53 protein-coding genes, 1 other RNA gene and 1 riboswitch (1 of these 55 cut by a window edge) are annotated in these 55,375 nt (G+C 65.7%); of the genes, 26 read left to right on the forward strand and 28 right to left on the reverse strand.

Going from position 1 to position 55,375, the window contains the following annotated elements; translation table 11 throughout:
- Positions 1-97: 97 nt before the first annotated feature.
- The 3 genes from dcd to apbC all read right to left on the reverse strand — a co-directional run bounded on the left by dcd (position 98) and on the right by apbC (position 2,603).
- Entirely contained in the window at positions 98-667 is a 570-nt protein-coding gene (gene dcd / locus AB3X94_RS08495; RefSeq protein ID WP_176109297.1) for a dCTP deaminase, read from the reverse strand.
- 180 nt (positions 668-847) lie between these two features.
- Positions 848-1,384, reverse strand: a complete 537-nt coding sequence (locus AB3X94_RS08500; RefSeq protein WP_176109298.1) for a superoxide dismutase family protein — start codon at positions 1,382-1,384, stop codon at positions 848-850.
- A 130-nt stretch (positions 1,385-1,514) separates the two neighbouring features.
- On the reverse strand, positions 1,515-2,603 hold the full coding sequence (apbC, locus tag AB3X94_RS08505) for an iron-sulfur cluster carrier protein ApbC (RefSeq protein ID WP_368611275.1): 1,089 nt from the start codon (positions 2,601-2,603) through the stop codon (positions 1,515-1,517).
- Between the two features lie 341 nt (positions 2,604-2,944).
- On the opposite strand from apbC, the gene AB3X94_RS08510 reads away from it, so the two are divergent.
- The gene (locus AB3X94_RS08510; RefSeq protein WP_176109300.1) at positions 2,945-3,598 is read left to right on the forward strand and encodes an OmpA family protein; all 654 of its coding nucleotides are present in this window, start codon (positions 2,945-2,947) and stop codon (positions 3,596-3,598) included.
- Between the two features lie 398 nt (positions 3,599-3,996).
- On the forward strand, positions 3,997-6,132 hold the full coding sequence (metG, locus tag AB3X94_RS08515) for a methionine--tRNA ligase (RefSeq protein WP_176109301.1): 2,136 nt from the start codon (positions 3,997-3,999) through the stop codon (positions 6,130-6,132).
- A gap of 98 nt (positions 6,133-6,230) precedes the next feature.
- Here metG and AB3X94_RS08520 read toward each other — a convergent pair whose 3' ends face one another.
- Together AB3X94_RS08520 and AB3X94_RS08525 are read right to left on the reverse strand one after the other, a co-directional pair.
- Positions 6,231-10,571, reverse strand: coding sequence for a translocation/assembly module TamB domain-containing protein (locus AB3X94_RS08520; protein ID WP_368611276.1), 4,341 nt, complete (start codon positions 10,569-10,571; stop codon positions 6,231-6,233).
- A 44-nt stretch (positions 10,572-10,615) separates the two neighbouring features.
- On the reverse strand, positions 10,616-12,463 hold the full coding sequence (locus AB3X94_RS08525; RefSeq protein WP_176109303.1) for an autotransporter assembly complex family protein: 1,848 nt from the start codon (positions 12,461-12,463) through the stop codon (positions 10,616-10,618).
- A gap of 267 nt (positions 12,464-12,730) precedes the next feature.
- Between AB3X94_RS08525 and AB3X94_RS08530 the strand changes: the two genes are divergently transcribed.
- The 4 genes from AB3X94_RS08530 (at position 12,731) to panD (ending at position 15,435) form a co-directional block, all read left to right on the forward strand.
- Positions 12,731-12,916, forward strand: a complete 186-nt coding sequence (locus tag AB3X94_RS08530; RefSeq protein ID WP_013088716.1) for a DUF3460 family protein — start codon at positions 12,731-12,733, stop codon at positions 12,914-12,916.
- A 20-nt stretch (positions 12,917-12,936) separates the two neighbouring features.
- The gene (locus AB3X94_RS08535; protein WP_217910760.1) at positions 12,937-13,872 is read left to right on the forward strand and encodes a ScpA family protein; all 936 of its coding nucleotides are present in this window, start codon (positions 12,937-12,939) and stop codon (positions 13,870-13,872) included.
- A gap of 282 nt (positions 13,873-14,154) precedes the next feature.
- On the forward strand, positions 14,155-14,988 hold the full coding sequence (panC, locus tag AB3X94_RS08540; RefSeq protein WP_013088714.1) for a pantoate--beta-alanine ligase: 834 nt from the start codon (positions 14,155-14,157) through the stop codon (positions 14,986-14,988).
- 60 nt (positions 14,989-15,048) lie between these two features.
- Complete coding sequence (gene panD / locus AB3X94_RS08545; protein ID WP_018431692.1) at positions 15,049-15,435, forward strand: aspartate 1-decarboxylase; 387 nt, start codon at positions 15,049-15,051, stop codon at positions 15,433-15,435.
- A gap of 47 nt (positions 15,436-15,482) precedes the next feature.
- Here panD and AB3X94_RS08550 read toward each other — a convergent pair whose 3' ends face one another.
- Entirely contained in the window at positions 15,483-16,121 is a 639-nt protein-coding gene (locus tag AB3X94_RS08550; RefSeq protein ID WP_176367012.1) for a ParA family protein, read from the reverse strand.
- A gap of 245 nt (positions 16,122-16,366) precedes the next feature.
- On the opposite strand from AB3X94_RS08550, the gene AB3X94_RS08555 reads away from it, so the two are divergent.
- The gene (locus AB3X94_RS08555; protein WP_176121155.1) at positions 16,367-16,786 is read left to right on the forward strand and encodes a PaaI family thioesterase; all 420 of its coding nucleotides are present in this window, start codon (positions 16,367-16,369) and stop codon (positions 16,784-16,786) included.
- A gap of 57 nt (positions 16,787-16,843) precedes the next feature.
- Here AB3X94_RS08555 and AB3X94_RS08560 read toward each other — a convergent pair whose 3' ends face one another.
- Entirely contained in the window at positions 16,844-18,370 is a 1,527-nt protein-coding gene (locus tag AB3X94_RS08560) for a cobyric acid synthase (RefSeq protein ID WP_368611277.1), read from the reverse strand.
- Between the two features lie 89 nt (positions 18,371-18,459).
- On the opposite strand from AB3X94_RS08560, the gene cobU reads away from it, so the two are divergent.
- The 4 genes from cobU to AB3X94_RS08580 are packed head-to-tail and all read left to right on the forward strand — an operon-like array spanning position 18,460 to position 22,079.
- Positions 18,460-19,014: a bifunctional adenosylcobinamide kinase/adenosylcobinamide-phosphate guanylyltransferase gene (gene cobU, locus AB3X94_RS08565; RefSeq protein ID WP_176109306.1), complete on the forward strand. Its 555-nt coding sequence runs from the start codon at positions 18,460-18,462 to the stop codon at positions 19,012-19,014.
- Positions 19,014-19,955, forward strand: coding sequence for an adenosylcobinamide-phosphate synthase CbiB (gene cbiB, locus AB3X94_RS08570; RefSeq protein ID WP_176109307.1), 942 nt, complete (start codon positions 19,014-19,016; stop codon positions 19,953-19,955). The genes cobU and cbiB overlap by 1 nt, the downstream gene beginning before the upstream one ends.
- Positions 19,956-19,988: 33 nt before the next feature.
- Entirely contained in the window at positions 19,989-21,065 is a 1,077-nt protein-coding gene (gene cobD, locus AB3X94_RS08575; protein ID WP_176109308.1) for a threonine-phosphate decarboxylase CobD, read from the forward strand.
- A 54-nt stretch (positions 21,066-21,119) separates the two neighbouring features.
- On the forward strand, positions 21,120-22,079 hold the full coding sequence (locus AB3X94_RS08580; RefSeq protein ID WP_368611278.1) for a cobalamin-binding protein: 960 nt from the start codon (positions 21,120-21,122) through the stop codon (positions 22,077-22,079).
- Positions 22,080-22,132: 53 nt separating this feature from the next.
- Here AB3X94_RS08580 and cobC read toward each other — a convergent pair whose 3' ends face one another.
- The 6 genes from cobC to AB3X94_RS08610 all read right to left on the reverse strand — a co-directional run bounded on the left by cobC (position 22,133) and on the right by AB3X94_RS08610 (position 28,541).
- Entirely contained in the window at positions 22,133-22,723 is a 591-nt protein-coding gene (cobC, locus tag AB3X94_RS08585; RefSeq protein WP_176121149.1) for an alpha-ribazole phosphatase, read from the reverse strand.
- Positions 22,708-23,484: an adenosylcobinamide-GDP ribazoletransferase gene (locus AB3X94_RS08590; RefSeq protein WP_368611279.1), complete on the reverse strand. Its 777-nt coding sequence runs from the start codon at positions 23,482-23,484 to the stop codon at positions 22,708-22,710. The genes cobC and AB3X94_RS08590 overlap by 16 nt, the downstream gene beginning before the upstream one ends.
- A gap of 73 nt (positions 23,485-23,557) precedes the next feature.
- Positions 23,558-24,619 (reverse strand): nicotinate-nucleotide--dimethylbenzimidazole phosphoribosyltransferase, encoded by a 1,062-nt coding sequence (gene cobT / locus AB3X94_RS08595; RefSeq protein ID WP_368611280.1) that lies wholly within the window; start codon positions 24,617-24,619, stop codon positions 23,558-23,560.
- Positions 24,620-24,654: 35 nt separating this feature from the next.
- Positions 24,655-25,509, reverse strand: a complete 855-nt coding sequence (locus AB3X94_RS08600) for an ABC transporter ATP-binding protein (RefSeq protein WP_368611478.1) — start codon at positions 25,507-25,509, stop codon at positions 24,655-24,657.
- Positions 25,506-26,570 (reverse strand): iron ABC transporter permease, encoded by a 1,065-nt coding sequence (locus AB3X94_RS08605; protein WP_176109312.1) that lies wholly within the window; start codon positions 26,568-26,570, stop codon positions 25,506-25,508. The genes AB3X94_RS08600 and AB3X94_RS08605 overlap by 4 nt, the downstream gene beginning before the upstream one ends.
- A 39-nt stretch (positions 26,571-26,609) precedes the next feature.
- Entirely contained in the window at positions 26,610-28,541 is a 1,932-nt protein-coding gene (locus tag AB3X94_RS08610) for a TonB-dependent receptor (RefSeq protein ID WP_368611281.1), read from the reverse strand.
- Positions 28,542-28,632: 91 nt separating this feature from the next.
- Positions 28,633-28,897, reverse strand: a riboswitch (cobalamin riboswitch).
- Positions 28,898-29,117: 220 nt separating this feature from the next.
- On the opposite strand from AB3X94_RS08610, the gene AB3X94_RS08615 reads away from it, so the two are divergent.
- The 5 genes from AB3X94_RS08615 to AB3X94_RS08635 all read left to right on the forward strand — a co-directional run bounded on the left by AB3X94_RS08615 (position 29,118) and on the right by AB3X94_RS08635 (position 31,629).
- Positions 29,118-29,477 (forward strand): ATPase, encoded by a 360-nt coding sequence (locus AB3X94_RS08615; RefSeq protein WP_176109314.1) that lies wholly within the window; start codon positions 29,118-29,120, stop codon positions 29,475-29,477.
- Positions 29,474-29,788, forward strand: coding sequence for a cell division protein ZapA (locus AB3X94_RS08620; RefSeq protein WP_013088698.1), 315 nt, complete (start codon positions 29,474-29,476; stop codon positions 29,786-29,788). Before AB3X94_RS08615 ends, AB3X94_RS08620 begins: the two co-directional genes overlap by 4 nt.
- Before the next feature lie 78 nt (positions 29,789-29,866).
- Positions 29,867-30,048, forward strand: a non-coding RNA gene (gene ssrS, locus AB3X94_RS08625) — 6S RNA.
- Positions 30,049-30,188: 140 nt separating this feature from the next.
- The gene (locus tag AB3X94_RS08630; RefSeq protein WP_176109315.1) at positions 30,189-30,647 is read left to right on the forward strand and encodes an EVE domain-containing protein; all 459 of its coding nucleotides are present in this window, start codon (positions 30,189-30,191) and stop codon (positions 30,645-30,647) included.
- Between the two features lie 256 nt (positions 30,648-30,903).
- Positions 30,904-31,629 (forward strand): SIMPL domain-containing protein, encoded by a 726-nt coding sequence (locus tag AB3X94_RS08635; RefSeq protein ID WP_176109316.1) that lies wholly within the window; start codon positions 30,904-30,906, stop codon positions 31,627-31,629.
- Positions 31,630-31,731: 102 nt separating this feature from the next.
- On the opposite strand, the gene lgt is transcribed toward AB3X94_RS08635, so the two are convergent.
- Positions 31,732-32,637, reverse strand: coding sequence for a prolipoprotein diacylglyceryl transferase (gene lgt / locus AB3X94_RS08640; protein ID WP_176109317.1), 906 nt, complete (start codon positions 32,635-32,637; stop codon positions 31,732-31,734).
- A 58-nt stretch (positions 32,638-32,695) separates the two neighbouring features.
- Positions 32,696-33,682 (reverse strand): LysR family transcriptional regulator, encoded by a 987-nt coding sequence (locus tag AB3X94_RS08645; RefSeq protein ID WP_368611282.1) that lies wholly within the window; start codon positions 33,680-33,682, stop codon positions 32,696-32,698.
- 158 nt (positions 33,683-33,840) lie between these two features.
- Here AB3X94_RS08645 and ilvD point away from each other — a divergent pair, with 158 nt between their 5' ends.
- A complete protein-coding gene (gene ilvD, locus AB3X94_RS08650) occupies positions 33,841-35,514 on the forward strand; it encodes a dihydroxy-acid dehydratase (protein ID WP_368611283.1) in 1,674 nt (557 codons plus the stop codon).
- Between the two features lie 147 nt (positions 35,515-35,661).
- Positions 35,662-36,000 (forward strand): c-type cytochrome, encoded by a 339-nt coding sequence (locus AB3X94_RS08655; RefSeq protein WP_368611284.1) that lies wholly within the window; start codon positions 35,662-35,664, stop codon positions 35,998-36,000.
- Between the two features lie 24 nt (positions 36,001-36,024).
- Here AB3X94_RS08655 and AB3X94_RS08660 read toward each other — a convergent pair whose 3' ends face one another.
- From AB3X94_RS08660 to AB3X94_RS08670, 3 genes are all read right to left on the reverse strand, one after another.
- Positions 36,025-36,831, reverse strand: coding sequence for a DUF2486 family protein (locus AB3X94_RS08660; RefSeq protein WP_368611285.1), 807 nt, complete (start codon positions 36,829-36,831; stop codon positions 36,025-36,027).
- Positions 36,832-36,916: 85 nt separating this feature from the next.
- On the reverse strand, positions 36,917-37,333 hold the full coding sequence (locus AB3X94_RS08665) for a DNA polymerase III subunit chi (protein ID WP_368611286.1): 417 nt from the start codon (positions 37,331-37,333) through the stop codon (positions 36,917-36,919).
- Between the two features lie 52 nt (positions 37,334-37,385).
- Positions 37,386-38,897, reverse strand: coding sequence for a leucyl aminopeptidase (locus tag AB3X94_RS08670; protein WP_368611287.1), 1,512 nt, complete (start codon positions 38,895-38,897; stop codon positions 37,386-37,388).
- A gap of 137 nt (positions 38,898-39,034) precedes the next feature.
- On the opposite strand from AB3X94_RS08670, the gene lptF reads away from it, so the two are divergent.
- The 3 genes from lptF to AB3X94_RS08685 are packed head-to-tail and all read left to right on the forward strand — an operon-like array spanning position 39,035 to position 41,712.
- Entirely contained in the window at positions 39,035-40,132 is a 1,098-nt protein-coding gene (gene lptF, locus AB3X94_RS08675; protein WP_368611288.1) for an LPS export ABC transporter permease LptF, read from the forward strand.
- 3 nt (positions 40,133-40,135) lie between these two features.
- Entirely contained in the window at positions 40,136-41,284 is a 1,149-nt protein-coding gene (gene lptG, locus AB3X94_RS08680; protein WP_176121137.1) for an LPS export ABC transporter permease LptG, read from the forward strand.
- Between the two features lie 47 nt (positions 41,285-41,331).
- Positions 41,332-41,712, forward strand: a complete 381-nt coding sequence (locus tag AB3X94_RS08685) for a sirohydrochlorin chelatase (RefSeq protein ID WP_176109326.1) — start codon at positions 41,332-41,334, stop codon at positions 41,710-41,712.
- A 59-nt stretch (positions 41,713-41,771) separates the two neighbouring features.
- On the opposite strand, the gene cobA is transcribed toward AB3X94_RS08685, so the two are convergent.
- The 6 genes from cobA to AB3X94_RS08715 all read right to left on the reverse strand — a co-directional run bounded on the left by cobA (position 41,772) and on the right by AB3X94_RS08715 (position 48,009).
- Complete coding sequence (cobA, locus tag AB3X94_RS08690; RefSeq protein ID WP_176109327.1) at positions 41,772-42,527, reverse strand: uroporphyrinogen-III C-methyltransferase; 756 nt, start codon at positions 42,525-42,527, stop codon at positions 41,772-41,774.
- An 88-nt stretch (positions 42,528-42,615) separates the two neighbouring features.
- Positions 42,616-43,932, reverse strand: coding sequence for a sulfate adenylyltransferase subunit 1 (locus tag AB3X94_RS08695; protein WP_176109328.1), 1,317 nt, complete (start codon positions 43,930-43,932; stop codon positions 42,616-42,618).
- Between the two features lie 24 nt (positions 43,933-43,956).
- Positions 43,957-44,919: a sulfate adenylyltransferase subunit CysD gene (gene cysD / locus AB3X94_RS08700; protein ID WP_176366993.1), complete on the reverse strand. Its 963-nt coding sequence runs from the start codon at positions 44,917-44,919 to the stop codon at positions 43,957-43,959.
- A gap of 99 nt (positions 44,920-45,018) precedes the next feature.
- Positions 45,019-45,765 carry a phosphoadenylyl-sulfate reductase gene (locus AB3X94_RS08705; protein ID WP_368611289.1) on the reverse strand — a complete coding sequence of 249 codons (747 nt, stop codon included), beginning with the start codon at positions 45,763-45,765 and terminating at the stop codon, positions 45,019-45,021.
- Positions 45,762-46,307, reverse strand: a complete 546-nt coding sequence (locus AB3X94_RS08710) for a DUF934 domain-containing protein (RefSeq protein WP_368611290.1) — start codon at positions 46,305-46,307, stop codon at positions 45,762-45,764. Before AB3X94_RS08710 ends, AB3X94_RS08705 begins: the two co-directional genes overlap by 4 nt.
- 22 nt (positions 46,308-46,329) lie before the next feature.
- Entirely contained in the window at positions 46,330-48,009 is a 1,680-nt protein-coding gene (locus AB3X94_RS08715) for a nitrite/sulfite reductase (RefSeq protein ID WP_368611291.1), read from the reverse strand.
- Positions 48,010-48,237: 228 nt separating this feature from the next.
- Between AB3X94_RS08715 and AB3X94_RS08720 the strand changes: the two genes are divergently transcribed.
- The 4 genes from AB3X94_RS08720 to AB3X94_RS08735 all read left to right on the forward strand — a co-directional run bounded on the left by AB3X94_RS08720 (position 48,238) and on the right by AB3X94_RS08735 (position 51,729).
- The gene (locus AB3X94_RS08720) at positions 48,238-49,179 is read left to right on the forward strand and encodes a CysB family HTH-type transcriptional regulator (protein WP_176109331.1); all 942 of its coding nucleotides are present in this window, start codon (positions 48,238-48,240) and stop codon (positions 49,177-49,179) included.
- Positions 49,180-49,230: 51 nt separating this feature from the next.
- A complete protein-coding gene (locus AB3X94_RS08725; protein ID WP_176109332.1) occupies positions 49,231-50,400 on the forward strand; it encodes an ABC transporter substrate-binding protein in 1,170 nt (389 codons plus the stop codon).
- A gap of 56 nt (positions 50,401-50,456) precedes the next feature.
- Positions 50,457-50,867: a DUF302 domain-containing protein gene (locus AB3X94_RS08730; protein WP_176109333.1), complete on the forward strand. Its 411-nt coding sequence runs from the start codon at positions 50,457-50,459 to the stop codon at positions 50,865-50,867.
- A 97-nt stretch (positions 50,868-50,964) separates the two neighbouring features.
- The gene (locus tag AB3X94_RS08735; RefSeq protein ID WP_176109334.1) at positions 50,965-51,729 is read left to right on the forward strand and encodes a ParA family protein; all 765 of its coding nucleotides are present in this window, start codon (positions 50,965-50,967) and stop codon (positions 51,727-51,729) included.
- Positions 51,730-51,741: 12 nt separating this feature from the next.
- On the opposite strand, the gene AB3X94_RS08740 is transcribed toward AB3X94_RS08735, so the two are convergent.
- Positions 51,742-52,506, reverse strand: coding sequence for a hypothetical protein (locus AB3X94_RS08740; RefSeq protein ID WP_368611292.1), 765 nt, complete (start codon positions 52,504-52,506; stop codon positions 51,742-51,744).
- Positions 52,507-52,663: 157 nt separating this feature from the next.
- Here AB3X94_RS08740 and AB3X94_RS08745 point away from each other — a divergent pair, with 157 nt between their 5' ends.
- On the forward strand, positions 52,664-52,924 hold the full coding sequence (locus tag AB3X94_RS08745; protein ID WP_176109336.1) for a hypothetical protein: 261 nt from the start codon (positions 52,664-52,666) through the stop codon (positions 52,922-52,924).
- A gap of 39 nt (positions 52,925-52,963) precedes the next feature.
- On the opposite strand, the gene AB3X94_RS08750 is transcribed toward AB3X94_RS08745, so the two are convergent.
- The 3 genes from AB3X94_RS08750 to AB3X94_RS08760 all read right to left on the reverse strand — a co-directional run.
- On the reverse strand, positions 52,964-54,115 hold the full coding sequence (locus AB3X94_RS08750; RefSeq protein ID WP_368611293.1) for a Gfo/Idh/MocA family protein: 1,152 nt from the start codon (positions 54,113-54,115) through the stop codon (positions 52,964-52,966).
- Positions 54,116-54,131: 16 nt separating this feature from the next.
- Positions 54,132-55,181 (reverse strand): sugar phosphate isomerase/epimerase family protein, encoded by a 1,050-nt coding sequence (locus AB3X94_RS08755; protein ID WP_368611294.1) that lies wholly within the window; start codon positions 55,179-55,181, stop codon positions 54,132-54,134.
- A gap of 68 nt (positions 55,182-55,249) precedes the next feature.
- Positions 55,250-55,375 carry the final stretch of a substrate-binding domain-containing protein gene (locus AB3X94_RS08760; RefSeq protein ID WP_176109339.1) on the reverse strand. The gene runs 837 nt beyond the window's last position, so the window shows 126 of its 963 coding nt (coding positions 838-963); its start codon lies beyond the right edge, outside the window; the stop codon is at positions 55,250-55,252.

Genomic DNA, 55,375 nt, shown 5'->3' on the forward strand with positions numbered 1-55,375 from the left:
TCTTCATGGGCGATTCTCCAAAAAGAAAACGACCGCTGCGTTACGTAGAAAGCGCAGCGGTCACCCGAATAACTGGTGGGTTCAGACGCTGCCGACGTCAGGTCTTCGGCAACGTGACGCCGTGCTGACCTTGATACTTGCCGCCGCGATCCGCGTACGACGTTTCACAAATCTCGTCGCTTTCGAAAAACAGCACCTGGGCGACGCCTTCGTTCGCGTAGATTTTCGCAGGCAAAGGTGTCGTATTCGAGAACTCGAGCGTGACGTGCCCTTCCCATTCCGGCTCGAACGGCGTCACGTTGACGATGATCCCGCAGCGCGCATACGTCGATTTGCCGAGGCACACGGTCAGCACGCTGCGCGGAATGCGGAAGTACTCGACCGTGCGCGCGAGCGCGAACGAGTTCGGCGGGATGATGCAGACGTCGCCCTTGAAATCGACGAAAGATTTCTCGTCGAAGTTCTTCGGATCGACGATCGTCGAGTTGATGTTGGTGAAGATCTTGAATTCGTCGGCGCAGCGAATGTCGTAGCCGTAGCTCGAGGTGCCGTAGCTGACAATCTTCCGGCCGTCTTTGGAGACGCGAACCTGATCGGGCGCAAACGGCTCGATCATCTTGTGCGACTCGGCCATGCGCCGGATCCACTTGTCAGATTTGATGGTCATAGGTGAACGCTGCTCGACGTGAGTGTCAGGTGTGACGAAAAGATAGATGAAAACCGCCGGCGGCGCTGCGGCGCTCAGCCGGCGAAGGCCGCTTATTTTACGCGATCACGGAATCGCTGCCGCCGATGGCGTCATGTGCGCCACCGAGCGGTGGCCTGGCGGCGAAAGCGCGCTCGCCGTTCACTGCTGGCGAATCACGCCGCAGGCGATGGCCGTGCCAGCGCCATGCTGAGGGTACGCGTAGGGATCGGTCGCGTCGCGGTGCAGCAAAACCGCGCGCTGCAGCACCGAGCGGATGCCGTCGAGCGACACGTCCGGCGCGACGATGAAGCCGGTGGCCACGCCGTTCGCGTCCGCGTGGATGTTGCCGAGGTCGCCCTCGACGCGCGCGCCAGCCTTGAGCCGTTCGGCCGCCGGTGAAAATACCGGACCGGCGCTGGAGCCGTCGGCGGCGTTGCAGTCGCCGCGCTCGTGCACCTGCAGCGCGTGGTCGCTATTGGGCGGCAAGCCGGTGAGATTGTAGGTGACCTGGACGCCGTCCGAGCGCTCGATAAAGGTCACGAGGCCGTGGGCCTGATTGCCCACGGTGGGCAGCAATTGCGCGTCGGCGCGCTTTTCCTGTGGTCTCAGGAAGACGCCACAGCCGCTCAACAGCACACAGCCGGCAGTCAGAACGATGAACGCATGTACCGCGTGCCCGTCGATTCGTTTTCCCATGCGATCCTCTTGTCGGCCTGGCGGCCGCCCCTGCGGCCGCCGAGCCGAACTCGTGAAGTCGACATGATACCGCGAGAGCTCGTGAAAATAGGGATCGAGATCGCCCCTAATCCCTTGCCCGAACGGCCGCTCAGGTGTTCTGCACGACGATGTTCGGAAACTTCGAGCTCATGTCGCGCGCGCGTTCGGCGATATGCACCGCGACCTTGCGCGCGATCGAGCGATAGATCTCCGCGATGCGCCCGTTCGGGTCCGCGGCGACCGTCGGATGGCCCGAGTCGGCCTGCTCGCGGATCGTGATGTCGAGCGGCAGGCTGCCGAGCACGTCGACGCCATACTCCTTGCTCATGCGCTCGGCGCCACCGGCGCCGAAGATGTGCTCCTCGTGGCCGCAGTTCGAGCAGATGTGCAGACCCATGTTCTCGACGATGCCGAGGATCGGAATGCCGACCTTTTCGAACATCTTGAGGCCTTTCTTCGCGTCGAGCAGCGCGATGTCCTGCGGCGTCGTGACGATTACGGCGCCCGTGACCGGCACGCGCTGCGCGAGCGTCAGCTGGATGTCGCCGGTGCCGGGCGGCATGTCGACGATCAGGTAGTCGAGTTCGTGCCAGTTGGTCTGGCGCAGCAGCTGTTCGAGCGCCGAGGTCGCCATCGGGCCGCGCCATACCATCGGGTTGTCCGCCTCGATCAGGAAGCCTATCGAGTTGGCCTGCACGCCGTGGCCCGTCATCGGGTTCATCGATTTGTCGTCGGGCGATTCGGGGCGGCCCTCGATGCCGAGCATGGTGGGCAGCGACGGGCCGTAGATGTCGGCGTCGAGAATGCCGACCGACGCGCCCTCGCTCGCCAGCGCGAGCGCGAGATTGACGGCGGTCGTGCTCTTGCCGACGCCGCCCTTGCCCGACGCAACCGCGACGATGTTCTTCACACCGGGCAGCAGCTTCACGCCGCGCTGCACCGTGTGCGCAGCGATCTGCTGCGAAACCTCGACGCGCACGTTCGCGACGCCGGGCACCACGCGCAGCGCGTCGGCGAACTGCTGGCGGATCGTGTCGAACTGGCTTTTCGCCGGATAGCCGAGCGTCACCTGAAGACTGACCGCGTCGCCCTCCACAACCACGCTGCGGATGCTCTTCGCGGCCGCGTACGGCGCGCCCGTGTTGGGGTCAGTGACGGCCGCGACAGCGGCGTCGACCAAAGCCCGATCGATACTCATTGATACTCCGTGGGGAAGAGGTGCGGCGTGGCGGGATGGACGAATCGCGCACGCGGCGGAATTTGCAAGAAATTGTTATGCGGCATTGCGAAAATCTTACGTGCCGGGCACCCTTCGGGGCACGCGGGATGCCGTAGGGTCGCACCGCTGCGTGTTTCAGGCATTATTGTAGTGTCTGACGGCAGACGGTGCCCGAAGACCCTGCTTCGGTGTAGGACCGCGCGAAGCAAGGCGCAGGAATCGTTCCCGAACCCTTCTGAGTGGTCGCTGCATTGCCGTAATGTTCACTGCATAGACTGACCGCTACCCGCTGGTTTATTCGCACTCGAAAGGAAACCAAAATGAATGCAAGAATCATGACTCGCGTGGCCGTATTCGCCGTGGCCGGCTCACTGATTGCCGGCTGCGCGACCCAACAGGGCACCAACACAGCAGTCGGCACCGGCGTCGGCGCCGGTGCCGGCGCCGCGCTCGGCGCAATCTTCGGCGGCGGCAAGGGCGCGGCGATCGGCGCGGCCACCGGCGCGGCGGTGGGCGGCATCACCGGCTACAACTGGGACAACATCCGCAACCGCATGTCGGGCGCGACCAAGGGCACCGGCACGCAGATCACCGAGCAGCCGGACGGCTCGCTGAAGCTGAACATCCCGAGTTCGGTCACGTTCGACACCAGCAGCTACGCGATCAAGCCGACGTTCGCGCCGGTGCTCGACCAGCTCGCGCAGACGCTGCAGCAGAATCCGGAAGTCGTCGCATCGGTCGTTGGCCATACGGACAACACCGGCTCGCTGCAATACAACCAGACGCTGTCGGTCAACCGCGCGCAGAGCGTGACCGGCTATCTGACGCAACGCGGTATCGCGCCGCAGCGCCTGTCGGCCACCGGCATGGGCCCGAACCAGCCGATCGCCGACAACAACACCGAAGCCGGTCGTGCGGCGAACCGTCGCGTCGAGATCTACCTGCGGGCCACCGCCCAGCACGCAACGCAATAAGGGCAAGTCAAAAGGAGAAAGCGCCGCCGGGCCGGCCGGGTGTTGCGGCCACACGAGCCCGGCTGGCCGGCGGAACGAGCCGCCCGACCGGTTTGCCGGCAAATCGAAAAAAATTTCGAACTCTACGGAAAATCCGCGGTCTCTCTTTACGGTACGTGACTGGCGAAGCCATCACGTCACCATTCTCCTCTTGTCGTTGTTGCTCCGGGGTTTATCGACCCCGGTTTTTTTTGCCCGCGCGGTTTTGCATTTCGCTCGCGGGCGTCGCCCCGGTTGTCCCTCACCACGGCGCCGATCCCCTTCCGCTCCGCTCGTCCAGCCCGCCGCGTCCCAGCCCGCGTGCGGCGTGCGCCCTGCTAAAATCATCGTTTCGTCCCACCGCAGGCACCCCGATCCTTATGTCAGCACCCGCCACCGACCTCCCCGCAGGCGCGCCGTCCGGCCGCCGTCAGATTCTCGTCACGTCGGCCCTTCCGTATGCGAACGGGCAGATTCATATCGGCCATCTGGTCGAATATATCCAGACGGACATCTGGGTCCGGGCGCTGCGAATGCACGGCCACGAGGTCTACTACGTCGGCGCCGACGACACGCACGGCACGCCGGTCATGCTGCGCGCGGAAAAAGAAGGACTGACGCCGAAACAGCTGATCGATCGCGTGTGGCTGGAGCACAAGCGCGACTTCGACAGCTTCGGCATTTCGTTCGACAACTATTACTCGACCGATTCCGACGAAAACCGCGTGCTCAGCGAAAACGTCTACCTCGCGCTGAAGGAAGCGGGGCTGATCGACGCGCGCGAGATCGAACAGGCGTACGACCCGGTCAAGGAAATGTTCCTGCCGGACCGGTTCATCAAGGGCGAGTGCCCGAAATGCGGCGCCAAAGACCAATACGGCGACAGCTGCGAAGTCTGCGGCTCGACCTACCAGCCCACCGAGCTCGTCAATCCGTACTCGGTCGTCTCGGGCGCGACGCCGATCCGCAAGACCTCGACGCACTACTTCTTCCGCCTGTCCGATCCGCGCTGCGAGAACTTCCTGCGCGCATGGGTCGGCGGCCTTGCGCAGCCGGAAGCCACCAACAAGATGCGTGAATGGCTCGGCGAGGCCGGCGAAGCCAAGCTCGCCGACTGGGACATCTCGCGCGACGCGCCGTACTTCGGCTTCGAGATTCCGGGCGCACCCGGCAAATATTTCTACGTGTGGCTGGACGCACCGGTCGGTTACTACGCGAGCTTCAAGAACCTCGCCGAAAAGCGCGGCCTCGATTTCGACGCGTGGGTCCGCCAGGGCTCGACGGCCGAGCAGTACCACTTCATCGGCAAGGACATCCTGTATTTCCACACGCTGTTCTGGCCCGCGATGCTCGAATTCTCGGGCCATCGCACGCCGACCAACGTGTTCGCGCACGGCTTTCTGACCGTCGACGGCGCGAAGATGTCCAAGTCGCGCGGCACCTTCATCACCGCGCAAAGCGTGATCGACACCGGCCTGAATCCGGAATGGCTGCGCTACTATTTCGCGGCCAAGCTGAACAGCACGATGGAAGACCTCGACCTGAATCTGGACGACTTCCAGGCGCGCGTGAACAGCGATCTGGTCGGCAAGTACGTGAACATCGCGAGCCGCGCGGCCGGCTTCCTGATCAAGCGTTTCGACGGCCGCGTGCAGGACAGCGCGATGCACCATCCGCTGCTCGGCACGCTGCGCGCGGCGCTGCCGCAGATCGCCGCGCACTACGAGGCACGCGAGTACAGCCGCGCCCTGCGTCAAACCATGGAGCTCGCCGACGCGGTCAACGCGTACGTCGATACCGCGAAGCCGTGGGATCAGGCGAAAGACCCGGCCAACGCGGTCGCGCTGCACGAGACCTGCAGCGTCAGCATCGAGGCGTTCCGCCTGCTGTCGCTCGCGCTGAAGCCGGTGCTGCCGAAGCTGGCCGAAGCGGTCGAGGCGTTCCTCGGCATCGAGCCGCTCGTGTGGGCCGACGCCACCGTGCCGCTCAGCTCGGCGCGCCCGATCAACGCGTACAAGCATCTGATGACGCGCGTCGATCCGAAGCAGATCGAGGCGCTGCTCGCGGCCAATCGCGAGTCGCTGCAGGCCACGCCGGAAGCGGCGGCGGCCGACGCGAAGGCGAAGGCGAAGGCCCACGCCAAGGCCGCCGCCGCCGCGAAGGAAGAAGAGTCCGGCATCATCTCGATCGACGACTTCGCGAAAGTCGATCTGCGCATCGCGAAGATCGTCGACTGCAAGGCGGTGGAAGGCTCGGACAAGCTGCTGCAACTGACGCTCGACGTCGGCGAAGAGAATACCCGCAACGTGTTCTCGGGCATCAAGTCCGCGTATCAGCCGGAGCAGCTGATCGGCAAGCTGACCGTAATGGTCGCGAACCTCGCGCCGCGCAAGATGAAGTTCGGCATGTCCGAAGGCATGGTGCTGGCGGCCTCGGCCGCGGACGAGAAGGCCGAACCGGGCCTCTACGTGCTCGAGCCGCATAGCGGCGCGAAGCCCGGCATGCGCGTGAAGTAACGCGCGGCGCTTTCGGGCGCCCCGACCCACCTCGCAGCACGCAGATTTGACGAGAACGGCACGCTTCCAGGCGTGCCGTTTTTTTTAGGCTGCCCTCATCACCACGCGATCCGATCGAAGCGCCGCGTGTAGAGTACGTCGGCGCCATAGAACGTGCCGCCGTAGACGACCAGCGACCAGTACCGCGTCAGATTGATCGTCGCCTTGATCGCATTGCTGGCCGACTGCAGCCCCTGCTCGTAGCCGATCACGAGCCACTCGTTGATCGCCTTCGACACCATCACGACTTGCGGATCGGTCAGACCGACATCGCTGCGGCCGATCGAAAACTCGTCGAGCCCGACGGTCTGCGCGATCCGCGCGCCCGTCGCACTGCCGAGCAGCGCGAGCGCGGTCGTCATCGTGCTCTGCTGGCCGAGGTTGTTGCCCTGGTCGGTGCCGTGGCCGAACAGCAGCCACGACAGCTTTTCGTTGTCCGGCACGCTCGGTTCCGACACGAGCCGCGCGACCGGCGCCTGCAGCGTGCCGGTAACCTGCACGCCGGCCTCGACCTGCTGGTTGCGGCGCATCGCGAGGATATTGATGCCCGGATTCGTGACCGGACCGTTGAACGTGAAGAAGCCGTTCTCGATCGTGAGCTTGCGGCCGAATGCGGTGTAGGTCGAACCCGGCGTGACGCGCACGTTGCCGACCGCGCGCAGCGGCGTATTCGGCGCGCTCGTCGCGGTGATCGTACCGGCGAGGCCGAGATCGGCGCCCTTGCCGCGGAAGCGGAAGTCGTTGCCGAGGCCGATCTCGATGTTCGCGCGTGGCGCGAACGGGCTCGCCGGTTGCTGGCCGCCTTCGGTCGGACGCGGCCGGCCGCCCGAGCGCGTGCCGTCCGGGCGGATGATCACGACGTCGTCGCCGAGGCTCGGCGCGGCCTGCTCGGGCAAATCGAACAGCGCGCGGTCGACCACGAACTTGCCGTCGATCACAGGGCCGCGCTCCACGCCGCCGTTCGAGATGTTCGCGCTGCCCGACAGCGACAGATGGCGGTCCGGCGACGCGAACACATCGAGCTTGTCCGCGACGATGCTCGCGGTCATGTCGGGCTCCGCGCTGTCGAGGCGCACGCGGCCGGTCGCGCGCAGCGTGCCGCTCGCGCCGTGGAACTCGACCTGCTGGAAGTCCACCGTGTTCTGCGACAGCGCGATGCGCACGACGCCGTCCTTCAGTTGCACGCCCTGGCTCACCACCGTCGCGGACAGACCGTCGCCGGTCAGCGAGCCGGTCACGTTCGGCTTCGCGACCGTGCCGCCGAGCGCGAGTTGCAGCGCGAGACGGCCGTCGAGCAGGTAGCTCGGGCCGAGCAGGCCGCCCGTCGTGCGCAGCGACGGCACGTTCGCGTTGACGTTGCCCGACAGCGCGCTCTGCGGATCGACGGTCAACATGCCGTCGCGCAGCACGAGCGGCGTGTGCGCGTCGGCATCGATCACGCCGATGCGGCTCGCCTGCGCATGCACCGTCGCGTTGAGCCGGTCGCCGCCAGTGAATTCGGCGCGCGCGCGAATCGCGCCAATGCCCATCGACGCGAGCCCGCGGCCGATTTCGACCGTCACGTCGCCGCTGCGCCGGCGCAGCTCGATGTGGCCGCTGGCCGTCGCGCCGAGCGAGAAGTCCCAGTCGCCGTCGAACACGAGGTCGGTGCGCACGGCGGGCGGCTCGCCGGTGATCTGGCGACGCAGCTCCTGCAAGTGCGCGAGCGACACATCGGTCAGGCTGCCAGTCGACTGGATGCGGCCGTGATCGAACGCGAACGACTTCAGGGCCAGCACCGAGCCTTCAATCGTCAGGCGCGTCGCGCCGAGCGTCAGGTGGCCCGGCCCGGCACTGACCGCGAGCGGTGATTCGAGATTGAGCGCCGGCGTACCGCGATTCTGCAGACGCGTGACGGTGCCGTCCCAGCGCGAGCCGTCGCGCGTGTCGGTCAGCTTGCCGTTGGCGGCGAGCGTCAGGTCAAGCGGACGGTCCTGCAGCTTGCCGGTCGCGGCGGCTTCGAGCGTGTGATTCGCGCGCGTGCCGGACAGGCGGGCGGTCAGCGTGGCGAGGTCCACGCCGCCCGCGCTCACATTGCGCGCGTCGGTCGTGAACGCGAGCGCGCCGTTCGCGCCGTCGCGCAACTCGGCATGGCCTTGTGCGTGGCCGACGCGGTTGCTCGCGAATACGACGCTGTCGGCCTTGTAATTCAGCGTCACGTTCGGATGCGCGAACGAGCCGGTCACGTCGCCGTCAGCGGCGACCGCACCCGCGAGGCCGAAGCCGAGCCGATCGAGCTGCGGCGCGTCGATGGCGAAGCGCAGCCGGTCGCCGGCCGCGCCGAAGCTGCCTTGCAGATTGACCTGATTGCCCGCTACGGAAAGATTCGCGCGGCTCGGCAGGATTCGCGAGCCGGCCAACTGGATCATGCCGCCGCCCGTCAGCGGCAGATCGTTGTAGACGCTCGGGCCGAGCGTGAATTCGGCGCGCGTCGTGAAGACCGGCGCGAGCACACCGGCCGCGGTGATCGTGGCGGTTACGCGCGCCTCGATCCTGCGCGCGGGTGTGGCCGGGCGCGGGGCCGCGCGCCCGGCTGCGCGATGCGCGGGCGCGGGCGTCCTGCGCTCGAGCACTTCGGTCTGCACCGCGGCCTGCGCGGTGTTCTTCGCGATGGCCGCGGCCTGATCACCGGGCGCCGCGCTCTTCGCGCCAGCGGTGCTGCCCGCGAGCGCCGCGGCCTGCGCTTGCCGCTCGCTCCGCGCGCCGCTCGCGGCGGGCGCGCCGGAACCCGTGACGGGCGTGCGCGCCGGCATCTGCGAGGTCAGCGACAGCGGATCGAAATCGGTCAGTTGCGCCTTCAGGTTGTAGGTCGAGTTCGCATCGTGCTTCAGCGCGCCCGATAGATCGATGCGGCCGCGGCCCGACGTGACGCGCACGTCGTTGAAGCTGATGCGTGCGGGGTCGAAGGTGATCTTGCCCTGCGCGCGCAGCGCGGCGGCGGGGTCGGCGAGATCGAGCGTCAGACTCTGGATGTCGTCGTTCAGGCGGATGCCGATCGGGCCGGACAGTTGCGTCGGCCGCACGGTCGCCTGCAGCGCGTTCAGGTCTAGCCGCGCGACGTTCAGATCGAGCTGGCCGTGCCGGCCGCTCAGCGTGCCGCCGCCGGTGAGCGTCGCGTTGCGCACGAGCCGCACGTTCAGATTGGCGATGCTCTGCGTGTGGGCGTCGAGCCGCACGTCGGCGTTCGCGTCGATCAGCGGCAGCAGTTTCTGGTCGATTGCGCCGGGTTTCGCGTTGACGATCGAGATATGGCCGGCGACGGCGAAACCCGCCGCCGGTTCGACCGGCGCGTGATGGCCGCCGAACACGTGGTGCGGATGGCTGGCGGCCGACGGTTCGGCCGCGCTGGCCGCGCTCGCTGCGTTGGCTGTGCTGGCCGCGCCGGACTCCACCGGCTGCAACTCCGCGCGCACCGCCAGATCGGCCAACGGCGCACCGGGCGCGAAGGCCTGCGGATTCACATGATCGAAGCTCAGCGTCGCGCGCTGCAACGGCACCGCGGCAAACGGCGCCGCTTCGACCCGCGCGTGGCCGGCGAGCTTGATGCCGCTCGCATCGAGCTCGGCGACCAGTTGCTCGAGCGTGCCGCTCAGGTGACCTGCGACCTGCACCGCTTCATCGCGGACCTTGCCCGAATAACCGACTTCGCCGCTGAGCGGGAACGGTTGCACGCCATCGAGTTTCGCCGCTGCCGTCAGCGCCCCGAACGGCGTCTCGAGCCGGTCGATCGCGGCCTCGTGATGACGCCCGTCGCTGCGTCCATGAAACGCGAAGCTCGACAGCTCCGTCGTCGACGCGCCCTGGTGCAGCAGCAGCCGCTCGACCCGCACGTCGCGGATCTCCAGCTGCATCGGCAATTGCAGATCTTGCGGCAGTTTCATCGGCTCGTTGCTGCTCGGCGACGACGGGCCCACGCGCGCCTCGATCGTGCCGACGTGCAGGTAATCGATGGTGAACCGCCACGGCTCGCGCGCGAGCGCCCAACTGCCCGCGACGCGGTCGATCTGGATGTCGGTGCCGTTGCCGTCGAGGCTGCGCCAGCGCACGTCGCGCAGTTGCACGCCCTGCGCGAGCGTGCCGCCGTCGAGCGTGCCGGCGAGCCGGCCGCCCAGCAGCTTCACGGCCGCGTGCCACGCATACGCGGTACCGCGTTCGGTCGTCAGCGCGCCGTACAACAGGCCGACCGCGAGTACGGCGAGCAGCACCAGCATGATCACCGTGCCCGCGATCGTCTTCAGCAGCAGCCGGCCCCAGCGCCGCTTCGGCGGCGGCGTATCGGGCGGCTGCTGCCCGTCCGGCGGTCCTGGCGGCGTGGCGCCGGGCGGCTGCGCGTTGGGCGAGTCGGTGACGTCGGTGGTCATGCGTGAATACGATGGCAAATAAGGTGGCGGGTTGTCGTCAAACGTCAGAACGCGATGCCGAGCGTGATATACGGCCGCACCCGGTTGTCGCGGATCCCGTAAGCGACATCGAGATTGACCGGGCCGACCGGGCTGCGCCAGCGCGCGCCGACGCCGGCGCCCGGATAGAAAATTTTCTCGCCCCAGGTGTCGGTGGCGGTGCCGATGTCGAAGAACACGGCCCCGCCCCAGTTGCGCGAGAACCAGTGCTGGTATTCGGCCGCGCTCGTCACCAGGTATTTGGTCGGCAGGACCGAGCCGGCGACGTTGTTACCGATGCTCTGGAAGCCGTAGCCGCGCACCGAGTTCGAACCGCCCGCGCGGAACAGCAGCGACGCCGGAATGCCGCTCGAGCTGCCGCTCGTGAAGACGCCGCCGAGTTCGGCGCGGATCAGCACGATGTCGTTGTCGCCAATCGGGAAATACTGCTGGCCGCGCGCGTAGCCGCGGATGAACGACTGGTCGGCGAGCACTCCCTTGACCGCGAAGCCCGCCTCGACGTGGATCAGGTTGCCACGGCGCGGGAACAGCGGGTCATCGGTGTCGCGCCGCGTCCACGACCACCCCGGCACCAGCGCGTGCGCGCGAGTCGGCGGCGCGGCGTTCTGGTCGAGCTTATCGTCGTAGAACAGCAGCGAATAGCTGTAGTCGAGAAACTGCGACGTGCGCGAGCGCTGCACGCCGCCGCGGATGCTGTAGATGCGCGTGTCGGAGACGTCGGTGGTCGTGTACGACGCGAGCACGCTATTGGTCCAGCCGTGCAGGCCCGGCGGCATCGATAGCTGGACCTGGCCGTACTGCTGCGTCTGGTCGGCGCGGCCCTCGACGGTGAACGGCCACGCCGCGCCGAACGTGTTCAGATACGTGTAGCCGCCCTGCACGAGCGGACCGTTGTCGGTCGAATAGCCTACGCCGCCGCGGAAGCTGTGATACGGAAACTCCGACACCTTCACGTGCACCGGCGTGTCGAGCGGCTTGCTGGGGTCGTTGTCGAGGTCGATCGCCACGCTCGCGAAGTACGGGGTGTTCTGCAGTTGCCGCTGCAGCTCGGCGACGGTGCGCGTGTCGTAGATGTCGCCCGGCGAGATCGGATTGACGTTATGGACGATGCGTTCCGGATAGCGCCTGGTGCCCTGCACGTCGAGCTGGCCCATCGTGAAGGTCGGCCCGCTGTCGTAGATCACCGACAGCTTCGCGGTGTGCGTGCGCGGATCGATCAGCGCCTCGGAGTGGTAGATCTTCGCGGCGAGGTAGCGGCGCGATTGCAGCTCGCGCAGCGACGCGTTCTTCGCGTCGTCCCAGTCGCCCTGCGAGAACGGTTGGCCCTCGTGCAGCGAGAACGCGAAGCGCGTTGCGTTTTCGCGCGACGGGTCTTCGGTCAGCACCGCGCCGCGAAACGACAGATCGACCGACGTGACTTTGGTCTGTGGGCCCGGCTCGACGCGCACGGTGACCTGACGCATGTTGTCGACTGTGCGCACGTCGGTGCTGACGAGCGGGGAGAAATAGCCCTGCGTCGCGGCGAGATCGCGCACCTGCTGCGGCGTCGCGGTGATCAGGAACGAGAACTGGTCGTCGGTGACGTCGGGGCGCTTCGCGAAACGCGAGATATCGAGGTTTTGTTCGAGCAGCCGGCGCAGCGCGCGCGGCTCGGCGACCACCTCGACCTTGTAGCTCGGCGCCTTGCTCGCCGCGCAGGCCTCGCCCCCGGCGAGCAGCATCATCAGGAGGCCGAAGGCGAGCGACACGCGCAGCCAGCACCGCGCGAGCGACTCGCGCTCACGCGCGCGCCCTCGCGTCTGACCGGTTGCGCCGCGCCACACACGCGGCTTGTCGATCGTACCTCCCGCCAAACAGGACCTCCGGCCTCAATGAGTGAATTCTCGTGTCCCGGCCGCGCTGCGCGATCGAGGCATGCTATTTGACCACAATGCGACCCCAATCGGCCCCTATCGTGCCCCAGGCGGCGCCCCGCGCTTCACCTCGAAAATAGACGGCTTGCGGCGATTTTCGACCGCGCGCGGCGCATGCGGTAAAATCGCTGACGACGGCGCCCCCTCGCGGCACCGCGCAGCGGCCAGCCCGAGAGCCGCCACCTTACCCACCACGGACGTCGAGCCATGTATCAATCGGACATCACCCAGTTCCTGAACCAGCTCAAGCAACAGAAGCCCAATCTGGAGGCCGAGCAACGCAAAGGCCGCGCACTGCTGTGGGACAAACAGCCGATCGATCTGGAAGAGCGCGCCGAGCAGAAAGCTTCGCGCGTGCAGCAGACGCCCTACTCGTACTACCAGAACTTCTAAGCGCTCCGGTCACGCCGACGATGAGTCACGCTGACGAGGTGCATGGTCCGCTTCACGGCCCGCTTCAAGGCCCAGTTCACGGCCCGATACACGGCCCGGTTCGCGGCCCAGCGCCGGCACCGTCCGACACCGCGCTTGCCACGCCTGCTACCGATTCGACGCCCGACACGGTTGACGGCGTCGCTTTCGCGCGTCTGTACGGCGAGCCCCTGTTCAAGCTGCCGAACGACCTGTACATCCCGCCGGACGCGCTCGAGGTGTTCCTCGAGACCTTCGAGGGGCCGCTCGACCTGTTGCTGTACCTGATCCGCAAGCAGAACTTCAACGTGCTCGACATCCCGATGGCGGATGTCACCGAGCAATATCTCGGCTACGTCGAGCAACTGCGCAAGACCAATCTCGAACTCGCGTCCGAGTATCTGCTGATGGCCGCGATGCTGATCGAGATCAAGTCGCGCATGCTGCTGCCGGTCAAGAAGGCCGACACCGGCGAGGAAGCCGAAGACCCACGCGCCGAACTCGTGCGCCGCCTGCTCGAATACGAGCAGATCAAGCTCGCCGCGCAACGCATCGACCAATTGCCGCAGCTCGGGCGCGATTTCCTGCGCGCCGAGGTCTATATCGAGCAGAGCGTCACGCCGCGTTTTCCAGACGTGAACAGCGACGACCTGCGCGCCGCGTGGGCCGACGTGATCAAGCGTGCGAAGCTGGTCCAGCATCACAAGATTTCGCGCGAGGAACTGTCGGTGCGCGAGCACATGAGCCTGATCCTGCGGCAGTTGCAGAACGCGCGCTTCATCGAGTTTTCCGATCTGTTCGACACGAGCCGCGGTGTGCCGGTGGTCGTCGTGAACTTCATCGCCGTGCTCGAGCTGTGCCGTGAATCACTCGTCGAAATCACTCAGGCGGAGCCGTTCGCGCCGATTTACGTGCGACTGGCGTATCTGCCGGCCTGAGTGCGGAAAGACAGCCGCTCAACGGTCGGATCGGGGCCGCAACCGCGGGACAATCGTTAGGAACCCTCGCAGCGAAGCCTGGCGGGCCTCAGCGGGAACCGCGCGACAAGCGCGCGGCGCGTTGCTCCGAGCAGCCGCCGCGATTCGGTGCGCACGCTGCCCAAATCCACTACAATCCGCGCTCCGAACCCGTCATTTGCCGGCGAGGCGATGACCCGCGCTATTCCGCCAGGTGTCGCGCCAACCGGATCGCGCGCCGCGCGAGCCTATCCCTGTCCGATCATGAAAGTCATCAGCTCGATCCATGAATTGCGCGACCAGTTGCGCGGCCAGAATCGCACGGCCTTTGTGCCGACGATGGGCAACCTCCACGAGGGCCATCTGTCGCTGATGCGCCTCGCGCGCCAGCACGGCGATCCGGTCGTGGCGAGCATTTTCGTCAATCGCCTGCAATTCGGCCCGAACGAGGATTTCGACAAATATCCGCGCACGCTCGAAGCCGACATCGAAAAGCTGCAGAAGGAAGGCGTCTACGTGCTGTTCGCGCCGACCGAAAAGGACATGTATCCGGAGCCGCAGGAGTATCGCGTCCATCCGCCGCACGATCTCGGCGACATCCTCGAGGGTGAATTCCGCCCCGGCTTCTTCCACGGCGTCTGTACCGTGGTGATGAAGCTGATGTCGTGCGTACAGCCGCGCGTCGCGGTGTTCGGCAAGAAGGATTATCAGCAGCTGATGATCGTGCGCCAGATGTGCCACCAATTCGCGCTGCCGACCGACATCGTCGCCGCCGAAACCGTGCGCGACACCGACGGCCTCGCGCTCAGCTCGCGCAACCGCTACCTTTCGGCCGCCGAGCGCGCCGAGGCGCCGATGCTGGCCGCCGAACTCAATCGGGTGCGCGACGCGGTGCTCGCGGGCGAGCGCGACTTCGCGAAGCTCGAGGAGTCGGCCAAAGCGACGCTCGCGGCGCGCGGCTGGAATCCCGATTACATCGCGATCCGCAAGCGCTCGAACCTGATCGCGCCCGGCGCGCAGGACGCCAACGCACCGCTCGTCGTGCTGGCCGCCGCGAAGCTCGGCGCGACCCGGCTCATCGACAACCTCGAAATCTGACGCCGCACCCGCCCGCGCAAACACAGTTACACTGCGCAGTCACACAGGATTGGATTGATCATGCAACGCAATATGCTGAAGTCGAAGATTCACCGCGTCGCGGTCACGCACTGCGAGCTCCACTACGAGGGCTCGTGCGCGATCGACGAAGACCTGCTGGAAGCGGCGAACATCGTCGAAAACGAGCGCATCGACATCTGGAACATCAACAACGGCGAGCGCTTCTCGACCTACGCAATCAAGGGTGAGCGCGGCAGCGGCATGATTTCGCTGAACGGCTCGGCCGCGCGTCGCGCGCAGCTCGGCGATCTGGTCATCATCGCGGCGTTCGCGGTGGTCGACGAGGCGGAGCTGAAGGCGGGCTGGAAGCCGGACCTCGTGTTCGTCGATGAAAACAACAAGATCAAGGGCAGCCGCGACCACGTGCCCACGCAGGCCTGGAGCTGAGCGAGGCCTCAGCTCGATGCTTCACTGATGGCGGGCAGCCCCCCGCCTCAGCCCTTCTTTCCCGCGCCGTTCGTCCACTCGACGATCGGCTGCCACTGCTCGAGATCCTTCTCCACGCGACTTTTCGCGACATCCCACAGCGTCAGGCCGTGCGCCGCGAGCTGCACGTAGTTCTGCGTGTCGCGCAGAAAGCCGAGCACCGGCAGCTTCAATCCCTCGACGAAGCGATGCAGCTGCTCGGCCGAGCGCGTGCGTGCATCGACGCGCATGCCGACCACGCCGATCTCGATCGCGCCCTTCCTGACCGCCTTTTCCTTCGCGAGCCGCTCGAGAAATTCCTGAGTCGCGAGAATATCGAACAGCGACGGCTGGAGCGGCACGATCACCTTGTCGGCGAGATCGAGCGCAATGTTCATGCGATTGCCATGCAGGCCGGCCGGCGTGTCGACGACCGCGTGCTCGAGGCCTTTCGGCGGCTTGGCCGGCGTGTCGGGATTGACCTCCCAGGTTTCGATGGTCGGCAGCGTGGAGGGCCGCAATTCGAGCCACGCATGCGCGGAGTGCTGCTTGTCGAGGTCGGCCAGCGCGACCCATTCGCCCTCCGCGGCGAAATAGCCGGCCAGATTGGTCGATAGCGTGCTCTTGCCCACGCCGCCCTTCGGATTCGCCACCACGATCACCGACATGAAATCTCCCGGAAAGAAGGCTGGACCGCTGCCAGCCGGTTTGCCGCGCTATTGCTCCGTACCCGCCGATCCGCTGTGACCGGCGCCGGCGGGCTCCATGAACGCTGCCGTTCGAAGTTCGGCTTTCAGGTACGCCCACCGGTTCAGCCGTTGATAATATCGACAAATCCCGCGCGGCCGAAACCCCCGCATCGCGAATCGGCCGCCGCAAACCGCCGTTTTTATCGACAAGGACCTGAAATCTCATGAGCAAACTGCGCCCGGAATACACCGTCGAACGCCTGCAGGAGCGCCAGAAGGGCACGCTGCCGGACCTGCTGGGCCTGCGCGTGCTGACCGTGGACCAAGGCACGCTGATCGCCGAACTGACCGTGCGCGAGGAACTGCTCGCGCCGAACGGCTTCCTGCACGCGGCCACCGTGATCGGCCTCGCCGACACCGCCTGCGGCTACGCGTGCATCGCGCATCTGCCCGAAAATTCGCGCAATTTCACGACGGTCGAGCTGAAGAGCAACTTCCTCGGCACCGCCACGCAGGGCACGATCCGCGCGGTCGCGAAGGGTGTGCACCTTGGGCGCAGCACGCAGGTCTGGGACGCGACGGTCACTGGTCCCGATGGTAAGACCATCGCACTGTTTCGTTGCACGCAGATGGTGTTGTACTAAGCGACCCGCCCGCGCAGCAATGGCTTTCGATCCGATCGAAAAGGTCGGTGCAAAGCGTCACCCCAGCGCCGCAAACAGCCCGCGCATATCGACGTGCTCGGCGAGCGTGTCGGCCAGTCGCTCCAGCGACGCCTCGCGCAACGCCGGATAGTCCACCGCTTCGGCATCGCTCAACCCCGCCCACGCGAGCAGCGCCGCGCACGCGGTGGGCGTGTCGAACAGGCCATGCACATAGGTCGCGAGAATCTGGCCGTCGGCGGACAACGCGCCATCGGGACGCCCGAAGTCCGCGCCGCCCTCGCGCGGACCAGCACGGTCGAGCCGCAGCGCCGGCGTATCCAATGCCGGTCCGCGCGTCTCGCCCATATGAATCTCGTAGCCGGCGACGTCCGGTGCGCCGGGCAGCGCGAGGCGCCCGCTCACGTTCTTCAGCGTCTTGTCGCGCGTGAGCACCGTCGCATAGTCGAGCCAACCGAAGCCCGCAAAGGTGCCGGGCGCGCCTTCGACGCCATGCGGATCGGCGATCTCGCGGCCCAGCATCTGCATGCCGCCGCAAATGCCGATCACCCGGCCGCCATAGCGCAGATGCCGCGCGAGCACGTCGCCCCAGCCCTGCGCGCGCAGAAACGCGAGGTCGTCCGGCACGTTCTTCGAGCCCGGCAGGATGATCAGATCGGCGGCCGGCGGCGGCGTACCCGCGCGCACATAGTGAAAATCGACCTGCGGATGCGCGCGCAACGCGTCGAAGTCGGTGTGGTTGCTGATGTGCGGCAGCACCGGCACGACCACGCGCAGCAGCCGGCGCGATTCCCCGCTCGCCGCCGCGCGCAGTTCGGGCGGCAGCATGTCCTCGGCGTCGAGCGTCAGGCCGTGCAGATACGGCACGACCCCGAGCACCGGCTTGCCGGTCTTCGCTTCCAGCCAGTCGAGCCCGGGCTTCAGCAAACCGATGTCGCCGCGAAAGCGGTTGATGATGAAACCGCGCACCCGCGCCTGCTCGCTGTCGGACAGACACGCGAGCGTGCCGGTCAGGTGCGCGAATACGCCGCCGCGGTCGATGTCGGCGACCAGCACGACCGGGCAATCGACCGCCTCCGCGAAACCCATGTTCGCGATGTCGCGCTCGCGCAGATTGATCTCGGCCGGACTGCCCGCGCCTTCGACGAAAATCGTGTCGTACGCCGCGCGCAGCCGCGCATACGACTCCAGCACCGCCTCGAACGCGACCGGCTTGTAGTCGTGATACGCGCGCGCGTCGAGATTGATGCGCGCCTTGCCGTGAATGATCACCTGCGCGCCGCGATCGCTGGTCGGCTTCAGCAGCACCGGGTTCAGATCGGTGTGCGCGTCGATGCCCGCGGCGAGCGCCTGCAATGCCTGTGCGCGGCCGATCTCGCCGCCGTCGACGGTGACCGCGCTGTTCAGCGCCATGTTCTGCGGCTTGAACGGCGCGACGCGCGCGCCCGCGCGCCGCGCGAGGCGGCAGAGTCCCGCGACCAGCGTGCTCTTGCCCGCGTCGGACGTGGTGCCCTGGATCATCAGCGTGCCGCGAGGCACGGGCAGGGTGTCGGGGGAAATGGGCATTCGGATCACGGCGGTGCAGGTGGAAGGTGGACAGTGGCGTTGCAATGGAATCGAGCGGCATTATCCCATCGCGCCGGTACAATCAGAGCATGACTCCCCGCGACCTCACCTTCGTCCTCGGCGGCGCCCGCTCGGGCAAGAGCGCGCATGCCGAGCGGCTCGCCAGCGACAGCGCCCTCCCCGTCACCTACATCGCCACCGCCCGCGTCACCGACGACGCCGAATTCAACGCGCGCATCGCGCATCATCGCGAGCGGCGGCCCGCGCATTGGGGGCTCGTCGAAGCGGACGACGATCTCGCGGGCGCGCTCGCGCAACACGACGCGCCGGGCCGGTGTCTGCTGATCGATTGCCTGACGCTGTGGCTCGCCAACCTGCTGTGTCCCGCCGACGGCGCCGCGCCGCCGCTGTCGCACTACTACGAGCAGGCCTCCGCGTTCGAGGCGGCGCTCGCCGGCGCGCGCGGCAAGATCATCGTCGTCAGCAACGAGATCGGGCTCGGGGTCGTGCCGCTCGGCGAAGCCACCCGTCTTTACGTCGACGAACTCGGCCGCCTCAATCAGCGCATCGCCGCACTGAGCAGCGCGGCCACGCTGATGGTCGCGGGACTGCCGCTCGCGCTGAAAAGCGCGAGCCGCGCGTAATGCCGCCGCTGACGATGCCGCTGATCGCGACGCTCGCGGTCGCGGGCGTCGCCGTCGATCGCTGGTTCGGCGAGCCAAGCAGCCGGCATCCGCTGGTCGGCTTCGGCAACTGGGCTGCGCGCATCGAGGCGCGCTTCAATCACGACCGGCGTCTGCGGCTCAAGGGGCTACTCGCGTGGGCGCTCGCGGTGCTGCCGCCGGTGCTGATCGCGTGGTGGCTGGTCGCCGTGCTGCCGTTGTTCGCGGCCTGCGCGCTGCATGTCGCGCTGCTGTGGTTCGCGCTCGGCGCGCGCAGCCTGCGCGATCACATCGCGCCGATCTCGAGGGCGCTCGGCCAGCACGATCTCGCCACCGCACGGGAGTTGACCGCGCGGATCGTGTCGCGCGACACCAGTCAGTCCGACGAAGCCGCGCTCGCGCGCGCCGCGGTCGAATCGGCGCTCGAAAACGGCAACGACGCGATCTTCGGCGCGCTGTTCTGGTTCGCGCTCGCGGGCGGGCCTGGCGCACTCGGCTTTCGCCTCGCCAATACGCTCGACGCGATGTGGGGTTATCGCACGCCGCGCTTTCTGCGCTTCGGCTGGGCCGCCGCGCGCATCGACGACGTGCTGAACTGGATTCCCGCGCGGCTGACCGCCACCAGCTACGCGCTGCTCGGCGACACGCTGACCGCATGGCGCTGCTGGCGCGAGCAGGCGCCCCGCTGGGACAGCCCGAACGCGGGACCGGTGATGGCGTCCGGCGCCGGCAGCCTGAACGTGCTGATCGGCGGCCCCGCCGTGTATCACGGCACGCTCGAGCATCGGCCGACGCTGGGCTTCGGGCATCGCGCCGAGGCGCGTCATGTGGGCGCCGCGTTGATGCTGGTCGAACGCACGGTGATTCTGTGGCTGGCCGTACTGATCGTGCTGGCCTTGTTGAGCGTGCCGTTTCATGGCTGAGCGAAACGACACGCGTAGCGATGGGATGAGCGCATGACCGAGCGGACACAAGCGCGCGAACACGCCGCAGGCGATCCGATCGCACACGGCGGTAACCTGCACGAAGCGGCGGCGCGCTACGGCATTCCGTACGCACAGTGGCTCGATCTGTCCACCGGCATCAATCCGCACGGCTATCCGGTGCCGCCGCTGCCCGCCGACGCGTGGCGTCGTTTGCCCGACGAAGGCGACGGCTTCGCCGAGCGGGCCGCGCGCTACTACGGCGCACCCGATGCCGCGCATGTGCTGCCGGTGGCCGGCAGCCAGGCGGCGATTCGCGCGCTGCCCGCGTTGCTGCCGCGCGCGACGCTCGGCATCGCGCCGCTGACCTACGGCGAGTACGGGCCCGCGTTCGCGCGCGCCGGACACGAGGTCGCGCCGCTCGACGTGCATCGCGACACGCTGCCCGCCGCGCTCACGCATGTCGTGATCGTCAATCCCAACAATCCGACGGCTACGCATCTCGATGCCGCGAGGCTGCTGAACTGGCACGCGCAGCTGCGCGAACGCGGCGGCACGCTGCTGGTCGACGAGGCGTTCGCCGATACGCTGCCGGCCGCGCGCGTCGCGTCGCTGGCGGCGCAGACGCAGCGGGACGGGCTCGTCGTGTTGCGCTCGCCCGGCAAGTTCTTCGGGCTCGCGGGTGTGCGCGCCGGCTTCGTACTGGGCGCGCCCGCCTTGCTCGCCGCGTTGCGCGACAGATTGGGCGCGTGGACGGTCAGCGGTCCCGCGCGTCATGCGGTGAGCGCCGCGTTCGCCGATGCCGCGTGGCAAACGCGGATGCGTGAGCGGCTGATCGGCGAAAGCGCACGGCTTGCCGGGCTGTTGCATGCGCACGGTTTCGCGACTCGCGGCACGCCGCTTTTCGCATGGACCGACGATGCGCGCGCCGCCGCATTGCATGAAGCGCTCGCGCAGCGCGGCGTGTGGACGCGTCTTTTTCCGCCATCGCCCCGGGTGCCATCGGCCAGCGTGCGCTTCGGGCTGCCGGGCGATGAGGCCGAATGGACCCGCTTCGAACAACTGCTTCAACAGGCGGTTGATTCGATCGATACCGCGCGCTCGGGTTAGCGCACCGTCCTTCGCACCCCAGCCGTTCAACGCTTCGTGATCCGCCCTCGCCCGATGACCCGCTTCACTCGCTTCACTCGCTCCGCTCGCTTTGCCGCGCCCGCGCGCCACTTCATCCCTTGGTTCAGCGCCGCAGCGCTCGCTCTAAGTGCGCTGAGCGCGCACGCCGCGATCACCGTCACCGACGACAGCGGCGCGACCGTCACGCTCGCCGCGCCCGCGCAGCGCGTGATCAGCCTCGCCCCGCACGTGACCGAATTGCTGTACGCCGCGGGTGGCGGCCCGAAGATGGTCGGCGCGGTGTCGTACAGCGACTATCCGCCCGAAGCGAAACAACTGCCACGCGTCGGCGACAACAAGGCGCTCGACCTCGAACGCATCGTCGCGCTGAAACCGGATCTGATCGTCGTGTGGCGGCATGGCAATGCGCAGCGTCAGCTCGAGCGCTTGCGCGAGCTGCACGTGCCGCTCTTTTTCAGCGAGCCGCGCCGTCTCGACGATATCGCCGTGTCGCTGACGAAGCTCGGCCGGCTGCTAGGCACCTCCGCGAGCGCGGACGCGGCGGCGGCCGCCTATCGCGACGACATCGGCCGCCTGCGCGCGCGGTATGCGAATCGCCCCGTAGTCAGCGTGTTTTATCAGGTATGGGACCGGCCGCTGATGACGCTCAACGGCGAGCACATGATCAGCGACGTGATCACGCTATGCGGCGGCCGCAACGTGTTCGCGGACTTGCAGCCGCTCGTGCCGACCGTATCGACCGAAGCGGTGCTCGCGGCGAATCCGCAGGCGATCGTCACGGCGGCGCCCGGCGCGACGCAGCCCGACACGACGCTGCCGCAACTCGACGCATGGCGCGCGTGGCCGCGTCTCGCGGCCGTCGCGAACGACAACCTGTTTGCGATCGACGGCGATCTGATCAATCGCCCCGCGCCGCGCATCGCGCAAGGCGCGCGGCAACTGTGCGAGGACCTCGAACTGGCGCGCTCGCGCACAAACAAACCCGCGCCATGACGCGCCGCGGGTCGCGCAAAAAATACGCTCAGTTCTCCGCATGACCACGCGGGTCACGCATTCCATCGCACCAGCGACCACTGCAGCGTCTCGTCGTTACGCCGCAACCAGACGATCCCGGCCATATCGAGCGACCACTGCAGGCAACGCGCGAGCGGCACCTCCAGCACCCACGACGCGATCGCGCGCATCACCCCCGCGTGCGTGACCACGTACGCGGGCGACAGCTCGCGCGTCAGCGCGAACGCATCGAACCACGCTCGCACACGCGCGACGAATTGCGCGACGCTCTCGCCGCCATGCGCGCGCGCATGCTCGAAATTGGCGGCCCAGTCGTCGAGCTGGGCGCGATCGATCGTATCCCAGCGCTGCGCTTCCCATTCGCCGAAGTCCATCTCCTTCAGACGCTCGTCGTGGCTGACCACGCAGCCGAAGTCGTTGGCGATTTCATTCGCGAGCGCGGCGCAGCGCGTGAGCGGACTCGTGATCAGCACGCGCGGCGCCGGCACCTGCAAGCTCGCGAGCTTGACCGCCAACGCATTGGACGTGACCTCGGCGCTTTCCGCCAACGCGACATCACTATGGCCGTAACAAACCCCCGCCTCGAGCGCGACAGCGGGATGTCGAATCAGGACGATATCCATGCAAGCCCCACCAGATAGATGCTCAATTCGAAGATTTGCTGCGCGAAGCCGAGACAGTCGCCGGTATAGCCGCCGATGCGTCTGACGAAATAACGGCCCATCGCGAAGCGCAGCGCCAACAGCACGACACATGTGAGCGCGGCGAAACGGTAGTCGGGCGCGCCGGGGCCGTTCGGCCACAGCAGCCACGGCAGCCCGAACAGCGCGGCGCACAGCAGCGCCAGCCCGCTCAGACGCTGCGCGACCGGCTTGGCTTTGCCCGCGGCGCGCACATAGTCGAGCGTGGCCAGATAACTGATCGCGCACGCGCGGCTCGCGCCATGCGCCGCAACCATCAGACTTGCGGCGGAAAGCGGCGGCAACGCGGCGAGCGTTTGCCACTTGATCGCCAACGCGATCACGAGCGCGATGGCACCGAAAGCACCGATGCGCGAGTCGTGCATGATGCGCAACGCATCGTCGCGCGTATAGGCGCCACCGAACGCATCGACGCAATCGGCCAGACCGTCCTCGTGGAACGCGCCTGTCAAGAGCAGCGACGCGGCCATCGACAGCAGCACCGCGACGCCCGCCGGAAACACGCGCAGCGCGGCCAGATAGACGAGCGCGCTGACGCCGCCGACCAGCACGCCGACGAGCGGAAAATAGCGCGCCGCCGCGTTCAGATAATGCGGCTCGTAGCCGACCCAGCGCGGCACCGGCACGCGCGTGAAGTAACCGAGCGCCGTGAAGAAATAGCGCAGTTCCGCGAGCGGGTTCATGGACGTCTCGAGTGCATGTTCGCTGCGATGCGGGCCGAGCTTCGCGTTGCCGCGAAGCATGGGTTCGAGCGCGTCACGGTTCGCGATCCGCGACGCCCGCGGAATCGAAGCTGGCCATCTCGTTGACGAAAGCCGCCGCCGCGCGCAGCAGCGGCACCGCGAGCGCGGCGCCCGTGCCCTCGCCGAGCCGCATGTCGAGCGACAGCAGCGGCTGCGCGCCGAAATGATCGAGCATGCGCCGATGGCCGGCCTCGTTCGACGCATGCGCGAACACGCAGTACTCGCGCACGTCGGGCGACAGCGCATCGGCGACCAGCAGCGCCGACGTCGCGATGAAACCATCCACGAGAATCGTCATGCGCGCCTCGGCGGCCGCCAGAAATGCGCCCGTCATCATCGCGATTTCGAAGCCGCCGAAGGTCGCGAGCACGTCGAGCGGCGCGCTGGCGTCCGCATGACGCGCGAGCGCCGCCGCGAGCACGTTGCGCTTCTTCGCGAGCCCGGCATTGTCGAGACCGGTGCCACGGCCGACGCAGTCGTCGATCGGCACGCCGCACAGACGGCTCATCAGACACGCGGCCGCCGACGTGTTCGCGATGCCCATCTCGCCGAAGCCGATCACGTTGGTGCCGAGCGCCGCGTGATGACGCACGCGCGCGGCGCCTGCCTGCATCGCGGCGAGCGCTTCGGCCTGCGTCATCGCGGCTTCGTGCGCGAAGTTGCGCGTGCCGGGCCCGACCGGAATATCGACGAGTCCGTCGGTGGACGGCAGCGGCGTCGCGATGCCCGCGTTGACCACTTCGAGTTCGAGACCGGCGACGCGGCTGAGCGCATTGATCGCCGCGCCGCCCGCGATGAAGTTCGCGACCATCTGCGCGGTCACCGCTTGCGGATACGGGCTCACGCCTTCGGCGGCGATACCGTGATCGCCCGCGAACACGATCATCGCGGGCCGCTGCACGCTAGGACGAGTACTGCGCTGGATCAGGCCCATCTGGCGCGCGAGCGTTTCGAGCCGGCCGAGGCTGCCGGGCGGTTTGGTGCGCGTATCGATGATCCGTTGCAGCTCGGCGCGCAGCGTCTGATCGAGCGGCGCGACTTCGGGCAAACCGGCCGGGAGTGGGATGCGAGTCATAGTTGTGATCGAAACAAGGTATAGGGGATTAATAGTCAGCCTGACTTTTCGTCATGACCGGCAGGCGATTCATGACGCGCGCGCGGCGCGGGAATCAGCGCCTCGTGCTCGCCATCGCGAATCAGAATCAGCGGATAGCCGAACGCGCGGCTCGTCAACGCGGGCGTCAGCACGTCGCGCACCGGGCCCGCATACGCGCCGCCCGCGCCGTCGAGCAGCAACGCATGCGTCGCGAAGCGGCGCGCGAGGTTCAGGTCATGGCAGGAGAACAGCACACTGCGCGCTATGCTGCGTCCCGGCTCGCGCGTCCATGCAACGAGCGCTTCGAGGCAGTCGATCTGGTGATGCAGGTCGAGATGCGACAACGGTTCGTCGAGCAGCAACAGCGGCGCGTCCTGGCACAGCACTGCCGCGAGCGCGACGCGCTGACGCTCGCCGCCCGATAGCGACAGCACGTCGCGCGCCGCAAAGCCCGCAAGGCCGAGCGATTCGAGCGCCGCCTGTGCAGCCGCGCGATCTTCATCGCGCTCCCAGCCCCAACCGCCCAGATGCGGGAAGCGATTCAGCAGCACGATGTCGAGCACGCTGGCATTGAACGCATCGGCCGCGCTTTGCGGCATCAGCGCGCGGCGCCGTGCGAGCGGCAGCGGCTGCCAGTCGGCCACGCGCACGCCATCGAGTTCGACATGGCCCGCCGCCGGATGCAACAGGCCCGCCAGCGTCGACAGCAAGGTGGTCTTGCCCGCGCCGTTCGGCCCGGCGATACACCAGACTTCGCCCGCATTGAAGGTGTGCGTGAACGCGTCGAGCAAGGTGCGCGCGCCGGCGCGCAGTGTCAGGCGCTGCGTGCTCAGCATCGAAGAGGTGGGGCTGGGTTCGGCTTGCATCATCGGCGGCGTTTGAGCAGCATCCACAGGAACACCGGCACGCCGACCAGCGACGTGATCACGCCGACCGGCAATTGCGCGGGCGCAATCACGGTCCGCGCGATCAGATCCGCGCCCATCACCGCGACACCGCCGCCGAGTGCAGCCGCCGGCAGCAGCATGCGCTGGTCGTTGCCGAACGCGAGCCGCAGCATATGCGGCACGACGAGACCGACGAAGCCGATCGTGCCCGCGGTCGTCACCGCCGCTGCCGCCGCCAGCGACGCGACCAGGTACACGCGCAAACGCAGCGGCATCACCGCGACGCCGAGCGCTTGCGCGGCTGCGTCGCCGCGCAGCAGCACGTTCAGACGCGGCGCGGCTGGCACGATCGCGAGCAACACGAGCGCGAGCGCGATCAGCGCGGTCCACGGCAGCGCGCCGCCATTGAGGTCGCCGGTCAGCCAGAACAGCATGCCGCGCAGACGGCTATCAGGCGCGAGATTGAGCAGCAGCGTGATCATCGCGCCCCACCCGGCCGCGATCACCGCGCCGGTCAGCAGCAAACGCGGCGACGTGTCCTGCGGCTCGCCGCGCCACAGTTCGCGACGCGCGAGTCCGAGCACCAGCAGGATCGACACGAACGCACCCGCGAACGCGCTCGCATCGACGATCCACCAGGCGCCGCCCGCGATCATCGCGACCAGCGCGAAACTGGCCGCGCCGCCCGACACGCCGAGCACGTACGGCTCGGCCAGCGGATTGCGCAGCAGCACCTGAAGCAGCGCGCCGGCGAGCGCGAGCAACGCGCCGCACGCGAAGCCTGCGAGCGCGCGCGGCAATCGCAACGTGCGCACGATTTCGCCGGCGAGATCGTCGCTGCCCGTGGCGCCGAACGTGTGCGTTGGCACGAGCGCCGCAAGCACGCGCGACGGCGCGAGCGGCACGCTGCCGAGCACCAGCGACGCGCCGAGCAGCGCGACGGCGGCGAGCGCGAGTCCGAGCCAGATCGCGGCCGCGCGTTTCGCGTTCATCGGGCGCGGCGTTGCCATCGCGGCGGACAGCGAACCGGACGCGCGACTCATCCGCGTGCGCTCACGCATGCGGCCAACCCGGCGCGCGCGTCACTGCTGCTGCCAGCCGAGCGTGACATACGCACCGCGTCGCGGCGAGTTATACGAGTAGGCCGTCTCATAGTCCTTGTTGAACAGATTGTCGATTTGCGCGCTGACGTACCACGCCTTCGTGATGTTGTAGCGCGCCGATAGATTCACGATGCCATAACCGCCGAGCTTGCCGGTGCTGTCTGGACGCGGACCGCTGACGATCCACTCGCCCCCAACCCGCCATCCACCGATGCTGCGATTCGCCGCGAACGACCCGAAGCGTCGCGCGCGTCGCACGAGGTCGGTACCGCTGTCGAGATCGACCGGGTTCTGCAGCGTCAATGTCGCGCGTACGTCGGTCTTGCCGACATGACCGCTCCACGATCCTTCGAGTCCCTGCACCTTCGCATGGCCGACGTTCTCCGCGAGATAGATGCCGGGGATCGTCTGCACGTAGTCGATCAGATTCGTATAGCGCGTCTGGAATGCGTTCAGACGCATCACGCCGAGCGCGTCGGTCGCGTACTGCAAACCGGCTTCGACCGAGTGACTGCGCTCCGGCTGGATCGACGGGTTGCCGCTGATCGGATAGTACAGATCGTCGAAGCTCGGCGCGCGGAACGCATCGGAATAGCTTGCGGTTACCTTCCAGCGCGACGTGATGTCGAAACCGTAGCCGAGATAGTAACTGTTCGCTCCGCCGAAATCGGAGTACTGGTCGCGGCGTACGTTGGCCTGAATCTGGTTGCGGCCGAAGCGTGCGCTGTAGCCGGCGAAGACCGAATCGACGTGACGGTCGGGCGCGGCGAACGTGTCGGAGTCGAGAATCTGGTCGAGATGTTCGTAGCCGAATTGCAGCTTCTGGTTCGCGGCGAGCGCGAAATCGTTCTGCCACGTGTACTGGCGATTGTCGGTATCGAAGCGGTCGTTGTAGATGCCATTGGTGTTCGATACGCTGCGGTCGTCGCCCACGGCGAGCGTGAAGTGGGTGGTCCACCAGTCGGTCAGCTTGCCGTTCGCAAACACCGACACCTGACGCACCTTGCTATAGAGGTTGTTCAGATCGGTTGGCACGCCGTACGCATTGTCGTAGCTGTTGTTGTTGTTCGACTGGAAGTAGCTGACACCCGCATCCCACTTGTCGGTGAACTTGTGGCGCAGCGACGCGCTGATGCTCTCGTTCAGATTGCCGTTCGCGTTCGGATTCGCGCCCGGCGCCTCGAGCGGATCGAGCGACGAAAAGCCGTCGTTCTTCGTGCGCGCGAGCGAGATGTTGAAGGTCGTGCGACCGTCCTGATCGAGCGCGCCGTTCACGCCGGCCGTTTGCGTCTGCGTGTGATAGCTGCCGTAGCCGAGCGAAAAATTGAAGCGCGGCGGATGATCGCCGCCGTCTTTCGTGAACACCTGCACGACACCGCCGATCGCGCCCGAGCCGTACAACGCCGACACGTTGCCGTTCACGACTTCGACGTGATCGACCTGGTCGAGCGGAATCTGTGCGAGCTGAGCGGAGCCGAGACTCACCGAATCGACGCGCACGCCGTCGATCAGCAGCAGCGATTGCGTCGACGACGCGCCGCGCAGAAAGAGGCTCGTGGTCGAACCGGGGCCACCCGTGCGCGAGATTTGCGCGCCGGGCGCGAGTCGCAGCAGGCCGGGCAGATCGGTCGCGGTCGTGTCGGCGATGTCCTGCTGATCGAACTGCGTGGTCTGCGGGATCGCGTCGCGCAACGCTTGCGCTCCGCGTTGTGCGGTCACGACGATCGGCGAGAGCACGTTGCCCGATGCATCGGCGGAAGCGGGATTGGCCGCATCCGCAACGTTTGGGGCGTTCGCGGTGCTTGCATCCGCAGCGGACGATGAAGGCACAGGCTCGGCGCTTTGCGCATGCGCGACGAGCGGCAGGCTCGCGAACGCGAGCAGCGTCGCGCGGGCGATGGGGGACAACATGGGATGACATTCCTGTGGATAGCATGCACGGCCTGCTTCCCCGCAGGCCGACGCGTCACGAGGCGTCCCCCAATGTTTAACGTTTTCGCGGGGGACGTCCCTCTTTTCTGGCCGGTATCCGGGCTACGACACATCGATCCCGCCTTCCCACGCGTGACGCGCAGTGGCACACTCGCAGATTGAACTTCCAACCGTGCGACAAGGACCGACCTGCATGAGCACATCACATGCGGTCGTTTACCGTTGCGGGGGCAGCGCAGGTTCGCGCATCCGGTTTGGCACCGCGCGCGCCCTGCTTCCCGTTTAACTGCGCGCGCCGAAAAGCGCGCGCGGGCACCAGAGTGCGGGAAGTGTAGGAGCGGCTTCGCGGGGCGTCAAGAAAGGCCAACCGGAGCGCGATCCGTTCTGTCGAATGCAGGTTATTGTCCGATGGATTGCCGGTCTTTGATCTTATGGTCGACGACACGACTCGCAACGAACCTGCATGAAGCGATGCTGTTACGTCTCGAAACGAGACAATTGTCGGAACCTGTAATATTCCGCGCTAAAATGCGATGTCTTTAGAGGACGCAGCACATGCTCACCGAACTCGAATCACTCTCCCAGAACATCGGCAAGCTGATTGCGATCAGCAAGCGCCACAACGAAGCGCGGATCGCGCTCGAAGAGCAACTCGCGCAAACGCGTGCCGAAGTACAAGCCACGCACACCGAACTCGCGCAATTGCGTGCCGAGCGCGATGCACTGCAAGCGGAACGCGACGCGCTGTCCGCCAAGATCGACGACGCTCAGGTGCGCCTGAATGCGATTCTCGAAAAATTGCCGCGCGCACGCGCAAGCAGCGAACCGGATAACCAGCTCGATCTGCTCGAGTCCGCCCAGCCCGAACACGAGGAAGCGGAAGGCGACGTGAGCCGACACGGAGAAAGCGCATGACCACCAAGCAGATCGAAGTATCGATTCTCGAAGTACCCTACCGTCTCGCCTGTTCGCCTGAAACGGAAGGCGCGCTGCTCGAGGCGGTCGCGCGCGTCGACGCCGAGATGAAGAAAATCCGCAGCGGCAGCAATGTGCGCGGCACCGATCGCATCGCGGTGATGGCGGCGCTGTCGCTGGCATCGGAACTGCTTAAGCTGCAAAGCAGCGTGCGACACGGAGAAGCATTTCCTGCTGAAGAAATCCGGCGTACAATGCAGCAAATGAACGAACAGCTAGGTACTGTGATTGAGCAGTACAGCATGCAGTAAGCAGTAGTTGACTCAATAGCGGGCCGGTTTCGAACCGGTCACATGTTCAACGGTATGTGTTGTAGCTTCATCGGTTTAGCTTCCCTGCCTGGTTCGCCAAGGTCATATATTCCTTGAACCAATGCCATGTGCACGGTTGCGGAAATTTGTAGCACGGGTGTGCGCGTCACTCTGTCTGATGTACCCGAAGTGTTGCTAACTGCGACCAATTCTGAACCCTCGGTTCAGGATGCCGGCCTAGCGGCTAAGGCGGGGACCTTATCTGGAACGGCATCGGACTTCGGTTCGATGCCGTTTTTCTTTGGTCGTCGTTTTTTCTTTTTGTGTGCCTGTTTCAGGGGCTTTTCCGCGCGCGCCTGTTGTTGGCGCCTCGTTCAATCTCACACGCTCACTCCGATTCATGCGCTACTGGCTGATGAAGTCCGAACCGGACGAAGCAAGCATCGACGACCTCGCCAACGCACCGCATCGCACCTTGCCGTGGACCGGCGTGCGCAACTATCAGGCGCGCAACTTCATGCGCGACGTGATGCAGGTCGGCGACGGCGTGCTCTTCTATCATTCGAGCTGTCCGGAACCCGGCATCGCGGGCATCGCGGAAGTCTCGTCGACCGCGTATCCGGACCCGACGCAGTTCGATAAAAAGAGTCCGTACTACGACGCGAAATCGTCGCGGGAAACGCCGCGCTGGATGCTCGTCGACGTCGTGTTCAAGAAGAAAATCCCGCTGATTCCGCTGGCCGCGCTGCGCGAGCATGCCGAATTGCAGGACATGCGCGTGCTCGCCAAAGGCAACCGTCTGTCGATCACACCGGTGACCGACGCCGAATGGCGCTTCATCACTAAACAGCTGGTTTAAGGGCAAATGCGCGACGCGGGACGTGTCGTGATCGCGTCCGGGCCATCATTTCCGATGCGGCGGCGAAGTACTAATTGGGGAACCAAGCGCCAGTAAGACGCGCCTAATCGCTCGACGAAAGCGCGAGTTCGAACCAGCCGTTCGACGGCATCCCGATCCATTCGCTAGCGCATCCGTCAAACCGCGCGCCACCATCGCGTCATCACGCGGCGCACGCGTCGAACGTGCACAACCTGTTCAAACAAGGATTCCAGCCATGACGACAAAAACCGCACGGGCCCTCGCACTCGCGCTCGCCTTTGGCGCGCCTGTGGCGCTCGCGCTGAACCCGGCGCCCGCTCGCGCGCAGACCATGATGCCGCAGCCCTCGGGCGTGCTGTCGCTGAATGCGCAGGCGAGCGCGGAAGTCCCGCAGGACGAAGTCGAAATCACGCTGTTTTACGAGCAGGAAGCGAGCGAGCCGTCGGCGTTGACGTCGACGCTGAACCAACGTGCCGACGCGGCATTGCAGAAGGCGCGCGGCGTGGCCGGCGTAACCGCGCGCTCGGGTGCGTTCTCGATCTTCCCGTCAACGGACCGCGACGGACGCATCTCGGCGTGGCGCGGCCGCACGGAAGTCGTGCTCGAATCGCGCGACTTCGCCGCGGCATCGAAGCTCGCCGGACAGATGGCATCGATCATGCAGGTAGGTAACGTGCGTTTCTCGCTGTCGCCGGAAGCGCAGCGCGCCGCCGAACAGCGGCTCAGCGGCGAGGCGATCAAATCGTTTCGCGAGCAGGCCGCGGCATCGTCGCAGGCGTTCGGCTTTAGCGGCTATTCGATCCGCGAGGTCAACGTGAATCACAGCGGCGTGATGCCGCGTCCGATGATGATGATGAGCGCACGCGCGATGGGCGCCGACGCGAAGAGCGCGCCGATGCCGCTCGAAGGTGGCACCTCGACGGTGACGGTCAACGTGTCGGGGTCGGTGCAGATGAAGTGACGCGCACGCGCGAACGCCAGCGCATCAAAGAGAAACGCCACGGCATCCATCGAAGCCGTGGCGTTTTTTCATGCAGCGTTCGCTACGCTGGCCGGGCGCAGTTCAGTTCGCGCCGACCGCCTGCGCCGGCTCGCGGCGCCCCCGGCGATACGCCCACACCATCAGGCCGATGCCCGCGAGGATCATTGGCAACGACAGCCATTGACCCATCGACAGCCCCATCGCGAGCAGGCCGAGGAAATCGTCCGGCTCGCGCGCGAATTCGACCGTGAAGCGCGCGAGGCCGTAGCCGATCAGGAACATTGCGGAGATCGCGCCGAGCGGCTTCGGCTTGCGCGAGAAGAAAATCAGCACGAAAAACAGCGCCACGCCTTCGAGCGCGATCTCGTACAGCTCCGACGGATGCCGCGGCAGCATGTGATATTGCGCAAACACTTCGTTCAGATGCCATTGCGCGGCCAATTGCGGATGCGCGGCGAGCCAGCTGGCGTCGTCGGGCGCGGCGCCGGGGAACAGCATCGCCCACGGCGCGGCCGGATCGGTCACGCGGCCCCACAGCTCGCCGTTGATGAAGTTGCCGAGCCGCCCCGCCGCGAGGCCCGTGGGCACCATCGGCGCGACGAAGTCGGTGACCTGCAGCCACGAGCGCTTGCGCTGATACGCGAACAGCATCATCGCGATGGTGACGCCGAGAAAGCCGCCGTGAAACGACATACCGCCTTCCCACACCTTGAAGATGTCGAGCGGATGCGCGAAATAGAAGCTGGCCTTGTAGAACAGCACATAGCCGAGCCGGCCGCCGAGGATCGTGCCCAGCACGCCGAAGAACAGCATGTCGTCGATGTCCTTCGCGGTCCAGCCTTGCGCGGCGACGTACGGCAGCCGCAGCCGCAGCCGGGCGACCACGATCGCCGCGACGAACGCGACGAGGTACATCAAGCCATACCAGCGCACGGCGAGCGGCCCCAGATGGATGGCGACAGGGTCGAAATTCGGGTGAATGAGCATCGTGTAGTTATGGGCAGTTCAGGTTCGAAAGCAGTTTTACAGGGATCAGAAGCGGGATCTAGACGCGCGACGCCACGCTCGCCGCATGCGCGCGCACGATGTCGATGAAGCCCGCCAGCACCGGGCTGACCTCGTCGGTACGCCAGACGAGCCCCGTTTCGATCGCGGGCACCGACTCGGACAACGGCCGGTACACGACGCCCGTGCGCCGCAGGTTACGCAACGATTGCGGCACCAGTGCGACGCCCATGCCGGCCGACACGAGACTCACGATGGTCTGCATCTGGATCGCCTCCTGGCCGATCCGCGGCGCGAGGCCCGCGACGCCGTAGCAATCCATAATGATGTCATAAAAGCCTGGCGCGAGACGTCTTGGGAAGATCACGAGCGGCGCGTCGCCGAGATCGCGTAGGCTGACGGGCGTGTCGAGCCATTCGGCGGCGGGGTCTTCATTTGGCTTGCCCTTGCCGTTTTTGTTTACGCTGCCTTGCAAGCCTCGCGCCATCTCCGTCGACATCGCGATCACGAGCGGCTCGCGCGCGATCGGCAGCCACGACAGCTGCGATGCACGCCGCGACGGCAGCGGCGCGATCACCAGACCCGCGTCGATACGCCCGGCCACCAGTTCCTCGACCTGCACGTCGCTGGTCGCCTCGGTCAGCTCGAGCCGCACGAGCGGATGCCGCGCGCCGAAATCGCGCAGCAGCAGCGGCAGCAGGCCGTAATCCGCGGTCGACACGAACGCGAGCGACAGCACGCCCGCCTCGCCGCGCGCGAGGCTCTGCGCAAGCGGCCTCAAACCTTCCGCCGCCGCGAGCAGCCGCTGCACCTCCGGCAGCAGATCGGCACCGACCGCGGTCAGCTCCACCGAGCGCTTGGTGCGCGCGAACAGCTCGACGCCGAGCGTCTCTTCGAGCGCGCGGATCGCCTGCGACAGCGGCGGCTGCGTCATCGACAAACGCGCGGCTGCGCGCCCGAAGTGCTTTTCCTCGGCGACGGTGACGAAATAGCGCAACTGGCGCAGATCAGGAATCGTCGGCAGCATGATTAATATATTTTACGACCTGAACAGCCGCGAATAATACATGCGACGCCGGCCACGCAAAACCGCCTGTTCGCGCGGTCTGGCGGAACTACACTGAACGGATGCGCGCGCGGGCGCCGCGTGCGCACTCATCAGAACAGCCAGATCTGGAGTTCCCCATGGCCTACAACCGTCGTTCGAAGAACATCACGCAAGGCATCGCGCGTTCCCCGAATCGCTCGATGTACTACGCGCTCGGGTACCAGGAGGAGGATTTCGACAAACCGATGATCGGCGTCGCCAACGGCCACTCGACGATCACGCCATGCAACGCCGGCCTGCAGCGTCTCGCCGACGCGGCCGTCACCGCGATCAAGCGCGCCGACGCGAATCCGCAGACCTTCGGCACGCCGACGATCTCGGACGGCATGTCGATGGGCACCGAAGGCATGAAGTACTCGCTGGTGTCGCGCGAGGTGATCGCCGACTGCATCGAGACCTGCGTGCAGGGCCAATGGATGGACGGCGTGGTCGTGATCGGCGGCTGCGACAAGAACATGCCGGGCGGCATGATCGGCCTCGCGCGCATGAACGTGCCGGGCATCTACGTGTATGGCGGCACGATCCGGCCGGGCAACTGGAAAGGCACCGATCTGACGATCGTGTCGTCGTTCGAGGCGGTCGGCGAATTCACGGCGGGCCGCATGTCGCAGGAGGATTTCGAGGGCATCGAGAAGAACGCGTGTCCGTCGACCGGTTCGTGCGGCGGCATGTACACGGCCAATACGATGAGCTCGTCGTTCGAGGCGCTAGGCATGTCGCTACTGTATTCGTCGACGATGGCGAATCCCGATCAGGAGAAGGTCGACTCGGCCGCCGAATCGGCGCGCGTACTCGTCGAAGCGGTGAAAAAGGATCTGAAGCCGCGCGACATCATCACGAAGCAGTCGATCGAAAACGCGGTTGCCCTGATCATGGCGACCGGCGGCTCGACCAACGCGGTGCTGCACTATCTGGCGATCGCGCACGCGGCCGAGGTCGAATGGACGATCGAGGACTTCGAGCGCATGCGCAAGAAAGTGCCGGTGATCTGCAACCTGAAACCGTCGGGCCAGTATGTCGCCACCGATCTGCACAAGGCGGGCGGCATACCGCAGGTGCTGAAGATCCTGCTCGACGCCGGACTTCTGCACGGCGATTGCATGACTATCACCGGCAAAACGCTCGCCGAGGAGCTGAAGGACGTACCCAGCAAACCGCGCAGCGATCAGCAGGTGATCTTCCCCATCGACCACGCGCTGTACGCCGAAGGCCATCTCGCGATCCTGAAGGGCAATCTCGCCGAAGACGGCGCGGTCGCGAAGATCACCGGGCTGAAAAACCCGGTCATCACGGGTCCGGCGCGCGTATTCGACGACGAGCAGAGCGCGCTCGAAGCGATCCTCGCCGACAGGATCGTCGCTGGCGATGTCGTCGTGCTGCGCTATCTGGGCCCGAAGGGCGGCCCCGGCATGCCGGAAATGCTTGCGCCGACCTCGGCGATCATCGGCAAGGGGCTCGGCGAATCGGTTGGACTCATCACCGACGGCCGCTTCTCGGGCGGCACGTGGGGCATGGTGGTCGGGCACGTCGCGCCGGAGGCGTTCGTCGGCGGCACGATCGCGCTCGTGCAGGAAGGCGATTCGATCACGATCGACGCGCACCGGCTGCTGCTGCAACTGAACATCGACGATGCCGAGCTGCAGCGCCGCCGCGCCGCATGGCAGGCGCCGAAGCCGCGCTATACCCGCGGCGTGTTGGCGAAGTATTTCGCGCTCGCGCTGCCGGCGAATCGGGGGGCGGTGACGGGTTAATTGCTACGGGGCGGCGCGCCCCGCTCCGCTGGACGAACCCGCCGCCACGCTACGCAAAAACGCCAGGGGCGCACGAAAATCCGTGCGCCCCTTTGCTCTTATAATGCGTGCACCACGAGCCGGGCATCTGCACTGGCGGAGACCATAATGAAATCGATGTCGTACGCAGCCGTAGCAGCTTCTGTTGCGCTCGCCGCCGCATTGAGCGCCACGAGTCCCGCAGCCCGTGCCGAAGCAGCCGGCCTCGCGCTCGCCCAGCAGAAGAACTGCATGAGTTGCCACTCGGTCAACCGCCCGTTCATGGGGCCGGCGCTGCACGACGTCGCTATCCGGTATGCGGGTCGCGACGACGCCACGGCCTATCTGAAGCACAAGATCCTCGATGGCAGCACCGGCGCATGGGGAACCATGCCGATGCCCGCGAACACGCAACTGACGCCCGATCAGGCGGCCAGGCTGGCGGCTTGGGTGCTGACGCTCAAATAACGGACCTTTCGTGTCGCCGCGGCGTCAACGCGAGCGCCGCGCGATTTCTTCTTCCACCGCTTCACGTACCCAATCGGTCATCTCGGCTTCGAGCGTCTGCGCGACTTCGCGCGTGATCTGACTGACGAGCAGGCTCGTGTGCTGCTGCACTGCGTCGCGGCAGCGCGCCTCGATGATGCCGTGCCCCTCGCCCGTGAGAAAACGCTGGAAGCGTCCGTGCAAACGTTCGGCGAGCGCGTCGGCGTCGAGTGGGGGCTGAGCGGAAGCGGCTTCGTGCGCGCCTTCATGGTCGAGGTCCGGCGGCACGGTCGCGCCGGCTTCGAGCGGTATGAAGGGTTCGGTACGATCGAACACGCCGGGCGACACCTCGGGCACGTCCTCATGCAGTCCTTCATGCAGGCCTTCATGCAGCTCCTCATGCCCATGTCGCGCATGAATGCCGTGATGCGGCCGGACCTGCTTTCTCGCGTGCGTGTGATCGGCCACGTGCGGCTGATGAAGTTCGGTCTGCGCCGGCTGCGGCGCGAGAACCGGCTCGGGCGAACTCAGTTGCTCGGGTGTGGGCACGGGCTGCGGCGCGAGCACGGGCTCGGGCGCCAGCGTCGGTTCGGCCGGATGCGCGGCCGGATGCGCGGCCGGCGGCGCGAACGCGGGCTCGGTGCGCAATCCCTGCTCGCGCGCCGCCGGTTGCGCGGCGGCTGGTGTTGCGGGCTTGGTGCCCTGGGGCGCGGGTGCGGCGCCATCGGCCGACGCCTCGCGCGTTTCGCGCGCGCGGCCCGGCACGATGACCTCGTTCAGGATCGGAATCGAATTGTCGTTGGGATCGGACACGTGCGCTCTCCGTGTTTGAGTCGAAGCCAGGGCAGGCGGTCCGCATGCCGCGCTCCTCGCGGCCATGACGCGAGAGCGGAACGAACTAGCCGCCCTGCTTGTAGTTGTTCAAAGCATAGCCGCGATCGCGATAGAAGCGATAGCGCTCGCGGCCCGCAGCGAGTTCCTCGTGTGCGTTACCGACCACTTCGAGCAATCTTTCGAAGCGCGCGAATTGCGCCGGCACCGTTGCGCCCAGATTCAGCAGCACCTGATGATGCGGCACCTCGTCGAGATTCGTGGCCAGCACGACGGGCGTATCGGCGGCAAGCGGCGTGCCCGCCATGCAGTGCGGCACGAAGTCGAGCGGTGAGAAGGTCCACAGCATTTCGTCGAACGCGCGCAGACGCGCGGGCTCGGCCAGCACGACGAGCGGCTGGCCCGCCAGATACGCCTTGCGCACGAGGCGGCACGCGTACAGCAGCGAATCGCCGACGTTCGAGTGAAAGTCGATTCTCGTCATCGGCCGCTCCGCCCCGCTTGCCGTGCGCCGTACGCGCGCTTACCGCACCGCGTCATTGGCCGGCGCGGTCGATCAGGAACTGCGCGAGCAGCGGCACCGGACGACCCGTCGCACCCTTCGCCGCGCCGCTCTTCCACGCGGTGCCGGCGATGTCGAGATGCGCCCACGGGTACGAATCCGTGAAGCGCGAAAGGAAGCAAGCGGCCGTCACGCTGCCGGCCGGACGCCCGCCGATGTTCGCGACGTCGGCGAAATTCGACTTCAGCTGATCCTGGTACTCGTCGTCGAGCGGCAGGCGCCAGGCCGGGTCGGCCGCTTCGCGCGACGCGTCGAGCAGTTCCCCCGCGAGCGCATCGTCCTTCGAGAACAGGCCGCTGTTGTGATGGCCGAGCGCGATGATGCAGGCGCCCGTCAGCGTCGCGATGTCGATCACCGCGGCCGGCTTGAAGCGCTCCGCGTAGGTGAGCGCGTCGCACAGAATCAGGCGGCCCTCGGCGTCGGTGTTCAGCACCTCGATCGTGAGGCCCTTCATGCTGGTGACGATGTCGCCCGGCTTGGTCGCCGTGCCCGACGGCATGTTCTCGACGGCCGGAATGATGCCGACCACGTTGATCTTCAGACCCATTTCGGCGACCGCGCGCAGCGTGCCCAGCACCGAGCCCGCGCCGCACATGTCGTACTTCATCTCGTCCATGCCCTCGCCCGGCTTCAGCGAGATGCCGCCCGTGTCGAACGTGACGCCCTTGCCGACCAGCACGACCGGCGCGGCCTTCGCGGCGCCGCCCTGGTACTGCAGCACGATGAACTGCGCCGGCTCGACCGCGCCTGCGGTGACCGACAGGAACGAGCCCATCTTCAGCGCTTCACACTGCTTCTCGCCGAGCACCTCGACCTTCAGCTTCCAGTCTTTCGCGAGCTTCTTCGCGGTGTTCGCAATATAGGTCGGCGTGCAGACGTTGCTCGGCAGATTGCCGAGGTCGCGCGTGAGGTCCATGCCGTTCGCGAGCGCGGCACCCTGCTTCGCGGCGAGCTTGGCGGCCTTGTCGTCGCCAGTATTGACGCTGAACACGACGCGCTTGAGCGCGCGCGGCGCGTTGTCCGGCTTGCTCTTCATCTCCGTGAAGCGGTAGGTCAGCTCGCGCAGCGCGAGGATCGCGGCGCGCACGCACCAGTCGGCCGTGCGCTCGAGCACCGGCAGTTGTGCGAGCGTGAACGTGACCTGCACGATCTTCGTGCCGAGCAGCGCGCGCCATGCGGCTCGGACCGCCTCGCCGTAGGCTTTCTGACTGAAAGCATCCTGTTTGCCGAGGCCGACGAGCAGCACTCGCGACGCGCCGATGCCCTGGACTTCATGCAGGAACAGCGTGGTACCGGCTTTGCCGTCCATGTCGCCCGCCTTGATGATGCGCGTGAGCAGGCCCTTGGTGGCCCCGTCGATCTCCAGTGCGGCACCCGACAGCGTTTGCGACTCGAACACGCCGATCACGATGCAATCGGATTTCCCGGTCAGGAAACCGTTCGTCGAGCCTTTGGTCCAATCACAGGCTTTTATGCTAAAGTCCATCGCGCTTGTCCTCGGATAAAATCTGGGCTTAGGATGAAAGCCGCAATTATCCGCTATTTTTCCCGCGGCGGCTGCACCGGAGGCGTGACGGGACCGAACCCGCGCGTCGCCGTGAGCGCCCCCTCTCGTCATCAATAATGATCTTCGAACGCTCCCTCCAGCGCGAACTCGCGTACACGGCTGGCGCCGTGTTCATGGTTCTCCTCACGCTCGTGCTGACGACGATGATGATCCGTATCGTCGGCTTCGCGGCCTCGGGTGAGATCGACCCGCGCGACGTGCTGGTTCTGATCGGCCTCACCGTGATCGGCTATCTGGCCATCATGCTCGTCGCGACGCTGTTCGTGTCGATCCTGTTCGTGCTCACGCGCTGGTACAAGGACTCCGAGATGGTCGTGTGGCTGTCCTCGGGTGTGAGCCTCTCGCGATTCATCAAGCCGATCGGCATTTTCGCCACGCCGATCATCATCCTGATCATGTTCTTCGTGTTCGTCGGCTGGCCGTGGTCGAACCAGCAGAGCAAGCTGATCCGCGCGCGCTTCCAGCAGCGCGACGAGGTCTCGCTGCTGGCTCCCGGGCAGTTCCGCGAATCGCCGAGCACGCACCGCGTGTTCTTCATCGAGAAGATGTCGCCCGACCAGGGGCACGTGGAAAACGTGTTCGTGACGAGCACCGAGGGTGGCAAGGTCAACGTCGTGGTGTCGAAGAACGGCCACATCGAGACGCACAAGAATGGCGACCGCTTCGTCGTGCTCGAAAACGGCCGCCGCTACGACGGCGAGCCGGGCCACCCCGATTTCCGGATCATGGAGTTCGAGCGCTACGGCGTGAAGATCCAGAGCCAGCCGGTCGTCAATACGCCGACCACCACGGGCTTGCCGACGATGACGCTGCTGCGCAATCCGACCAACGAGAACCTCGCCGAATTCGCGTGGCGCGCGGGTCTGCCGTTGATCGCGATCAACCTGATGCTGCTCGCGATTCCGCTCGCGCACCAGAATCCGCGGCGCAGCCGCACGATCAACCTCGTGATGGCCGTGCTGATCTACCTCACCTATTCGAATCTGTTGAACGTCGTGCAGGCATGGATCGAGCAGGGCAAGATGTCGTTCGGCATCGGGCTCGTGATCCTGCACGTGATCGTGCTTGGCATCGTCGCGTTCATCTTCTGGATGCGGGTGCGCAACCGGCCGCTGTTCACACGCGCCATGTTCAGCCGTTCGCAGGGAGCCTGACCGATGCGCATTTATGAAAGGTATTTCGCGCGTCAGATCTATCTCACGTTCGTCTTCATCCTGTTTGCATTTTCAGGTCTGTTCTTCTTCTTCGACCTGATCAACGAACTGAACTCGGTCGGCCACGGCAACTACAAGTTTCAGTACGCGGTGCTGCGCGTCGCCCTGCAAACGCCGTCGCGCTTCTACGAAATCATTCCGGTCGCGGCGCTGATCAGCGCGATCTACGTGTTCGCGCAGATGGCGGCCAACTCCGAGTACACGATCTTCCGCGTGTCCGGTCTCGCCACCAACCGGGCGCTGCGCTCGCTGCTGAAGATCGGCATTCCGCTCGTTCTCGTCACCTATCTGATCGGCGAAGTGGTCGGACCGTACACGGATCAGCTGTCCGAGCGCGTGCGGCTCGAGGCGCTCGGCTCGTCGGTGTCCAGCAACTTCCAGTCGGGCGTGTGGGTGAAGGACACGCTGACCGAGCGCGCCGACGGCGAGCAGGTCACGCGCTTCGTCAACGTCGGCGAACTGAGACCCGACGCGACGATCAGCAACGTGCGCATCTACGAGTTCGATTCGAAGTTCCGTCTGTCGAACATCCGCATCGCGCAGAGCGGCCGTTATCAACCGCCGGGCCACTGGCTGCTGACCGGCGTGACCGACACGCAACTGCTCGACGTGGCCCGAGTTCCCGGCACGCCGGACGATGCGCTCAATCCGGTGTATCGCGCGAACCAGGTCACGCTGCCCGAGTATTCGCTGCGCTCGGAGCTGACGCCGCAGATTCTGTCGGTGCTGCTGGTATCGCCGGACCGGATGTCGATGTTCAATCTGTTCCGCTATATCCAGCATCTGACCGAAAACCATCAGGACACGCAGCGCTATGAAATCGCGCTGTGGAAAAAGGTACTGTATCCGTTCGCGGTGTTCGTGATGCTGGTGCTGTCGCTGCCGTTCGCGTATCTGCATACGCGCGCGGGCGTGGTCGGCATGAAGGTGTTCGGCGGCATCATGCTCGGCATGAGCTTCCAGCTGTTCAACACGCTGTTCTCGCACATCGGCACGCTCAATACGTGGCCCGCGCCATTGACTGCGGCGACGCCGGGGCTCATCTACCTGGTGCTCGGGCTCGTCGGGTTGAAGTGGGTCGACCGGCACTAACTCACAACGCCAGAGGGCGTTGAGGGGCATCGTCAGGAGCTGATGCGATGGCTATGCACGGACTGATTCTGTTTGGCCACGGCGCGCGCGATGCGCGCTGGCGCGAGCCGTTCGAGCGACTCGCCGACAAGCTGCGCGCCGCGCGCGCGGCAACGGGCGAAGCGCAGGCGGTTACGCTCGCCTTTCTGGAACTAATGGAACCCGACCTGCCCGCGGCCGTCACGCAACTCGTCGCGCAAGGCTGCGCTGCGATCACCGTGGTGCCGGTGTTCTTCGGCCAAGGCGGACATGTCCGCACGGATTTGCCCGCGCTCGTCGAGCAATGCCGCGCAGCGCACCCCGGTGTCGAGATTCGCTGCGCGGTGGCGGTCGGTGAGGATGATTCGGTGCTCGATGCGCTCGCGCAGTATTGCTTGCGGCAGCTCTGATTTTTTCGTTCTAGTTGTTCAGATTCGCCGCTCTTTCAGGCCGGCCCTGCCGGGGACATTCAGGCCGCGACCAGCATCCCGTTCGACGAGCGCTTCGCCTCGTTCTGCCGCGCCGCGAACGCCTCGCCGATCATCAACAGACTCGGCTGCGACGCATCGACCCAGCGCTGCGCTTCGCCCGCCGCCAGATCTTCGAGTGTCAGCGTCAGCATGCGTTCGCGCGGCGTGCTGCACGCCTCGACGATCGCCACGGGCGTCGTCGCGGGCTTGCCGGCGTCAATCAGTTGCTGTGCGATCTCGACGCCGCTGTCGCGGCCCATGTAGAACACCAGCGAATCGGCGTTGACCTGCTCGCGGATCTCGTCGGAACCAGGCGCGCGGCTGAAGGTTGCGAGCGCGACGCTGCGCGACACGCCGCGCAACGTCAGCGAACGCTTCAGCGTGGCCGCACTCGCCAGTGCGGCGGTGATGCCCGGCACCACCTCATACTCGATGCCCGCGGCTTCGAGCGCGCGCATCTCTTCGTCGGCGCGGCCGAACAGCATCGGATCGCCGCCCTTCAGACGCACGACCACGTCGTGCTCCAAAGCCGCATCGACGATCTGCTTGTTGATGAACTGCTGGGCCGTCGATAGCTGGCCGCAGCGCTTGCCGACCGCAATGCGCTTCGCGCGCGCGGGCGCGTAGTCGAGCATCGCCGGCTCGACCAGCGCGTCGTGCAGCACCACGTCGGCGGCGCCTAGCAGCCGCGCCCCGCGTACCGTAATCAGGTCCGCGGCACCGGGTCCCGCGCCGATCAGATAAACCTTACCCATTGACCTCAACCTGTTCGTTGGAGCGCACGCAGGCGGCGCGTTGCGCCGCCTGCGTCGCCCTGCCGTCGCCTACCGGCCTATGCTGAACTCAGGCGGAAAACGCCCGGATCATGCCGGCCGCGACGGTGTGGTTCGTCGCCTCGTCGATCAGCACGAACGCGCCCGTGCCCTGATGCGCGTCGTACGCATCGCATACGAGCGGCTTCTGCAAGGTCAGCGCGACACGACCGATGTCGTTCATCGCCAGTTCCTTGCGATCGGTCGCCTGCGACAGCGTATGCACGTCGAGCACTTCCTTGATCGCACCGATCTTCGCGAATACCGTGTTGGTGGTCTGCTTCAGCAGATACTTGCGCTGCGTCGACAGTGGCGTGTCGTCGAACCAGCACAGGTCCGCTTCGAGCTTCTTCGCCGGTTCCGGCGCCGCTGCGCGCAGCACGAAGGTGTCGCCGCGCGACACGTCGACGTCTTCGGCGAGACGGATCGTCACCGTCTGACCGGCGAACGCGCGGTCCACCTGCGCGGTACCGCCGACCACCGGCGCGATGATCTCGGCCACGGTCGCTTCGCGATTGGCCGGCAGCACGACGATCGTGTCGCCCAGCTTCACTTCGCCCGATTCGACGCGGCCCATGTAGCCGCGGAAATCGTCGGCCTGGCTGCCGTCCTGACGCGCGACCCACTGCACCGGGAAGCGCAGCGCCTCACCGCTCGCGGTTTCGACCGGCAGCGCTTCGAGCACGTCGAGCAGCGGTTGGCCCGCGTACCACGGCATGCGCTCGCTCGCGGTGACGATGTTGTCGCCCTTGAGCGCCGACACCGGCACGAAGCGCACGTCCTGCAGTCCAAGGTGACGCGCGAGTTCGACATACGCGTCGCGGATCTCGTTGAAGCGCGCTTCGCTGTAGTCGACGAGGTCCATCTTGTTGATCGCGACGATCGCGTGCTGCAAACCGAGCAGCTTGACGATCGCGCTATGACGCTTGGTTTGCGGCAGCAGTTGCGCGACGCCGTTTTCGAACGTCACGCGCGTCGCGTCGACGAGGATGATCGCCGCATGCGCGGTCGACGCGCCCGTCACCATGTTGCGCGTGTACTGCTCGTGGCCCGGCGTATCGGCGATGATGAATTTGCGCTTGGCGGTCGCGAAGTAGCGGTACGCGACGTCGATCGTGATGCCCTGCTCGCGCTCGGCTTCGAGGCCGTCGGTCAGCAGCGACAGATCGATTTCGTCGCCGACGGTGCGCTTGTTCTTCGCGCGCGACAGCGCCGACAACTGGTCGCTCAATACCGCCTTGCTGTCGTACAGCAGGCGACCGATCAGCGTGCTCTTGCCATCGTCGACGCTGCCCGCGGTGATGAAACGCAGCACGCCGAGGTCTTCTGGTTGATGAATACTGCTCATGATTGCATTGCCCTCGTCGTGTGCTTAGAAATAGCCTTGCTTCTTGCGTTGTTCCATCGCAGCTTCAGAGACCTGATCGTCCATCCGCGTCGCGCCGCGTTCCGTGATCTCGGTAACGGCGGTCTCGGCGATGATCTTCTCGATGTCGTCCGCGTCGCTTTCGACCGGGCACGTGCAGCTGATGTCGCCCACCGTGCGGAAACGCACCAGTGCCTGTTCGCTCGTCTCGCCTTCGCGCATCGGCGTGAGCGGCGTGACCGGCACCAGCAGCCCGTTGCGGCGCACGATCTCGCGCTGATGCGCGTAGTAGATCGACGGCAGTTCGAGCTGCTCACGCGCGATGTACTGCCACACGTCGAGCTCGGTCCAGTTCGAGATCGGGAACACGCGCATATGTTCGCCGTTGTGCAGACGCGCGTTGTACAGGCTCCAAAGTTCCGGGCGCTGCGCCTTCGGGTCCCACTGGCCGAATTCGTCGCGGAACGAGAAGATGCGCTCCTTCGCGCGGGCCTTTTCTTCGTCGCGGCGCGCGCCGCCGATCATCGCGGTATAGCCGTATTGCTCGATCGTTTCGAGCAGCGTGACCGCTTGCGCGGCATTGCGCGAATCCGTTTCGCGACGCAGACGCACGGTGCCGCGCTTGATCGAATCTTCGACATGACCGACCACCAGTTCCGCACCGATTTCTTGCGCGCGACGATCGCGGAAGTCGATCACTTCGTCGTAGTTGTGACCGGTGTCGATATGCACGAGCGGGAACGGCAGCTGCGTCTTGCGGTTCGCGCCGAGGCCGAACGCCTTCAGTGCAAGCGCGAGCACCACGACGGAATCCTTGCCGCCCGAAAACAGCAGCGCCGGCTTGCTGCATTCGGCGACCAGTTCGCGCAGGATATGAATCGACTCGGCTTCGAGCCAATCGAGGTGATCCATCCGGTTGACCGTGTTGGCAAGCGGAGCGTTGACAGTGGAATCGAGCGTGGTGCTCATAGCGGGTCCTTCGTTGATTCGCCCGGCAAGCGCATGCGTGCGGGCGGAAGTATTCAGATCGGTTTCGGCGGCGGTCGACCGCAAGCTCGTGCGCGGCATTCAGGCCGGCGCGTCTTCGTTGCGCTCGACCGCAATCGGGGTAATCGCCGTGATATGCAAGCCGCATTCCTTCGTATCGCGCGACTCCCACCACCAGCGCCCCGCCCGGCTGTCTTCGCCGGGGCGGATCGCACGCGTACACGGCTCGCAGCCGATGCTCGGATAACCGCGCGCATGCAGCGGATTGACCGGCACATCGAACGCCTTAAGATAATCCCAGACTTCGGCTTCGGTCCAGTCCGCGAGCGGGTTGAACTTGGCGATGTTGCGTGCGCCGTCGTGCTCTTCCTCGTGCAGCTCGGCACGCGTGACCGACTGCTCGCGGCGCTGCCCGGTCACCCAGGCGCTGACGTCGGCGAGCGCGCGATTGAGCGGCTCGACCTTGCGGATCTCGCAGCAGCGCTTGCGCAGCTCGACGCTTTCGTAAAACGCGTTCAGGCCGTGTTCGCCCACGTACTGCTCGATCGCCGCCGCCTGCGGATGAAACTGCTCGATGTCGTAACCGTAGCGCTCTTTCACGCGGTCCAGCATGCCGAGCGTTTCCGCATGCAGACGGCCCGTGTTCAGCGAGAAGATGCCGATCTTCACGCCGCGCGACAGGATTGCGTGCGTGAGCAGCATGTCTTCGGCGGCGAGGCTGCTCGCGAGCTTCACGTTCGCGTGCCGCGCGGCGATCGAGTCGAGCAGCGCGTCGAGTCGCTCGACCTTCGCTGCCAGCTCCGGGCTCAACGATTGGGCGGTGTTCATGCCGGCACCTTGTCGACGCGAGCCTGTGCGGCACGGCGGCGGAACAGCGGCGACGGGTCATCGACGGCGCCCTGGTACTGCACGGTGAAGTCGTCGAACGCCTTCAGCGCGTCGTTGATGTCCTTGTCCGCGCGCACCGCGAACGCGTCGAAGCCGCAGCGGAACATCAGCCTGACCTGGTCGCGCAGCACGTCGCCGATCGCGCGCAGTTCGCCCTTGTAGCCATAGCGCTCGCGCAGCAGACGGCCGATGCTGTAGCCGCGGCCGTCGCGGAACACCGGGAAGTCCACGGCGATCACAGCGAGTTTGTCGAAGTTGCCGGCGAGGTCCGCCGGTTCGCTATCCGGCGCGAGCCACACGCCGATTTCGGTGGCGCCGCGCGCGGCGAGCAGCGCTTCACGCTCGGCCTGCCACAGCACCAGCGGCACGATGACCTTGCCGGGCGGCAGTTCGCTCACCGCCGGCAAAACGCCGTCTTCCGCGGCACGCACGACGCTCCAGTCGTCGTTGACGATGTCGCGGTTCTTGATGATAGAAGCCATCTGTTCAGTATCCTTTTCGCGGTTACGCGTGAGCCGGTTGACGCGCGGCGTACACGCGCTCCTTGAACGGCGTGATGCCGATGCGGGTGTACGTATCGATGAAACGCTCGCCTTCCTGGCGGTTTTCCACGAACGTATCGATCACCTTCGTCATCACGTCGGGCATTTCCTCGGCCGAGAACGACGGGCCGATCACGCGGCCAAGGTGAGCGCCGGTCGCGCCCGTGCCCTGCTCGCCGCCGAGCGTCACCTGGTACCACTCGGAGCCGTCCTTGTCGACGCCCAGAATGCCGATGTTGCCGACGTGATGGTGACCGCACGCGTTGATGCAGCCCGAGATGTTCAGCGACACGTCGCCGAGGTCGTACACGTAGTCCAGATCGTTGAAGCGTTCCTGGATCGCGAGCGCGATCGGAATCGACTTCGCATTCGCGAGCGAGCAGAAGTCACCGCCCGGGCACGAGATGATGTCGGTCAACAAGCCGATGTTCGGAGTCGCGAAACCCTGCGCCTTGGCCTTTTCCCACAGCGCGAACAGGTCGCGCTTCTTCACGTCGGCGAGAATCAGGTTCTGTTCGTGCGACACGCGGATCTGGCCGAACGAGTATTCGTCGGCCCAGTCGGCGACCGCTTCCATTTGAACGTCCGTCGCGTCGCCCGGCGCGACCGTGGTCGGCTTCAGCGACAGCGTGACCGACGCATAGCCCGCGACCTTGTGCGGACGCACGTTGCGCTCGACCCAGCGTGCGAACGCGCGGTTTTCCAGCAGATGCTTTTCGAACGACGCATCGGTATCCGGCAGCTTGTCGTAAGCGGGCGGCGCGAAGTACTGCGACACGCGATCCACTTCGGCCTGCGTCAGCGTCGACGGACCGTCCTTCAGGTGCTGCCACTCTTCCTCGACCTGCGCGGAGAACTTCTCCGGCGACAGCGCCTTCACCAGAATCTTGATCCGCGCCTTGTACATGTTGTCGCGGCGGCCGTAGCGGTTGTACACACGCAGCACGGCCTCGCTGTAGGTCAGCAGATGCTGCCACGGCAGATCGCGGCGGATGATCGCGCCGACGATCGGGGTACGGCCGAGACCCCCGCCCGCCAGAATGTCGACCACCAGTTCGCCTTGCGCGTTCTTCTTCAGATACACGCCCATGTCGTGGATCTGCACGGCCGCGCGGTCTTCCTTCGAACCCGACACGGCGATCTTGAACTTACGCGGCAGCCACGCGAATTCGGGGTGGAACGTCGACCATTGACGCAGGATTTCGGCCCACGGACGCGGATCGACGACTTCATCGGGTGCGACGCCGGCGAATTGATCGGCGGTGATGTTGCGAATGCAGTTGCCCGAGGTCTGGATGCCGTGCATCTGCACGGCGGCGAGCTTGCGCAGGATTTCCGGCGTTTCTTCCAGCTTGATCCAGTTGTACTGGATGTTCGAGCGCGTGGAGAAATGGCCATAGCCGCGGTCGTGTTCACGCGCGATCTGCGCGAGCACGCGCATCTGGTCGCTGCGCAGATTGCCGTACGGGATCGCGATGCGGTGCATGTACGCGTGACGCTGGTAGTACAGGCCGTTTTGCAGACGCAGCGGACGGAACTCCTCTTCGCTCAATTCGCCCGACAAGCGGCGGCGAACCTGATCGGCGTACTGCGCGACCCGTTCATCGACGATGGTCTGGTCGTACTGATCGTATTGGTACATTCGGGGACCCCAATTATTCGAAACTTCGCGTGACTCGCAGCGGTCCGGTTTCCGCCGCGGCTCGAATATCCGTGTTTGTCAGCTGTCGCAAGCAAGCGTTTAGACCCATCGCTCATTTGCTTATAACAAAAACAGATATCCATATTGAAAAAGATGGACAGATCGTAATAAACTCGCCTTATATTTCAAACGACTAAAAAATTCTTTTTATATGCGGCGAGGTTATATATGAACCTGCACCAATTCCGCTTCGTCCGCGAGGCTGTGCGGCAGAACTTCAACCTCACCGAAGCGGCCAAGGCGCTGTTTACGAGCCAGCCGGGGGTCTCGAAGGCGATCATCGAGCTGGAGGACGAACTCGGCGTCGAAATCTTCACCCGCCACGGCAAGCGCGTGCGTTCGCTGACCGAGCCGGGCCGCATCATATTGCAATCGATCGAAAAAATCCTGCAGGAAGTGGAAAGCCTGAAGCGGGTCGGCAAGGACTACGCGGCGCAGGATCAGGGCAACCTGACGATCGCCGCGACCCACACGCAGGCGCGCTACTCGCTGCCGGCGGCGATCGCCGAGTTCAAGAAGCGCTTCCCGAAGGTCCACCTTTCGATTCTGCAAGGCAGCCCGACCCAGGTCGCCGAAATGGTGCTGCACGACCAGGCTGACCTCGCGATCGCGACCGAGGCGATCTCGAACTACAAGGATCTGGTGTCGCTGCCCTGCTTCCAGTGGCACCACGTCGCGGTGATGCAGCCCGACCATCCGCTGCTCGAGCGCAAGCTGCTGTCGCTCGACGACCTGACCCAGTACCCGTTGATTACGTACGACAACGCGTTCGCCGGCCGCACCAAGATCAACGAGGCGTTCCGCCTGCGCGGGCTGCATCCGGACATCGTGCTCGAGGCGATCGACGCCGACGTGATCAAGACCTACGTCGAGCTGGGCCTCGGCGTCGGCATCATGGCCGACATCGCGTTCAACGGCGAGCGCGACCGCCATTTGCGCGCGATGCCGGTCGGCCATCTGTTCGGCAGCAACGTGACGCGCGTCGCGCTGAAACAGGGCGCGTATCTGCGCAGCTACGTGTATACGCTGGTCGAGCTGCTGTCGCCGAGCCTGAACCGCAAGCTGATCGAGCAGGCGCTGAAGGGCGAGCACGAAACCTACGAGCTTTGAACCGCTTTCATACCGCTTCCATACCGCTCTCTCGCTACGGAGACACTTCTGATGAAGTTGCATAACAATAATGTGCGCAACACCCTGCGCGGCCTCGCGGCCGCGGCGCTGCTCGTCGCCGGCGCGGCGCACGCCGACCTGAAAGTCGGCATCGATCTGTCGAACACCGGGCCGGCCGCCGTGATCGGCATCACCAGCAAGAACGCGATGCTGATGTGGCCGCAGACGATCGCCGGCCAGAAAGCCGACTACATTTTCCTCGACGACGCGTCCGACCCCGGCAACGCGGTGCGCAACATTCGCAAGCTGATCAACGAGGACCACGTCGATGTAGTCGTCGGCCCGAACATCACGCCGGCCGCGATGGCCGCGCTCGATCCGGTCGCCGACAGCCAGACGCCGATGATCACGCTGATCGGCTCGGCGAGCGTCGTCGAACCGCAGGAAGGCAAGAAGGTCTGGGCGTATAAGATGGCGCAGACCGACAGCGCGATGGCCGATGTGATGACGCGCTACATGTCGAATCACAACGTGAAAACGGTCGGCTTCATCGGTTTCGCGGACGGCTACGGTGAAAGCTGGCTCAACGAGTTCAGCAAGTTTGCGGCGCTGCGGCATATCCAGTTGGTCGCGACCGAGCGCTACAACCGCACCGACGCGAGCGTGACCGGCCAGATCCTGAAGCTGATGGCCGCGAAGCCCGACGCGATCCTGATCGCCGGCGCGGGCACGCCGACGGTGCTGCCGCAGCGCACGCTGATCGAGCGCGGCTACAAGGGGCCGATTTATCAGACGCATGGCATCGCGACGCCGGAGTTCATCAAGCTCGGCGGTAAAGACGTGGAAGGCACGCTGTTCCCGACGCAGCCAGTCGTCGTTGCGCGCACGCTGCCGGCCGATCATCCGTCGAAGAAGGCGGCGCTCGCGTTCGTCGACGCGTACGAAGCGAAGTACGGCCCCGGCAGCGTCACGCAGTTCGCGGGCGATGCGGCCGGCGTGTACCCGCGCCTGCAGGACGCCGTCGCGCGCGCGTTGAAGACCGCGCAGCCGGGCACGCCGGCGTTTCGCGTCGCGTTGCGCGACGAACTCGAGCACGCGCATGAGCTGGTGGTGCCGAACGGGGTCGTCAATACGAGCCCGAAAGATCACGTCGGTCTCGATCAGCGCGCTAGCGTGATGGGTACCATCAAGAATGGTAAGTTCGTTTATCTGAGCCAGTAATCCGGCAGCGGGGCGTCGATGACGCTCCGCCTTTCGATAGAACTACGGGAGGCAAGATGGCCACCGCTTCAATCGCAGAGAACGCCAGCACTGGCATCGTCACCGTTCCAAGCGCCTACGCGGGCAGCGCGACGGCCGAGCGTCTGCAAACCATCATTCTGGAGCGCGGGCTGACCGTTTTCGCGTGCATCGATTTCAGCGGCGACGCTGAGCGCGCGGGACTGACGATGCCGTTCAGCCAGCTCCTGATCTTCGGCAATCCCAAAGCCGGCACACCGTTGATGCAACTCGCGCCGACCGCCGCGCTCGATCTTCCCCTGAAGGTGCTCGTATGGGAAGACGCGGACGGCCGCGCGTGGCTATCCTTCAACTCGACAGCCTATCTTCGCGAACGTCATGGTCTGCCGGACGACTTGATGAAGCCGGTGAGCGGTGTGGCCGCCCTCGTGGATGCGGCCGCGCGGTAAAGCGTCGAACGGTCACGAACAACCCATCGAAATCTTCGCCGTCACGCGACTCAGGTATGCTGGGCCCTTTGTAACCGCTTCCGTTCAAGGGGAGATCATGCGGCGCGTTGTATTCAATCAGAAAGGTGGCGTGGGCAAATCGACCATCGTCTGCAACCTGGCGGCCATCAGCGCGAGCGAAGGGCTGCGCACGCTGGTGATCGACCTCGATGCCCAGGCGAATTCGACCCAGTATCTGCTCGGTCCGCAGGCGAGCGAAGTCCACCCCACTGTCGCAGGCTTCTTCGAAACCGCGCTCGGCTTCAGCTTCAAGCCCGTGGAAGCGACCTCGTACATCCATCCGACGCGCTTCGAGAATCTGGACGTGATGCCCGCCCATCCCGATCTCGACACGCTGCACGGCAAGCTCGAATCGCGCTACAAGATCTACAAGCTGCGCGACGCGCTGAACGAACTCGCCATGTACGACGCGATTTACATCGACACGCCGCCCGCGCTGAACTTCTACACGCGCTCGGCGCTGATCGCCGTCGAGCGTTGTCTGATTCCGTTCGACTGCGACGACTTTTCGCGGCGCGCGCTCTACACGCTGCTCGAAAACGTCAAGGAGATCCAGCAGGATCACAACGACGCGCTGCAGGTGGAAGGCATCGTCATCAACCAGTTCCAGCCGCGCGCGAGCCTGCCGCAGAAGCTCGTCGACGAACTGATCGGCGAAGGCTTGCCGGTGCTGGGGTCGCGCTTGTCATCGTCGGTGAAGATCCGTGAGTCGCATCAGTTGGCGACACCCGTCATTCATCTCGATCCGGGGCATAAGCTCGCGCAGGAGTATCGGGCGTTGCATCGCGAATTGAGCGAGTAAGCCCGAGCGACGTCATTGCCCCAGCGATCTCAGCAGCCGCGCGAGGTTTTGCGGCTCGATATGAATGATCCCGCCTCGCGGACTGTCGATGTCCGCGATCAGCGTCAGCGAGAGCGCAACCGTGACCGGCAGCACGATGATCAGGATGCCTCGTCGCACGCTGCCTCTCGCTCCATAACCCTGCACGACGCACGCAAATAGTCCGATGAGGATCATCAGCGTCCACGCGCCCAGCGGAATCCGGTTCAACAGCGCCGCCTCGGAATAGTCCTGCGAGTTGAGGACGTCGTTCATGCCGGTCATCACGACGGCGCCGATCGGCGTCGGCTGGTCCCTCGCGACCTGTGCCGCCAGGCGCCAAAGTGCGGCCTGAGACTTCGCTGTGTCTGCCTCGATGCGAACGATTTCCTGCGCATCTCGGGTTTGAAAATGGGTGAGTCTCAATTGCGCGTAATGCGTCAATTCAGCCTTGATCTGCGCGCCGATGGGCGGCGCTACCACATCGGCCCGGGCGTACTCGGTTCCGATCGCGTTCGCTTCGTTTTCTTCCAGGTTCTTGCGCTGGTCGTAGCGATTGACCGCCATCGACAGATTGAAGCCGATCAGCAGCGCGAGCAACGTCAACGTCGACGTCTCCACGATCGTGAAATCTTCGCGCTCTTCGCTCTTCAATGCGAAAACGCGTCGCAGCGCCAATGCGCCAAAAGTGATCGCGCCGACGAACGCGACCAGCAGTACCACGAACAACGTGCCAGGATGATCGACGAATGCTTGCATGCAATGCCTCCGTTGCGGACATCTGCGTGAGACGCGGTAGCTCGGGGCTGGGCGGGTCGAGGTTCATCGCGTGTTTTCGTCCGTTGGCGCCATCCGCACACCGTCAGCAAACTTGTTAAAGTAACGCTCTCGTCAATCAGCAGCCGCAGTCCCCATCATGCGCACCACCCGAGCCATCCACGCCGTCGAGCGCCTGAAAACGCGCACCGGCAACCCGCGCTTCGCCGCGATCAGCCTGTCCGGCGGCCTGTTCTATCTCGTGGACAAATCGACCGGAGTCGACCAGAAGGTATCCGACCCGCTGACGCTCGACGACTTCGTCAAGTTCGTCGACGCCTACGGCCCGCAGAAACCGCGCAAGGCCAGCAAGCTCGATATCGCGTTCGAAGCGCAGATCAAGAAAAGCAAGGGCGGTTGACGCTCCAGCTTCGCCGACCTGGCGCTTCGTTGCGATGCTTTACGCCCCTTCGATCTCCACCCACCGCCCGTCCGCCGCACTGCTTTTCAGCACCGCCTCGATAAACCGCAATCCGTCGACGCCATCATCGACCGTCGTCAACAACAGGCTTTCCGCCGGCGGTGCGCGGCCTTCGTTCAGTGCATCGATCTGCAACGCCGCATCTTTGTACAACTGCGCGAACGCTTCCAGATAGCCTTCCGGATGCCCTGCCGGCACGCGCGTCGCATGCGCGGCACCCGCACTTTTCACACGCGCGCGTGTCAATCGCTCGGCAGCGCCGCCTAGCGGCGTGAACCATAACGCGTTCGGCTCCTCCTGATCGAACGCGAGCCCCGCCTTCGTGCCATACACGCGCAAGCGCAGCGCGTTCTCCGCGCCGCTCGCCACCTGGCTCGCCCACAACATGCCGCGCGCGCCGTTCGCATAACGCAGCATCGCCTGCACGTGATCGTCGATACGACGGCCCGGCACGAACGTGTGCAGCTCGGCCGACAGCGCGCGCGGCATCATCCCCGTCACGAAAGCGGCCAGCTGATACGCGTGCGTGCCGATATCGCCGAGGCACCCGGCCGGCCCCGCCAAGGCCGGATCGGTACGCCAGCCCGCCTGCTTGTTGGCGCCGCCCGTTTCGAGCGGCTCGGCGAGCCAGTCCTGCGCATACTCGACCTGCACGACGCGTATCTCGCCCAGCTCGCCCCGTTCGACCAGGTCGCGCGCATGCCGCACCAGCGGGTAGCCCGAATAGGTATGCGTCACCGCAAACAGCCGTTTTGATGACTGCGCGAGCTTCGCGAGGGCTTCGCCTTCGGCGAGCGAGACCGCGAGCGGCTTGTCGCAGATCACGTGGATGCCCGCTTCGAGAAATGCCGTCGCGACCGGCGCGTGCAGATGATTGGGCGTGACGATCGCGACCGCGTCGATGCCGTCGTCGCGCGCGGCCTCGGCGCGCGCCATCTCGCGCCAGTCCGCGTAGCTTCGCGCGATGCCCGCTTCGACGGCGCTCGCCCGCGCGCGCTCAGGATCGGACGACAAAGCGCCCGCCACCAGTTCGAAGCGATCGTCGAGCCGCGCGGCGATCCGGTGCACCGCGCCGATGAACGCGCCCTGCCCGCCGCCGACCATGCCCAGCCTGAGCCTTCTTCGCTGCATCGTTTCCACTCCCATGTCAGATCCCCAGCACGCTCTTCAACTGCGCGGTATCGACACCGCTGCCCGCGAAGTCATCGAATGCACGCTCGGCCACGCGGATGATGTGCCGACGAATGAACTCCGCGCCTTCGCGCGCGCCGTCGTGCGGATGCTTCAACGCGCATTCCCATTCGAGCACGGCCCAGCCCGGAAAATCGAACTGCGCCATCTTCGAGAAGATCGCGCCGAAGTCGATCTGCCCATCGCCGAGCGAACGAAAGCGCCCCGCGCGTTCGACCCAGCCGCTATACCCGCCGTACACGCCCTGCTTGCCGGTGGGACGGAACTCCGCGTCCTTCACATGAAACGCCTTGATGCGCTCGTGATAGATATCGATGAACGCGAGATAGTCGAGCTGCTGCAGCACGAAATGGCTCGGGTCGTACAGGATGTTCGCGCGCGAATGCTTTTTGACCGCCGCGAGAAAGCGCTCGAACGTCACGCCGTCGTGCAGGTCTTCGCCCGGATGCAGTTCGTAGCAGACGTCGACGCCGGCCGCGTCGAACGCATCGAGAATCGGCGTCCAGCGGCGCGCGAGTTCGTCGAACGCAGTTTCGACGAGACCGGCCGGCCGCTGCGGCCAAGGGTAGATATACGGCCACGCGAGCGCCCCCGAAAACGACACATGCGTGCTCAGGCCCAAGCGACGCGACGCCTGCGCCGCGAGCTTCATCTGCGCGATCGCCCACTCGGTGCGCGCCGCCGGCTTGCCGCGCACGTGCGGCGCGGCGAAGCCGTCGAACAGCGTGTCGTATGCCGGATGCACGGCGACCAGTTGGCCCTGCAGATGCGTCGATAGTTCGGTGATCGCGACGCCCGCGTTGTCGACCGTCTCGCGCAGTTCGTCGCAGTACGCGTCGCTCGCGGCCGCTTTCTCGAGATCGATCAGGCGCGGGTCGCACGGCACCTGGATGCCCTTGAAGCCGAGACCCGCGGCCCATTCGGCGAGATGCGCGAGGTTGTCGAACGGCACGTCGTCGCCCATGAACTGCGCGAGAAAAATCGCCGGCCCTTTGATGGTTTTCATCTTTACGGTTCCTCGAACGTTGCGCGCGGGCCGCACCCGCGCGCGTTAGACGATGCTCGGAGCGCCGCTCAGAACGGCGAGTCGGGGAAATAGAACTGCTGGGCGTTTTCCTTCGTGATCAGCACCGACGGAATGATCGTCGTGGGCGGCAGCTTGTCGCCCTTCAGCCGAGCTTCGGCCGTCAGCTTGATCGC

It is taken from the genome of Paraburkholderia sp. BR10923 (assembly GCF_040948765.1).
GTDB lineage: Bacteria > Pseudomonadota > Gammaproteobacteria > Burkholderiales > Burkholderiaceae > Paraburkholderia > Paraburkholderia youngii.

Coding starts and splice junctions, on each gene's coding strand:
- AB3X94_RS08580 (WP_368611278.1), top strand. CDS start 21,120: ATGACCCGCTTCACTCGCTTCACTCGCTCCGCTCGCTTTGCCGCGCCC.
- AB3X94_RS08535 (WP_217910760.1), top strand. CDS start 12,937: ATGAGTCACGCTGACGAGGTGCATGGTCCGCTTCACGGCCCGCTTCAA.
- AB3X94_RS08560 (WP_368611277.1), bottom strand. CDS start 18,370: ATGCCCATTTCCCCCGACACCCTGCCCGTGCCTCGCGGCACGCTGATG.
- AB3X94_RS08735 (WP_176109334.1), top strand. CDS start 50,965: ATGCGGCGCGTTGTATTCAATCAGAAAGGTGGCGTGGGCAAATCGACC.
- AB3X94_RS08530 (WP_013088716.1), top strand. CDS start 12,731: ATGTATCAATCGGACATCACCCAGTTCCTGAACCAGCTCAAGCAACAG.
- cobC (WP_176121149.1), bottom strand. CDS start 22,723: ATGGATATCGTCCTGATTCGACATCCCGCTGTCGCGCTCGAGGCGGGG.
- AB3X94_RS08555 (WP_176121155.1), top strand. CDS start 16,367: ATGAGCAAACTGCGCCCGGAATACACCGTCGAACGCCTGCAGGAGCGC.
- AB3X94_RS08610 (WP_368611281.1), bottom strand. CDS start 28,541: ATGTTGTCCCCCATCGCCCGCGCGACGCTGCTCGCGTTCGCGAGCCTG.
- AB3X94_RS08670 (WP_368611287.1), bottom strand. CDS start 38,897: ATGGACTTTAGCATAAAAGCCTGTGATTGGACCAAAGGCTCGACGAAC.
- AB3X94_RS08730 (WP_176109333.1), top strand. CDS start 50,457: ATGGCCACCGCTTCAATCGCAGAGAACGCCAGCACTGGCATCGTCACC.
- metG (WP_176109301.1), top strand. CDS start 3,997: ATGTCAGCACCCGCCACCGACCTCCCCGCAGGCGCGCCGTCCGGCCGC.
- AB3X94_RS08620 (WP_013088698.1), top strand. CDS start 29,474: ATGACCACCAAGCAGATCGAAGTATCGATTCTCGAAGTACCCTACCGT.
- AB3X94_RS08720 (WP_176109331.1), top strand. CDS start 48,238: ATGAACCTGCACCAATTCCGCTTCGTCCGCGAGGCTGTGCGGCAGAAC.
- cobA (WP_176109327.1), bottom strand. CDS start 42,527: ATGGGTAAGGTTTATCTGATCGGCGCGGGACCCGGTGCCGCGGACCTG.
- AB3X94_RS08685 (WP_176109326.1), top strand. CDS start 41,332: ATGGCTATGCACGGACTGATTCTGTTTGGCCACGGCGCGCGCGATGCG.
- ilvD (WP_368611283.1), top strand. CDS start 33,841: ATGGCCTACAACCGTCGTTCGAAGAACATCACGCAAGGCATCGCGCGT.
- AB3X94_RS08605 (WP_176109312.1), bottom strand. CDS start 26,570: ATGAGTCGCGCGTCCGGTTCGCTGTCCGCCGCGATGGCAACGCCGCGC.
- dcd (WP_176109297.1), bottom strand. CDS start 667: ATGACCATCAAATCTGACAAGTGGATCCGGCGCATGGCCGAGTCGCAC.
- lptG (WP_176121137.1), top strand. CDS start 40,136: ATGCGCATTTATGAAAGGTATTTCGCGCGTCAGATCTATCTCACGTTC.
- lptF (WP_368611288.1), top strand. CDS start 39,035: ATGATCTTCGAACGCTCCCTCCAGCGCGAACTCGCGTACACGGCTGGC.
- apbC (WP_368611275.1), bottom strand. CDS start 2,603: ATGAGTATCGATCGGGCTTTGGTCGACGCCGCTGTCGCGGCCGTCACT.
- cobT (WP_368611280.1), bottom strand. CDS start 24,619: ATGACTCGCATCCCACTCCCGGCCGGTTTGCCCGAAGTCGCGCCGCTC.
- AB3X94_RS08520 (WP_368611276.1), bottom strand. CDS start 10,571: ATGACCACCGACGTCACCGACTCGCCCAACGCGCAGCCGCCCGGCGCC.
- panD (WP_018431692.1), top strand. CDS start 15,049: ATGCAACGCAATATGCTGAAGTCGAAGATTCACCGCGTCGCGGTCACG.
- AB3X94_RS08590 (WP_368611279.1), bottom strand. CDS start 23,484: ATGAACCCGCTCGCGGAACTGCGCTATTTCTTCACGGCGCTCGGTTAC.
- AB3X94_RS08665 (WP_368611286.1), bottom strand. CDS start 37,333: ATGACGAGAATCGACTTTCACTCGAACGTCGGCGATTCGCTGCTGTAC.
- AB3X94_RS08500 (WP_176109298.1), bottom strand. CDS start 1,384: ATGGGAAAACGAATCGACGGGCACGCGGTACATGCGTTCATCGTTCTG.
- AB3X94_RS08740 (WP_368611292.1), bottom strand. CDS start 52,506: ATGCAAGCATTCGTCGATCATCCTGGCACGTTGTTCGTGGTACTGCTG.
- AB3X94_RS08710 (WP_368611290.1), bottom strand. CDS start 46,307: ATGGCTTCTATCATCAAGAACCGCGACATCGTCAACGACGACTGGAGC.
- AB3X94_RS08655 (WP_368611284.1), top strand. CDS start 35,662: ATGAAATCGATGTCGTACGCAGCCGTAGCAGCTTCTGTTGCGCTCGCC.
- AB3X94_RS08630 (WP_176109315.1), top strand. CDS start 30,189: ATGCGCTACTGGCTGATGAAGTCCGAACCGGACGAAGCAAGCATCGAC.
- AB3X94_RS08695 (WP_176109328.1), bottom strand. CDS start 43,932: ATGAGCAGTATTCATCAACCAGAAGACCTCGGCGTGCTGCGTTTCATC.
- AB3X94_RS08715 (WP_368611291.1), bottom strand. CDS start 48,009: ATGTACCAATACGATCAGTACGACCAGACCATCGTCGATGAACGGGTC.
- AB3X94_RS08750 (WP_368611293.1), bottom strand. CDS start 54,115: ATGCAGCGAAGAAGGCTCAGGCTGGGCATGGTCGGCGGCGGGCAGGGC.
- lgt (WP_176109317.1), bottom strand. CDS start 32,637: ATGCTCATTCACCCGAATTTCGACCCTGTCGCCATCCATCTGGGGCCG.
- cobD (WP_176109308.1), top strand. CDS start 19,989: ATGACCGAGCGGACACAAGCGCGCGAACACGCCGCAGGCGATCCGATC.
- AB3X94_RS08745 (WP_176109336.1), top strand. CDS start 52,664: ATGCGCACCACCCGAGCCATCCACGCCGTCGAGCGCCTGAAAACGCGC.
- AB3X94_RS08705 (WP_368611289.1), bottom strand. CDS start 45,765: ATGAACACCGCCCAATCGTTGAGCCCGGAGCTGGCAGCGAAGGTCGAG.
- AB3X94_RS08645 (WP_368611282.1), bottom strand. CDS start 33,682: ATGCTGCCGACGATTCCTGATCTGCGCCAGTTGCGCTATTTCGTCACC.
- AB3X94_RS08510 (WP_176109300.1), top strand. CDS start 2,945: ATGAATGCAAGAATCATGACTCGCGTGGCCGTATTCGCCGTGGCCGGC.
- AB3X94_RS08635 (WP_176109316.1), top strand. CDS start 30,904: ATGACGACAAAAACCGCACGGGCCCTCGCACTCGCGCTCGCCTTTGGC.
- AB3X94_RS08725 (WP_176109332.1), top strand. CDS start 49,231: ATGAAGTTGCATAACAATAATGTGCGCAACACCCTGCGCGGCCTCGCG.
- AB3X94_RS08755 (WP_368611294.1), bottom strand. CDS start 55,181: ATGAAAACCATCAAAGGGCCGGCGATTTTTCTCGCGCAGTTCATGGGC.
- cysD (WP_176366993.1), bottom strand. CDS start 44,919: ATGAGCACCACGCTCGATTCCACTGTCAACGCTCCGCTTGCCAACACG.
- panC (WP_013088714.1), top strand. CDS start 14,155: ATGAAAGTCATCAGCTCGATCCATGAATTGCGCGACCAGTTGCGCGGC.
- AB3X94_RS08600 (WP_368611478.1), bottom strand. CDS start 25,509: ATGATGCAAGCCGAACCCAGCCCCACCTCTTCGATGCTGAGCACGCAG.
- cbiB (WP_176109307.1), top strand. CDS start 19,014: ATGCCGCCGCTGACGATGCCGCTGATCGCGACGCTCGCGGTCGCGGGC.
- AB3X94_RS08550 (WP_176367012.1), bottom strand. CDS start 16,121: ATGTCGGTGATCGTGGTGGCGAATCCGAAGGGCGGCGTGGGCAAGAGC.
- cobU (WP_176109306.1), top strand. CDS start 18,460: ATGACTCCCCGCGACCTCACCTTCGTCCTCGGCGGCGCCCGCTCGGGC.
- AB3X94_RS08615 (WP_176109314.1), top strand. CDS start 29,118: ATGCTCACCGAACTCGAATCACTCTCCCAGAACATCGGCAAGCTGATT.